51 protein-coding genes, 4 tRNA genes, 1 other RNA gene and 1 riboswitch (1 of these 57 running past the window's edge) are annotated in these 56,489 nt (G+C 63.3%); of the genes, 26 read left to right on the forward strand and 30 right to left on the reverse strand.

Annotated elements, in window-relative coordinates; translation table 11 throughout:
- The 3 genes from dnaX to ubiD all read right to left on the reverse strand — a co-directional run.
- Positions 1-1,258 (reverse strand): DNA polymerase III subunit gamma/tau (dnaX, locus tag GCN75_RS18050; protein ID WP_152283687.1); only part of this gene is annotated, 1,258 nt, incomplete at its 3' end.
- 238 nt (positions 1,259-1,496) lie between these two features.
- An RNA gene (ffs, locus tag GCN75_RS18055) (signal recognition particle sRNA small type) lies at positions 1,497-1,595 on the reverse strand.
- 122 nt (positions 1,596-1,717) lie between these two features.
- Complete coding sequence (gene ubiD / locus GCN75_RS18060) at positions 1,718-3,202, reverse strand: 4-hydroxy-3-polyprenylbenzoate decarboxylase (protein WP_099387068.1); 1,485 nt, start codon at positions 3,200-3,202, stop codon at positions 1,718-1,720.
- A gap of 478 nt (positions 3,203-3,680) precedes the next feature.
- Between ubiD and GCN75_RS18065 the strand changes: the two genes are divergently transcribed.
- Positions 3,681-4,598 carry a transglycosylase SLT domain-containing protein gene (locus GCN75_RS18065; RefSeq protein WP_193317147.1) on the forward strand — a complete coding sequence of 306 codons (918 nt, stop codon included), beginning with the start codon at positions 3,681-3,683 and terminating at the stop codon, positions 4,596-4,598.
- Between the two features lie 119 nt (positions 4,599-4,717).
- Here the strand turns inward: GCN75_RS18065 and nusB are convergent, their stop codons facing one another.
- The 3 genes from nusB to ribBA form a co-directional block, all read right to left on the reverse strand.
- Positions 4,718-5,188: a transcription antitermination factor NusB gene (gene nusB / locus GCN75_RS18070; RefSeq protein ID WP_071324693.1), complete on the reverse strand. Its 471-nt coding sequence runs from the start codon at positions 5,186-5,188 to the stop codon at positions 4,718-4,720.
- A gap of 91 nt (positions 5,189-5,279) precedes the next feature.
- Positions 5,280-5,762, reverse strand: a complete 483-nt coding sequence (gene ribH / locus GCN75_RS18075) for a 6,7-dimethyl-8-ribityllumazine synthase (protein ID WP_034759563.1) — start codon at positions 5,760-5,762, stop codon at positions 5,280-5,282.
- Between the two features lie 177 nt (positions 5,763-5,939).
- Positions 5,940-7,058, reverse strand: coding sequence for a bifunctional 3,4-dihydroxy-2-butanone-4-phosphate synthase/GTP cyclohydrolase II (gene ribBA / locus GCN75_RS18080; protein ID WP_152258066.1), 1,119 nt, complete (start codon positions 7,056-7,058; stop codon positions 5,940-5,942).
- A gap of 468 nt (positions 7,059-7,526) precedes the next feature.
- Here ribBA and GCN75_RS18085 point away from each other — a divergent pair, with 468 nt between their 5' ends.
- Entirely contained in the window at positions 7,527-7,952 is a 426-nt protein-coding gene (locus tag GCN75_RS18085; RefSeq protein ID WP_152283688.1) for an OsmC family protein, read from the forward strand.
- Here the strand turns inward: GCN75_RS18085 and GCN75_RS18090 are convergent.
- Entirely contained in the window at positions 7,949-9,367 is a 1,419-nt protein-coding gene (locus tag GCN75_RS18090; RefSeq protein WP_152283689.1) for a hypothetical protein, read from the reverse strand. The genes GCN75_RS18085 and GCN75_RS18090 overlap by 4 nt on opposite strands.
- A gap of 140 nt (positions 9,368-9,507) precedes the next feature.
- Here GCN75_RS18090 and GCN75_RS18095 point away from each other — a divergent pair, with 140 nt between their 5' ends.
- Entirely contained in the window at positions 9,508-10,368 is an 861-nt protein-coding gene (locus GCN75_RS18095; protein ID WP_152283690.1) for a hypothetical protein, read from the forward strand.
- Between the two features lie 38 nt (positions 10,369-10,406).
- Here GCN75_RS18095 and GCN75_RS18100 read toward each other — a convergent pair whose 3' ends face one another.
- The 10 genes from GCN75_RS18100 to glyA all read right to left on the reverse strand — a co-directional run bounded on the left by GCN75_RS18100 (position 10,407) and on the right by glyA (position 22,029).
- Entirely contained in the window at positions 10,407-11,033 is a 627-nt protein-coding gene (locus GCN75_RS18100) for a riboflavin synthase (protein ID WP_152283691.1), read from the reverse strand.
- Between the two features lie 40 nt (positions 11,034-11,073).
- Positions 11,074-12,147 carry a bifunctional diaminohydroxyphosphoribosylaminopyrimidine deaminase/5-amino-6-(5-phosphoribosylamino)uracil reductase RibD gene (gene ribD, locus GCN75_RS18105; protein WP_405002828.1) on the reverse strand — a complete coding sequence of 358 codons (1,074 nt, stop codon included), beginning with the start codon at positions 12,145-12,147 and terminating at the stop codon, positions 11,074-11,076.
- A 76-nt stretch (positions 12,148-12,223) separates the two neighbouring features.
- Positions 12,224-12,847 (reverse strand): GspH/FimT family protein, encoded by a 624-nt coding sequence (locus GCN75_RS18110; protein ID WP_405002826.1) that lies wholly within the window; start codon positions 12,845-12,847, stop codon positions 12,224-12,226.
- A 30-nt stretch (positions 12,848-12,877) separates the two neighbouring features.
- The gene (locus GCN75_RS18115; protein WP_226941450.1) at positions 12,878-13,336 is read right to left on the reverse strand and encodes a type IV pilin protein; all 459 of its coding nucleotides are present in this window, start codon (positions 13,334-13,336) and stop codon (positions 12,878-12,880) included.
- 376 nt (positions 13,337-13,712) lie between these two features.
- Positions 13,713-17,576, reverse strand: coding sequence for a pilus assembly protein (locus tag GCN75_RS18120; protein ID WP_152283695.1), 3,864 nt, complete (start codon positions 17,574-17,576; stop codon positions 13,713-13,715).
- A gap of 113 nt (positions 17,577-17,689) precedes the next feature.
- Entirely contained in the window at positions 17,690-18,352 is a 663-nt protein-coding gene (locus GCN75_RS18125; RefSeq protein WP_152283748.1) for a pilus assembly PilX family protein, read from the reverse strand.
- Between the two features lie 12 nt (positions 18,353-18,364).
- Positions 18,365-19,351: a PilW family protein gene (locus GCN75_RS18130; RefSeq protein ID WP_319633298.1), complete on the reverse strand. Its 987-nt coding sequence runs from the start codon at positions 19,349-19,351 to the stop codon at positions 18,365-18,367.
- On the reverse strand, positions 19,348-19,929 hold the full coding sequence (gene pilV, locus GCN75_RS18135; protein WP_152283696.1) for a type IV pilus modification protein PilV: 582 nt from the start codon (positions 19,927-19,929) through the stop codon (positions 19,348-19,350). The genes GCN75_RS18130 and pilV overlap by 4 nt, the downstream gene beginning before the upstream one ends.
- A gap of 242 nt (positions 19,930-20,171) precedes the next feature.
- Complete coding sequence (gene nrdR / locus GCN75_RS18140; protein ID WP_071078724.1) at positions 20,172-20,636, reverse strand: transcriptional regulator NrdR; 465 nt, start codon at positions 20,634-20,636, stop codon at positions 20,172-20,174.
- A gap of 145 nt (positions 20,637-20,781) precedes the next feature.
- The gene (gene glyA / locus GCN75_RS18145; protein WP_086146070.1) at positions 20,782-22,029 is read right to left on the reverse strand and encodes a serine hydroxymethyltransferase; all 1,248 of its coding nucleotides are present in this window, start codon (positions 22,027-22,029) and stop codon (positions 20,782-20,784) included.
- A 111-nt stretch (positions 22,030-22,140) separates the two neighbouring features.
- A riboswitch (ZMP/ZTP riboswitch) is annotated at positions 22,141-22,264 on the reverse strand.
- A gap of 314 nt (positions 22,265-22,578) precedes the next feature.
- Here glyA and ybgC point away from each other — a divergent pair.
- From ybgC to GCN75_RS18200, 11 genes are all read left to right on the forward strand, one after another.
- On the forward strand, positions 22,579-22,980 hold the full coding sequence (gene ybgC / locus GCN75_RS18150; RefSeq protein ID WP_046682324.1) for a tol-pal system-associated acyl-CoA thioesterase: 402 nt from the start codon (positions 22,579-22,581) through the stop codon (positions 22,978-22,980).
- Positions 22,981-23,027: 47 nt separating this feature from the next.
- Positions 23,028-23,717, forward strand: coding sequence for a protein TolQ (gene tolQ, locus GCN75_RS18155; protein ID WP_071078726.1), 690 nt, complete (start codon positions 23,028-23,030; stop codon positions 23,715-23,717).
- Between the two features lie 15 nt (positions 23,718-23,732).
- Positions 23,733-24,173: an ExbD/TolR family protein gene (locus GCN75_RS18160; RefSeq protein ID WP_226941451.1), complete on the forward strand. Its 441-nt coding sequence runs from the start codon at positions 23,733-23,735 to the stop codon at positions 24,171-24,173.
- A 48-nt stretch (positions 24,174-24,221) separates the two neighbouring features.
- Positions 24,222-25,241, forward strand: a complete 1,020-nt coding sequence (tolA, locus tag GCN75_RS18165; protein ID WP_152283697.1) for a cell envelope integrity protein TolA — start codon at positions 24,222-24,224, stop codon at positions 25,239-25,241.
- 5 nt (positions 25,242-25,246) lie between these two features.
- Positions 25,247-26,515: a Tol-Pal system beta propeller repeat protein TolB gene (tolB, locus tag GCN75_RS18170; protein WP_442906297.1), complete on the forward strand. Its 1,269-nt coding sequence runs from the start codon at positions 25,247-25,249 to the stop codon at positions 26,513-26,515.
- A 43-nt stretch (positions 26,516-26,558) separates the two neighbouring features.
- Positions 26,559-27,083 (forward strand): peptidoglycan-associated lipoprotein Pal, encoded by a 525-nt coding sequence (gene pal / locus GCN75_RS18175; protein ID WP_152258016.1) that lies wholly within the window; start codon positions 26,559-26,561, stop codon positions 27,081-27,083.
- A gap of 134 nt (positions 27,084-27,217) precedes the next feature.
- Positions 27,218-27,976: a tol-pal system protein YbgF gene (gene ybgF, locus GCN75_RS18180; protein ID WP_152258017.1), complete on the forward strand. Its 759-nt coding sequence runs from the start codon at positions 27,218-27,220 to the stop codon at positions 27,974-27,976.
- A 67-nt stretch (positions 27,977-28,043) separates the two neighbouring features.
- A tRNA-Lys gene (locus GCN75_RS18185) sits at positions 28,044-28,119 on the forward strand.
- 89 nt (positions 28,120-28,208) lie between these two features.
- A tRNA-Lys gene (locus GCN75_RS18190) sits at positions 28,209-28,284 on the forward strand.
- A 143-nt stretch (positions 28,285-28,427) separates the two neighbouring features.
- Positions 28,428-28,631: a type II toxin-antitoxin system RelB family antitoxin gene (relB, locus tag GCN75_RS18195; RefSeq protein WP_152283699.1), complete on the forward strand. Its 204-nt coding sequence runs from the start codon at positions 28,428-28,430 to the stop codon at positions 28,629-28,631.
- The gene (locus GCN75_RS18200) at positions 28,600-28,881 is read left to right on the forward strand and encodes a type II toxin-antitoxin system RelE/ParE family toxin (protein ID WP_226941452.1); all 282 of its coding nucleotides are present in this window, start codon (positions 28,600-28,602) and stop codon (positions 28,879-28,881) included. The genes relB and GCN75_RS18200 overlap by 32 nt, the downstream gene beginning before the upstream one ends.
- Positions 28,882-28,920: 39 nt before the next feature.
- Here the strand turns inward: GCN75_RS18200 and GCN75_RS18205 are convergent, their stop codons facing one another.
- The 3 genes from GCN75_RS18205 to GCN75_RS18215 all read right to left on the reverse strand — a co-directional run bounded on the left by GCN75_RS18205 (position 28,921) and on the right by GCN75_RS18215 (position 31,960).
- Complete coding sequence (locus tag GCN75_RS18205; protein ID WP_152283700.1) at positions 28,921-30,051, reverse strand: acyltransferase family protein; 1,131 nt, start codon at positions 30,049-30,051, stop codon at positions 28,921-28,923.
- A 129-nt stretch (positions 30,052-30,180) separates the two neighbouring features.
- Positions 30,181-31,569: a hypothetical protein gene (locus tag GCN75_RS18210; protein WP_152283701.1), complete on the reverse strand. Its 1,389-nt coding sequence runs from the start codon at positions 31,567-31,569 to the stop codon at positions 30,181-30,183.
- Positions 31,570-31,645: 76 nt separating this feature from the next.
- Positions 31,646-31,960 (reverse strand): ArsR/SmtB family transcription factor, encoded by a 315-nt coding sequence (locus tag GCN75_RS18215; RefSeq protein WP_152283702.1) that lies wholly within the window; start codon positions 31,958-31,960, stop codon positions 31,646-31,648.
- 114 nt (positions 31,961-32,074) lie between these two features.
- Here GCN75_RS18215 and GCN75_RS18220 point away from each other — a divergent pair, with 114 nt between their 5' ends.
- Complete coding sequence (locus GCN75_RS18220; protein ID WP_152283703.1) at positions 32,075-33,163, forward strand: NADH:flavin oxidoreductase/NADH oxidase; 1,089 nt, start codon at positions 32,075-32,077, stop codon at positions 33,161-33,163.
- On the opposite strand, the gene GCN75_RS18225 is transcribed toward GCN75_RS18220, so the two are convergent.
- Together GCN75_RS18225 and GCN75_RS18230 are read right to left on the reverse strand one after the other, a co-directional pair.
- Positions 33,157-34,662, reverse strand: a complete 1,506-nt coding sequence (locus GCN75_RS18225) for an MDR family MFS transporter (RefSeq protein ID WP_226941453.1) — start codon at positions 34,660-34,662, stop codon at positions 33,157-33,159. The genes GCN75_RS18220 and GCN75_RS18225 overlap by 7 nt on opposite strands.
- The gene (locus GCN75_RS18230) at positions 34,659-35,117 is read right to left on the reverse strand and encodes a MarR family winged helix-turn-helix transcriptional regulator (protein ID WP_152283704.1); all 459 of its coding nucleotides are present in this window, start codon (positions 35,115-35,117) and stop codon (positions 34,659-34,661) included. The genes GCN75_RS18225 and GCN75_RS18230 overlap by 4 nt, the downstream gene beginning before the upstream one ends.
- A gap of 130 nt (positions 35,118-35,247) precedes the next feature.
- On the opposite strand from GCN75_RS18230, the gene GCN75_RS18235 reads away from it, so the two are divergent.
- From GCN75_RS18235 to GCN75_RS18245, 3 genes are all read left to right on the forward strand, one after another.
- A tRNA-Lys gene (locus tag GCN75_RS18235) sits at positions 35,248-35,323 on the forward strand.
- A gap of 71 nt (positions 35,324-35,394) precedes the next feature.
- Positions 35,395-35,470, forward strand: a tRNA-Lys gene (locus GCN75_RS18240).
- A 508-nt stretch (positions 35,471-35,978) separates the two neighbouring features.
- Positions 35,979-36,512: a hypothetical protein gene (locus GCN75_RS18245; RefSeq protein WP_152283705.1), complete on the forward strand. Its 534-nt coding sequence runs from the start codon at positions 35,979-35,981 to the stop codon at positions 36,510-36,512.
- 131 nt (positions 36,513-36,643) lie between these two features.
- On the opposite strand, the gene GCN75_RS18250 is transcribed toward GCN75_RS18245, so the two are convergent.
- The gene (locus tag GCN75_RS18250) at positions 36,644-37,420 is read right to left on the reverse strand and encodes an AraC family transcriptional regulator (RefSeq protein ID WP_405002827.1); all 777 of its coding nucleotides are present in this window, start codon (positions 37,418-37,420) and stop codon (positions 36,644-36,646) included.
- A gap of 66 nt (positions 37,421-37,486) precedes the next feature.
- On the opposite strand from GCN75_RS18250, the gene GCN75_RS18255 reads away from it, so the two are divergent.
- Positions 37,487-37,744: a hypothetical protein gene (locus GCN75_RS18255; protein WP_099664983.1), complete on the forward strand. Its 258-nt coding sequence runs from the start codon at positions 37,487-37,489 to the stop codon at positions 37,742-37,744.
- Between the two features lie 67 nt (positions 37,745-37,811).
- Positions 37,812-38,420, forward strand: coding sequence for an IMPACT family protein (locus tag GCN75_RS18260; protein WP_152283706.1), 609 nt, complete (start codon positions 37,812-37,814; stop codon positions 38,418-38,420).
- 260 nt (positions 38,421-38,680) lie between these two features.
- Here the strand turns inward: GCN75_RS18260 and GCN75_RS18265 are convergent, their stop codons facing one another.
- Genes GCN75_RS18265 through GCN75_RS18275 form a run of 3 tightly spaced genes read right to left on the reverse strand, consistent with a single transcriptional unit; the run spans position 38,681 to position 40,097 of the window.
- Entirely contained in the window at positions 38,681-39,286 is a 606-nt protein-coding gene (locus GCN75_RS18265) for a hypothetical protein (protein WP_152283707.1), read from the reverse strand.
- Positions 39,287-39,319: 33 nt separating this feature from the next.
- Complete coding sequence (locus GCN75_RS18270) at positions 39,320-39,709, reverse strand: hypothetical protein (protein ID WP_152283708.1); 390 nt, start codon at positions 39,707-39,709, stop codon at positions 39,320-39,322.
- A gap of 10 nt (positions 39,710-39,719) precedes the next feature.
- On the reverse strand, positions 39,720-40,097 hold the full coding sequence (locus GCN75_RS18275; protein ID WP_152283709.1) for a nuclear transport factor 2 family protein: 378 nt from the start codon (positions 40,095-40,097) through the stop codon (positions 39,720-39,722).
- A gap of 262 nt (positions 40,098-40,359) precedes the next feature.
- Between GCN75_RS18275 and GCN75_RS18280 the strand changes: the two genes are divergently transcribed.
- The 6 genes from GCN75_RS18280 to GCN75_RS18305 all read left to right on the forward strand — a co-directional run bounded on the left by GCN75_RS18280 (position 40,360) and on the right by GCN75_RS18305 (position 47,699).
- Complete coding sequence (locus GCN75_RS18280) at positions 40,360-41,760, forward strand: L-cystine transporter (RefSeq protein WP_152283710.1); 1,401 nt, start codon at positions 40,360-40,362, stop codon at positions 41,758-41,760.
- 86 nt (positions 41,761-41,846) lie between these two features.
- Entirely contained in the window at positions 41,847-42,611 is a 765-nt protein-coding gene (locus GCN75_RS18285; RefSeq protein WP_152283711.1) for a histidine phosphatase family protein, read from the forward strand.
- Positions 42,612-42,644: 33 nt separating this feature from the next.
- The gene (locus GCN75_RS18290) at positions 42,645-43,535 is read left to right on the forward strand and encodes an NAD(P)H-hydrate dehydratase (RefSeq protein WP_152283712.1); all 891 of its coding nucleotides are present in this window, start codon (positions 42,645-42,647) and stop codon (positions 43,533-43,535) included.
- 112 nt (positions 43,536-43,647) lie between these two features.
- Complete coding sequence (locus tag GCN75_RS18295) at positions 43,648-46,155, forward strand: TonB-dependent receptor plug domain-containing protein (protein WP_226941454.1); 2,508 nt, start codon at positions 43,648-43,650, stop codon at positions 46,153-46,155.
- Between the two features lie 16 nt (positions 46,156-46,171).
- Positions 46,172-47,107: an SAM hydrolase/SAM-dependent halogenase family protein gene (locus tag GCN75_RS18300; protein WP_152283713.1), complete on the forward strand. Its 936-nt coding sequence runs from the start codon at positions 46,172-46,174 to the stop codon at positions 47,105-47,107.
- 259 nt (positions 47,108-47,366) lie between these two features.
- The gene (locus GCN75_RS18305) at positions 47,367-47,699 is read left to right on the forward strand and encodes a hypothetical protein (protein ID WP_152283714.1); all 333 of its coding nucleotides are present in this window, start codon (positions 47,367-47,369) and stop codon (positions 47,697-47,699) included.
- 514 nt (positions 47,700-48,213) lie between these two features.
- On the opposite strand, the gene GCN75_RS18310 is transcribed toward GCN75_RS18305, so the two are convergent.
- The 4 genes from GCN75_RS18310 to GCN75_RS18325 form a co-directional block, all read right to left on the reverse strand.
- On the reverse strand, positions 48,214-51,273 hold the full coding sequence (locus GCN75_RS18310; RefSeq protein ID WP_152283715.1) for an efflux RND transporter permease subunit: 3,060 nt from the start codon (positions 51,271-51,273) through the stop codon (positions 48,214-48,216).
- 9 nt (positions 51,274-51,282) lie between these two features.
- Entirely contained in the window at positions 51,283-52,461 is a 1,179-nt protein-coding gene (locus tag GCN75_RS18315) for an efflux RND transporter periplasmic adaptor subunit (RefSeq protein WP_226941455.1), read from the reverse strand.
- A gap of 67 nt (positions 52,462-52,528) precedes the next feature.
- Positions 52,529-54,034, reverse strand: a complete 1,506-nt coding sequence (locus GCN75_RS18320; protein WP_152283717.1) for an efflux transporter outer membrane subunit — start codon at positions 54,032-54,034, stop codon at positions 52,529-52,531.
- Between the two features lie 181 nt (positions 54,035-54,215).
- Positions 54,216-56,489, reverse strand: the 3' portion of a protein-coding gene (locus GCN75_RS18325; RefSeq protein ID WP_152283718.1) for an efflux RND transporter permease subunit. The gene runs 948 nt beyond the window's last position; only the last 2,274 of its 3,222 coding nucleotides appear in the window; the start codon falls outside the window, past its right edge; its stop codon occupies positions 54,216-54,218.

Here is a 56,489-nt window from a genome sequence, read left to right on the forward strand (position 1 = left end):
CGGGATCGAACCCTTCTCCAGCACTTGCGATAACGAACACACGACGGCGTCGTTGGGCCACTCCGAAATATTGGGCGTCGAGGATCCTCCACGCGACTGTTCTTTTGGGGTTGCCCGTGGCTGCGGCCGGTGCGGCCGGCACGCCATCGGCGCCGCCTATGCCGGGCCGAAAGGCCAGCATGCGCAGCAAGGTCATGGTAAAGCCCGCGTATTCGTCGGGCGCCAGGCCCAGTTCATTGCGGCCATGCACGGCGATCTGGTAAAACAGCTGCACTTCTTCCGCGTCGAACGCGCCGGCCAGGCGCACGATGTCCGCGTATTCGGGCAGATCCTGCGGCAAGGCGGCGGGCACGGTTTGCGCCAGCGCAATGCGGTGCAACAAGGTGCCCAGGTCCTGCAGGGCGCCGTTGTACGACAGGCTGCGCGACGCCATCTCGTCGGCCACGGCCAGCAAGTCGGCGCCGTCCTGCTGCGCCAGCGCGTCGAGCAGGCGCACCAGGTACGACTGGTCGAGCGCGCCCAGCATGCCTTGCACGGCATCCAGGGTGACGGCGCCGGCCGCATACGCGATGGCCTGGTCCGTCAGGGACAGCGCATCGCGCATGGAACCGTGGGCGCCCTGGGCCAGCAGGCGCAAGGCCGGCTGTTCGAAGGTAATGCCTTCCTGTCCCAGGATATTGTCCAGGTGGCTGATGATGTGGCCGGGCGGCATCTGCTTGAGGTTGAACTGCAGGCAGCGCGACAGCACCGTCACGGGTATCTTTTGCGGGTCCGTCGTGGCCAGGATGAACTTGACGTGCTCGGGCGGCTCTTCCAGGGTTTTCAGCATGGAATTGAACGCGTGGTTCGTCAGCATGTGCACCTCATCGATCATATAGACCTTGAAGCGGGCATTGCTTGGCGCATACACGGCTTGCTCGAGCAGCTGCGCCATTTCATCGACGCCGCGGTTCGACGCCGCATCCATCTCTATATAGTCGACAAAGCGTCCCGCATCGATCGCCGTGCACGCTTCGCACACGCCGCAAGGCTGGGCCGTGATGCCGCCCGTGCCATCGGGGCCGATGCAATTGAGCGACTTGGCCAGGATGCGCGACAGGGTCGTCTTGCCGACGCCGCGCGTGCCCGTGAACAGGTAGGCGTGATGCAATCGGCCGCTGTGCAAGGCATGCGTGAGCGCGCGCACGACGTGCTCCTGGCCGACGAGCGTCTCGAAATTCTTGGGGCGGTATTTACGGGCGAGGACTTGATAGGACATGCTGAGATTTTACCATGCGATTTTGCGGGTGATCCTGCGCGGCGGGCGCAAGCCTCATGGCCGGGCCATTCCAATATGGCAAACGCGGCAAAGCAGCAATTGTATAACATGGCCAGCTGGAAATATGGAAAACACGGCAAGCCCGGCAATGCTGCGGATCGGCAAGAAAATGGCGCCGCAAAAGCAAAAAAGCTGCCCATGGCAGCTTGATTGTTGATCCTGATAAAACATTCCCGAAGGAGGCGAGCCTGATCTGCGGCACTCATGGTTAATAGCCGTGGCTGCTTCGTTCCCGACCTGACCAGGTTAGCCATGCCACGATGCGCAGGGGCCCGCCGGGGACAATTATACCCGACCTGCGCAAGATTGGGGAAGCAAGCTGAAATCCGGGGTCAGACCCCCGGTCAAGTTGGCAATGACCTTTGCGTCAGCGGTGTTGAGGGTCTGACCCCAGCCGTTCTACAGCCCCAGCTCTTGCCAGATGCCATCCACCCTGGCCTTCACTTCCGGCGTCATGGCGATCACCGTGCCCCACTCGCGCGTCGTTTCGCCCGGCCATTTATTCGTCGCGTCGATGCCCATCTTGCTGCCCAGGCCGCTGACCGGCGAAGCGAAATCCAGGTAATCGATGGGCGTGTTGTCGACCAGGGTCGTATCGCGGATGGGGTCGACCCGCGTGGTGATGGCCCAGATGACTTCCTTCCAGTCGCGGATATTGACGTCTTCGTCGACGACGACGATGAACTTGGTATACATGAACTGGCGCAGGAAACTCCACACGCCGAACATCACGCGCTTGGCGTGGCCCGCGTACTGCTTCTTGATCTGCACCACGGCCATGCGGTAGCTGCAGCCTTCGGGCGGCAGATAGAAGTCCGTGATTTCGCTGAACTGCTTTTGCAGCAGGGGCACGAACACTTCGTTCAGGGCCAGTCCCAGCACGGCCGGCTCGTCCGGCGGCTTGCCCGTGTACGTGGAGTGGTAAATCGGGTCGCGGCGCATGGTGATGCGGTCGATGGTAAACACGGGGAAACTGTCCTGCTCATTATAGTAGCCCGTGTGGTCGCCATACGGCCCCTCCAGCGCGTGCTCGTAGCCGCTCGGATGGTTTTCGTCCGGGTAGATATGGCCTTCGAGCACGATTTCGGCGGATGCGGGCACGCGCAGCTCGCTGCCGATGGCTTTCACCAGCTCCGTGCGGCTGCCGCGCAGCAAGCCGGCGAACTGGTATTCGGACAGGCTGTCCGGCACGGGCGTGACAGCCCCTAATATAGTAGCGGGATCGGCACCGAGCGCCACGGCGATCGGATACGGCTTGCCCTTGCTCTGGATCGCGTGCTCGCGGAAGTCCAGCGCCCCGCCCCGGTGCGCCAGCCAGCGCATGATGACTTTATTACGTCCCAGCACTTGCTGGCGGTAGATACCCAGGTTTTGCCGCTTCTTGTTCGGGCCCTTGGTGATCACCAGGCCCCACGTGATCAGGGGAGCGACGTCGCCGGGCCAGCAATGCTGGATGGGCAGGCGCGCCAGGTCCACGTCATTACCCTCCCAGACGATTTCCTGGCACTTCGCGCCGCGCAGCTCTTTCGGCGACATGTCCCACACGGATTTCACCAACGAACCGAGTCCCAGCAGATCCTTGAAATCCTTCGGCGGCTCCGGCTCCTTCAGGCGCGCCAGCACGTGGCCGATCTTGCGCAACTCGCTGACATCTTCCGCGCCCATGCCCAGCGCCACGCGGCGCGTGGTGCCGAACAGATTGCCCAGCACCGGCATGTCGTATCCCGTCGGATTGTTGAACAGCAAGGCCGGTCCGCCTGCGCGCAAGGTGCGGTCACAAACTTCCGTCATCTCCAAAATCGGTGAAATGGGGGTCGAAATGGGCTTAAGTTCACCCATTTGTTGCAGTTGAGAAATAAAATCTCGCAAATCTGAATATTTCATGTGTTTTTAATTTTTTTTGACGTCGGACGCCGTTGCTGAAGGATCTATGCCAAGTAATTGATTTTATTGGCTTTTAGCACAATGCAAGTCAAAAAGTAAGACATAAAAGTAATAAAGAAACGATTCGTTAGTATTGACTTGATATAAAACGGCTTCTACAATTCGCCCAACTTGAAAGAGCACGCCGGCCCAGAGCTTGATTTTAGCGTTTCTCTTTCATTCACGGAGTCGGGGCTCCACATGACATTTTAAGGAGTGTTTTCAAAAGGCGTCTGCCTTACCCCCGGTAAAAGTTGTATTGCGACTGATCCAATACCAGCATGGGACCGATCAGCTCAAGCAAGCAATGACGGCGTTTCTCGCACGCATCCATACGCGGCGGAAACGATGATATTTCTGATGCACGGCATTGGCAGTACCCACAACACCGCGAGACCGCGGAGGGACTGCCTGTTGACGCGACATTTCGGGGAACTCTATGACTCATCGTAGCACCGAAGCAGCTTTGCCTGCTTCAACCGTGGCTGGCCAGCCAGCGTTGGCGCGTTTGCGCGCCCGCGCACAGGCCATTTCAGCACGTGGCGTATTGACCACTGCACAACACACTCTGACAGTCTTCGGCATTTCCGCCCTGGCACTGATCGCCCTGCTGATGTTCCGCCCCGACCTGGGCAAGCAACTGACGCACAGCCTGTTCCCGCTGCCCATGGCAGAGGCGCAAGCCGTCGAAGCACCGGCCCTGTCCGCACTGATGGAAGCACCTGCTTCCGTGCAAACGGCCGCCGCCAACGACGCGCCCCTGACCAAGGAAGAAAAAGCCTTGCTGGGCACGCAAAAGCAGCAGCAATGGGTCACCAACTGGCTCTCCAAGCGCTACCGCGTGGCCAACGACGCCACCAATATGCTCGTGTCGACGGCTTACCTGACGGCCCGTGAAATCAAGCTGGACCCGCTGCTGATCCTGGCCGTGATGGCCATCGAATCGGGCTTGAACCCGTTCGCGGAAAGCCCCGTGGGCGCGCAAGGCTTGATGCAAGTCATGTCGAAAGTGCACCATGAGCGCTTCCAGGAAATGGGCGGCGTGCAAGCAGCGCTGAACCCCGTCGCCAACATCCGCGTCGGTTCGCTGATCCTGAAGGACTACGTCACGCGTGGCGGTTCCGTCGAAGCCGGCTTGAAAACCTATGTGGGCGCCGCCAACTTCGCCACCGACTCGGGCTACGGCTCGCGCGTGCTGGCCGAATACCGCCGCCTGAAGCAAGTGTCGGCCGGCCAGCGCGTGCCGACCACGACGCCGGTGATGGCATCGAACACGCCAGCGCCAGCCAAGGCGCCTGCAGCGGAAAGCGGCATCACCATCAAAGTGCTGCCACACAACGAGATCGCCGGCCTGTGACCCTTTAAAAGCCCTCACAGGGGCATCCAAAAAGCATCACCCAGTAAAAAAGCCACCGCACGCAAGTGCCGGTGGCTTTTTTATTGCCCTGCGGCACTGGCCACAGGAACTGCTCTCTATTACTTGCGCTTGTTGGCGTTGACTTCTTCCTCGCGGAATTTCACTGCCAGCTTGTCGAGCACGCCGTTCACATATTTGTGGCCGTCGATGCCGCCAAACGACTTGGCCAGCTCGACCGCTTCGTTGATGACGACGCGGTACGGGATTTCCATGTTGTTCTTCAGCTCGAAAGCGCCGATCAGCAGGATGCCGTGTTCGATGGGCGACAGTTCCGCGATATTGCGGTCGATCAAGGGTGCCATGCTGTCGCGCAGCGCCAGCGAGTCCTTGATGGTGCCGTACAGCAGCACCGTGAAATGATCGCCATCCGCCTTGTCGAAGCCATGCGCAGCGCGAATATTGTTCACGACGGTGGTCGCGTCTTCATTGTTCAGCAGCCACTGGTACAAGCCCTGCAGCGCAAACTCGCGCGCGCGGTGACGCGGCGTGCGGTTTTTGCTGGGATTGGCGAGCAAATTTTTCTCAGTCATGATTGTTACCTGTTCTTAAATACGTATTTACTGCAAATAGTGACGAATACCGCGGCGCGCTGCCAGGCAGCACGCTGCGGCGCAAGCACGATTAATCCTCGTCTGTGTCTTGCAACTCTTCCAGCGCTTGCGCCAGATTGGCCATTTCCACTGCCACGCGTGCCGCTTCGGCACCCTTGACCAGCATGCGTACTTCCGCCTGCTCGTCGTTTTCCGTCGTCAACACTGCGTTGGCGATGGGGATGCCGTAATCGAGACCGACGCGCGTGATGCCCGCGCCCGATTCATTCGATACCAGCTCGAAGTGGTAGGTTTCACCGCGAATCACGGCGCCCAGTGCGATCAGGGCGTCGAATTGCTCGGTTTCTGCCATTTTTTGCAGAATCAGTGGGATTTCCAGGGCGCCCGGCACGGTCACGTGCAGGATATCTTCATCGGCCACGCCCAGCTTGCTCAACTCTTCCAGGCATGCCGACAGCAAGCCACCACCGACGATTTCATTGAATCGTGCCTGGACGATACCGACGCGCAAACCTTCGCCGGCAAAATTAGTTTCGTATGCTCCTACGGTCATCATAAGCCTCTTTAATCTGGTGGTTCAGGGCGGCACGCACATGCCGCCATCGTTTACTCTCACATCAACGCCTGACAAAATCGTAGCGAGCGGCAGTGATTTGTGGCCGAGAAGCGCAACTGTACGGTAGTACAGTGAGCATCGCAGGCCGCAAATCGCGACGCGCAGTAGATTTAGTTAGGCGTTCTGGCCAGGATGGCACTGAAAACCCGTTACTTCCAGGTCGAAACCGGCCATCGACGGCATCTTGCGGGGACTGGCCAGCAATTGCATCTTGCTCACGCCCAGGTCGCGCAGGATTTGTGCGCCGATGCCGTAGCTGCGCAGATCCATGCTGGCGGCGCGGCCTTTCGGCTTGGCTTGCGGCGTATCGAGCGCGGCGAACTGGGCAAACAGCTCGCCCGACGTCTCGCCGCAGTTCAGCAAGACCATCACGCCCCGCTCGGACTGCTTGATGGCGGCCATCGAGGCGGCCACCGTCCACGAGTGGGTAGTCGCTTCGCTTTCCAGCACGTCCAGCAGGGAAACGGGCTGGTGCACGCGCACCAGCGCTTCCAGGCCGGGGGCCAGGTCGCCATGCACGAGGGCCAGGTGGGCCGACGCGCTCGGCTTGTCGCGGAAGGCGATCAAACGGAATTCGCCATGCGCCGTGTGCAGGGTGCGCTCGGCAACGCGCTCGACCAGGGACTCCGTCTGGCTGCGGTAATGGATCAGGTCGGCAATCGTGCCGATCTTCAGGCCATGCTGCTCGGCAAACACCAGCAAGTCCGGCAGGCGCGCCATGGTGCCGTCTTCCTTCATGATTTCGCAAATCACGGACGCGGGCGTCAGGCCGGCCATGGCCGTCAGGTCGCAACCGGCTTCCGTATGGCCTGCGCGCATCAGCACGCCGCCTTTTTGCGCCTTCAGCGGAAAGATATGGCCAGGCTGGACGATATCGCTGGGCTGCGTGCCCTTGGCCACGGCGACCTGGATGGTCTTCGCGCGGTCGGCGGCGGAAATGCCCGTCGTCACGCCTTCGGCCGCTTCGATGGACACGGTGAAGTTGGTGCCGTAGGCGGTGCCGTTGCGCGACGTCATCATCGACAGGTTCAGCTCGTCGCAACGCTCTTCCGTCAGGGTCAGGCACACCAGGCCGCGGGCATGGGTAATCATGAAATTGATTGCTTCAGGCGTCACGAAATCGGCGGCAAGCACCAGATCGCCTTCATTTTCCCGGTCTTCTTCATCGACCAGTATCACCATGCGGCCGGCGCGCAATTCAGCGACGATCTCTTCGGTGCTGGAAATTGACATCATTCATCCTCGTAAGACGCCTGGCCAAACCTGCTGCGCGTCGGTACAGGCGGCTTGCGATGCTCACCGTACCTTCGTACGGTTGCGCTTCTCGGCCACCTTGCCCTTGCGCTCGCGACGGTTTTGCCGGGCGTTGTTAATGAAACTAAAAACTGAAACTGAAACATCGCGTGCGAAGATTCCGCGAATTTCCGGGAATTTTCTTATAACCTGCTATTTTAAAGGATTTAGCGCTGACAGACCTGAAATAAGACAGCCCGGCAACACCGATGCGCTGGCGCCCGTCCCAACGGCCCCACAAAGCGCCGATTCTGCGATCCAGCGCAAACGGCGGCGGCAAAACGCGCGCCGTCCGCCTTGTGAACCGCATAAGATTGGCGGGTCAGCACACTGACTCATCCTCCGCGCCCCGCGGTTCCCGCCGCAGCGGGCGCTTGTTACGCATTATCCCCACACAGGAGCGGCAACATGAAAACCAACGGATCGGCCATCTGGTCAGGCGGCATCAAGGACGGCAAGGGCGCCATCAGCACGCGCAGCGGCGCCTTGCACGAATATCCCTACGGCTTTGCCAGCCGCTTCGAAGGCAAGCCCGGCACGAATCCGGAAGAACTGATCGGCGCCGCCCACGCGGGCTGCTTCACCATGGCCCTGTCGCTGATCCTCGGCGAAGCGGGCCTGACGGCGGAAAAGATGGAGACGACGGCCGAAGTCACCCTCGACAAGGTGGACGACGGCTTTGCCATCACGGCCGTCCATTTGATCCTGAAAGCAAAAATTCCCGGTGCCGACCAGGCAAAATTCGAGGAATTGACGGGCAAGGCCAAGGCCGGCTGCCCCGTGTCGAAGCTGCTGAAAGCCACGATCACGCTGGACGCCACCCTGCTGCCCTAGATTTTATCCACGGGCTTGACGGGTTCCACGGGCGCCACCGGCGCCACCAGCGGCAGGCGCGAGTCGCTGGCCGGCAATGGCCGGTTCATCAGGCCGGGATTCAGGGCTGCATTGTTCAGGTTATACGCGGCAATGGCGGCCGCCACGGACGGGTCTTGCGAGGAAGGCAGCGGCACGGCCATGCCCGCGGCTTGCGCGGCCAGCTCTTGCGCCTGGGCATTTTGCTGGGCCAGCTGGGCTTGCTCCGTCGCCAGGCCCGCATCGGCTTGCCCCTGCGCTGCGCGTGCCAGCACCTGCGCCCGGTCGCTGGCCGCCTGGGCCGCCATCTGCGCATCGCTGGCGGCCAGCTGTGCCCGTACGGCATCGTCCGCGGCCGCTTGCGCCTGCTGCTGCAAGCCCTGCTGCTGCACTTGCCCCTGGCGCAGCTCGTCCACCCGCGCCGCTTCCTGCTGCTGCGCCTGCTGATCGGCATAGATGCGGTCGCCATCCACGCGTTCGGCGTCCAGGCGCTGGGCATCCACGCGCTGGCTATCGGCTCGCTGCGCCTGCGGCAGGTCCTGGCCGCTTGCTGCGGCTGGCGCCAGCGGCGCCGGTGACGGCCGCAGCCCCTGCAAATCCAGGTTCAGTTCTTCCGCTTCCAGCTGCTGTTGCAGTTCCAGTTGCCGCTGCGCAATGGCGGCCGTTTGCGGCGGCTCGCCTTGCGCCACGGCCAGCTGCTGCCCCGCCAATGCGGCAAGCGCAGGCTGTGCGTCACCCGTCAAATCCGCTTCGACGACGGCGGCCAGCGGCGCGCCCTGCTGCTGGGCCAGCACGGCGCCCACTTGCGCCAGCACGTCCGTTCCCTGTTGCAGGGCATCCAGGGTGGCACGGCTGTCGGCCGCATACGCAGCCTGCAACGTTGCAACATCGACATCTTCATTGCGCAAATCGATGCCCATGCTGGCCAGCCGTGCTTGCGTAAGCAAGCTGCCATCCTGCGCCAGCGCGGCGGCCGCATCCGTGGTGCCGTCGCCCGACAGCAAATCGTAGCGCTGCGCCAGGCTGCCCGGCGTGTCGCCGGCCGTCGCCAGCTGGCTGGCATCGATGCCGCTCGTTTGCAGCTGGGCAAACGATTCCGTCAGCTGCCGCGCCAATGCCAGCAAGTCGTCATTGACGTTCACGGGGGTATTCGCCGCCCTGGCCTCGTCCGTGGCGCCCTGCAAGGCCAGCAGTTGCCGGCGCGACAAGGCCACGCCGGACAGGAACTGGCCCAGCGGAGAGATGTCGACCTGGGTCGATGACAGGATGGCAAGGGCCGCCGCGCTGGACGACGGCACGGGCAGCGCCGGCGCCAGCGGCGCCAAAGGCGCCGTTGCGCCCACGCGGGACGTGGCCGGGATGGTATTGGGCACGGTTGCGCGCGAAATCGGGTCCATGGCTAGCCCTCACTGCGGAAAACCATATTATGCGCGTCTTGCAGCATTGCATCGCACAATTGGCGCATACGGAAACATGTCTAGAGAGTAACTTTCAACGATAGAATACGCTTGCCACGATCTTGCCATATAGGAACAACATGCTGAATGAACCGGAACTGGAAGCCGATATACCAACGACGCCGGCAGCACCTGCCCCGGCGGCAGCGAACGCGGGCATCGAGGAGGTGTACGCGGCCCTGTGCCGCGATTGGGGAATCGCCAGGCCGCCGGCATTGACAGTGACGCCATCGCTGAAAGTGGGCGGCCGCGTGCTGCTGGGAGAATACCGGCGCGAGCGGCATGAAATAATGGTCACGCAGAACATCAGTAATCCCGAGCTGGTGCTGTCGCATGAGCTGTGCCATGCCATTGCAGGTGCCGGCATCGGCTACAAGGGGCACCATGGCGCGCCCTTCCTGGCCTTGTGGAGCCTGGCCGACCATTATTTCATGGCCGGCAGGATCGGCGCCACCCTGGGCGATCTGACGGTGTTCACCATTGGAACGCAATGGCTGCGCGTGGCCCCGCGACGCTACCGCGAAACGGAACGCCAGCGCGCGCACAAGGTCATCGAGGCAGTCAAGAAGGAGATGGCGCAGGGTCCGCTGACAATAGATGAACTTGCTATTGCCATCCGCACACAAATGGGAACCCAGGCGCGCTCCAGCTCGTTTTCCAGCTGGGTCATCGACCGCTTTTTCACGCAAAAAGCGGTGTGGCAATACTATACGGGCCGCAGCGCCATCGCCCTGCTGCTGGCGGGCATTGCGCTCCACGCCGCGGTGCCCAGTGACTACAAGCCCATGGTCGCGGGGGCAATGGCGGTAATACTAGGCGGCATCGCCGCCATCTGCGCGGCGTGCGTCTCCATTGAAAAAGCGCTGTGCAGATGGGCGGACATCGGCAAGCTGCCGCTGCGCCGCAAGGTCTGGCGTATGCTGTTCAGCAAGGCAGGTTAATCTCTGTCAACACCTGCCCTTCCGGGCGCAGCTTATGCTCACTTATCCAGCGACAACATGCGCTCGACATAGCGGGCGATCAGGTCGATTTCCAGGTTCACCTTGCCGTCGACCGTCAGGTGCTTCAAGGTCGTCACGGCGATCGTGTGCGGAATCAGGTTGATCGAGAAGCGGCAGCCGTTGACGGCGCCCGCGCCCAGGTCTTCCACGCGGTTGACGGTCAGGGACACGCCGTTGACGACGACGGAACCCTTGAAGGCCAGGTATTTTGCCAGTTCGTGCGGCGCTTCGATCACCAGTTCCCACGATTCGCCCACGGCCTCGAACTTGCGCACGATGCCCAGGCCATCGACGTGGCCGGACACCAGGTGGCCTCCCAGGCGTTCGGCCAGGGTCAGGGCTTTTTCCAGGTTCACTTCAGTGGTCGTATCGAGGCCCACGGTGCAATTGAGGCTTTCGCGCGATACATCGACGGCAAAGCCCGTGTCCGACTTTTCCACCACCGTCATGCAAGCGCCATTGATGGCGATCGAATCGCCCAGGGCCACGTCGGCCAGCGGCAAGCCGCCTGCATGGATGTTCAGGCGCACGCCTGCATCGAGGCCGCCGTCGAGCGGTTGCACGGTTTCAATCTTGCCAATGGCGGCAACAATTCCTGTAAACATGGAGCTAACCCTATAAAAATGTAAAAGTATGCGTTGCGTATTAGTTGCGTTCGGCGAATCTTGCAAGGATACGCAAATCTGCGCCCACTTGCTGAACCTGGTGGAATTGCAAAGTGCGTTGCTGTTTGAGGTCCGTCAATGCGGGCAAGGCAAACATGCCTTGCGCATCGCCCAGCAAGGTGGGCGCCAGGTAGACCAGCAGCTCGTCGACGCAGCCTTCGCGGATCAGCGAGCCGTTCAGCTTGGAGCCGGCCTCGACGTGGACTTCATTGATTTGCCGGCGTCCCAGTTCCAGCATCAGCGCGGCCAGGTCGACCTTGCCGGCCGCATTCGGCAACATGATGACTTCCGCGCCCAGCGCCTGCAGCTGCGCCTGCTTCTCCGGGTTGGCGACAGCCGCCACGATCCATGTGCCGCCGCCTTGCAAGATGCGCGCATCGGGGCTGATGTCGAGCCGGCTGTCGACGACGATGCGGCGCGGCTGGCGCGGCGTCTCGACGGCGCGCACGTTCAGTTGCGGATCGTCGGCCTTGACGGTGCCTATGCCCGTCAGGATGGCGCAGGCGCGCGCGCGCCAGGCATGGCCGTCGGCGCGCGCCTCCGGTCCCGTGATCCACTGGCTTTGTCCGTTGTGCAAGGCAGTCATGCCATCGAGGCTGGCCGCCGTTTTCATGCGCACCCACGGCTTGCCGCGCTGCATGCGCGAAAAGAAGCCGATATTCATTTCATGCGCCTCGTCGGCCAGCACGCCCGTGGTGACGGCAATACCGGCCGCTTCCAGCTTGGCCAGACCCTGCCCCGCCACCAGCGGATTCGGGTCCGTCATGGCGGCCACGACGCGCCCCAGCCCCGCGCGCACGAGCGCATCGGAGCATGGCGGCGTGCGGCCATGGTGGTTGCACGGCTCCAGGGTGACGTAGGCCGTGGCGCCGCGCACGTCGTTGCCGCGCGCGGCTGCATTGGCCAGCGCTTGCACCTCAGCATGATCCTGCCCGGCCGCCTGCGTCACGCCGGCGCCGATCACCTGGCCATCCTTGACGATCACGCAGCCGATGCGGGGGTTCGGCGAGGTCGTGTATAAACCGCGTGTCGCCCATTCCAGCGCCAGGCGCATGCCATCGATATCGTTGAGTATTTCCACGGGCTTCTTTGAAGGTGAATAATCGGTAATCGCCAAGAGGCGAGTCTTGCTACGAACTGTCGGCCACGCCGCTGCAATTGGCCGCCTGCTGCTGCGGATCGCACACGCGCACCCTGCCCAGCATATTGATTTTAATATGGCGCACCTGCTTTCCCAAAGTCAGGGACAAGGTGCCCCAGCGCGCCGCCAGGCTATTGGTCGCGCTGCAACTGCGTCCAGCGCCATTGTAGGCGATATAAAACGGCGCCGTGGCCGACGAAAACGCGAACTGGGCCGTGATGCCCGCAGGGAGCGGCCCCTGGCGCAACAGCAATTCGTCGCCGTCATCGAAAACCAGGTTGGCATTGCTGTCGATGAATGCCAGCCAGCCCGTGCGCCAGTCCGTGCCACCAGGCCCGGCCGGCATCAGCAGCACGCGCCGGCCCCGCGCCATCGCCTGCGCCCGCGTCAATTCGATGGCCGAGAACAAGTCCGTGGCTACCGCGCGCACCTGCTGGCGCGCCAGCACCTGCTGCAGGCTGGGCAAGGCCGCGGCCGCCAGCAGCGCCGCAATCGCCAGCACGGCCAGCAATTCGAGCAAGGTATGCCCGGCCCGAGGCGGCCGCTTGCGCGAACGGGCAAACCAGTGCCGGCCGCAGGACGGCGAAAGGCGGCATGCAAGTGAGTCACCCAAGCCGCGTACCCGCTCCGGCGCGGCCATGGCCTAGGGCCAGCAATGGCTGGCCGGGCCGCTGCTGCCCCGCTGGCCCGTGCTGCTCAGGGACAGGACGCCGCAATCGGCATCCCGGAATTGCGCATCGACCTTGGCCGTGCCCGGCATGGCCCGCAGCAGCACGCATTGCCCGATGGTCACGCCGGGACAGGCCAGCGCCTCGATTTCATACGCGCTGGCGGCAGCCGGTCCTTCGCCTGACCACCACGGAAATTGCTGCGCCTGCGGCGCGGGCGACACGGAGGAAAAAGCCAGGTAGTGATTATTTTGCGAATAATAGCGCTCCTGCTGCTGCATCAGCCGCAGCATGGCTGCCTGCCCCTGCACCCGCTTGGCGCGCACAACATGGCCCTGGTAGGCGGGCACGGCCAGCGCCAGCAGCAGACTCGTGATCGCCAGTGCGGCCAGCAACTCGATCAGGCTGAAGCCCGCGATGGCGGCCAGTGTCACAGCTGCGGCAGGGGTAGCACCGGCACCGGCGGCTCCCGCGCGCGGCCACGGCGGCGCACAGGGACGCGGGTGCGGAACTGGCTGCCCGACCCCGCATGCGCTGCCGCCCTTGCCTCTCATCCTGCCACCCGCGCCAACGTTCTTATTGCCAGCATCCTTATTGCCAGCGTCCTTACTGCCACCGGCATTTCCACCCGCGCGACCACTTGCGCCGGCGTCACCTGCATCGCCTGCAGCAGACACGTTCCGCGTTGCCACCGCCCCCATGCCTGCCCCTTCGCAAAAAGTTGCCCGTCGATCCGACAGGCCGGCTCACGCGTGGCCTGCGCCTGGTCAGCTTGCAATATGCCGGCGTAAGGCGCCTGCCTGGCCACGTCTATTTTTTCTTGGCCGCTTCGTGCAATTCGCGCCAGTTCGCCACTTCACGCCAGCTGAGGCGACGGGCTAGCAGCGGCGCGCTGACAACCTTGAGCCCGGCCCCGCTGGCCGCAGCGGGCAAGCCCGGCTGCAGCACGGCCAGTTCCTTGCGCCCCTCGGCCCGCCCTGCCGCCGTCACGGCGCCCACCGTACTGTTCAGTTCCAACGCCAGCGGCGGCGCCCGCGCCAGGCCATCGAACAGACGCCCCGTCTGCGCGCCCGCCTGCACGACACCGGCGCCATCGGCGGCAAAGCCGCTCAGCACATCGAGCACGTACAGGCGGGTGGCGGGCCTGGCGCAAGGATCGCGTCCCGGCAGGACGGTGTTGAACAGCACCTTGCCGGCAGCCAGCACGGGACTGCTGATGCTGCGTTCGCCCGTCTGCGCGCTGTGCATGAAATCGAGGTACCAACCGCGCATGGCGTCGCTGCCCGTATAGCGCAGCTCGGCACCATCGACGCGCACGCCGTCCACCGCCTCGCCCAGGCTGCGCCGCTCCAGGTCGGCGCGGCTGCGTGTGGGCGACGACTCCCGCAGATCGTCGTGCACGGCGTAGAACGACTGCGACAAAAAGGCGGAAGGCCAGGTATCGGCCCCTTCGACCAATTTACCTGTGCCGAACAGCAGCAGATAACCGCCATCGGGCGCATACGCCACTGTCAGCTGCTGCGTCACGGGCTGGCGCCTGCCCTGCGCATCGCGCGCAACAAACACGAGCTTGCGTCCCTGGCCATCTTTCCACGGCGGCCCGTCGGTCATATCCAGGCGCCAGATATTGCCCTGCAAATCGCCCGCATACACGTAGGCTAGCGCACCATCGCTGCCCGGCACCACGGCGGGCGGGCCCAGCGCGTGGGACACGGCGTCTGCGCTGGCGCCGCCATCCGCAGCCGCATCGCCCCCCTGGCTGCCGTCGCCGCCGCTGGCCACGGGCACCTTGAGCCGGAAGTAATTACTTCCCAACACCCACGGCGTGCCGGGCACCTTGTCCAGCGCCAGCAGGAAGATGGCGGCGGCGGAAGCGGGCGCCGTCGTGTCCTTGCCGTCGTCCACATGGTTGTTGTAGCCGTTGGCGACGACGGCAAAATCGCGGTAGGCCACCGCCCCATCCTTGCCGCCCATATTGATGCGGGCAAAGGCGGGCGGCGCGCGCACGTTGCCGATCAGCTTATCGTCGCGGTCCGTGAATTCCCACAGCGCCCCGTCTTGCGCAAAGCGCGCCGGGTCCGTGATGTCGAGTGCAAATACGCCCTGCGCCCCGCCGCCCATGCCGGACGCCAGTACCGTCTTCCAGCGCCCCAGCGCCAGTACTTCCGCCGTGGCCGCGGCGCCGTCGAGTAGCGGTCCGGGACTGTAGTGAGTGCTCGCAGCGGCGGCTGCGGCATGCAGCAGCGCTTGCGGCAGATAGGCAAACAATTCGCTGCCCGTGCGCGCATCGACCGCATGCAGCAAGCCATCGTTGGCGCCCAGGTACAGCATTTTGCGCCGCTGCAGCAACAACTTGCGGTGCAAGCCATAGCCGGCGCCCGGCATGCCCAGCCTTGGTGCGCCCACGTACAGCAAATTGCCATGCGGCGCGGCGCCCAGGCTGCCCGAACGGCGCCGCAGGAATCCCCCTGGCTGGCCCACCTCGTGCGTGTGCTCGCCCAGCAGATATGCCAGGCGCGCCTCGCCCTGACCATCGCCGCCGTCGAATGCGCCGCGCTGCGCCGCATCGAGCCGCTGCCATGCCAGTTGCATCAGGCTGCCCTTGGCGTCGAGCGTATAGACGGGGCGCAAGGATGCGGACGCACCATCCGGCACGGGCTTATCCTGTCCGCCTGCAATCCACAATGGCTTGCCGGGAAACAGTGCGCCATCGGCCCCCACGGCAAAGGCGCTGCGCGACAAGGTCATGGCGCCATCGGCCAGGCGCATCTGCGTGTGAAACCAGTATGCGTCTTCCGTGCCGCTGGCCAGCGCCATCAGCGCCGGCCCCGCGAGCATCGCGGGCAAGCTGCCCTTGTCGGCGGCAGCAAAGGCCGCACGCAATCCCCCGATCAGGGCGGCCGGATCGCTGCCGGGCAGGTAGTGGGCCGGCCAGCGGCCGTCCAGGCTCCACTCTTCCAGCGCGCTGCCCGTCGTGCTCTTGTAAGGGTTGGCGTCGCCGTTCGCATCGAGAAAACCGCCATATTTTGCCGCCAGCAACAAGGGAGTAGCAGCGGGCGTGGCGGCAGGCACGGCCGCCGGATCGCCTTGGCGCAAGTCGCCCGCATAGTGTTCGACGTGCGCCAGGCCGTCTTTCTTGCCGCCAGGACGCAGCGCCTGCACATGCGACCAATAGGCCAGGCCCGCCGCATGGTAGCTGGCACCGCCCGCGCCATCGGCCAGCAGTTCCAGTGCCGCCAGTTCGGGCCGTGGCGCGGGATTGCCCTGCGCGGCGCCGCTTTCCAGGCTGCCCACCGCATGCGTCCAGGCCATCGCATCGAACGGGGGCGGCGCAAAGCCATCCGCGGCGCGGGCGCGATCCCCGGGCGCGGCGGGAATGACTGGAACATTGCCTGGCACGTAACGGTCGCCCGCCATGCCCCCATCACCGAGGCTGACGACCACGTGGCGCTGGCAGCTGGCTGTTTGCGGGTCGTTCCATGGAGTCACGACCGGCAAGCCGCCATCGTTGGCAGGCGAGGCCGTGGCGGGCGGTACCAGGACACTCGCCTGCCTGCCCTGCAGGTAGCGCAGCGATTCGTACAGCAATTCGGCCAGCGGCGCCGCCCCCGCGTATGCGCCCGGATGCCCGGCATTGCTGCGGCCCAGGCCATTGATGTAAGCGGTCACCCCGCCACCAGGGCCCGCGCCTTGGGCCTCAAGGTGGGATGGGGCTTGGGCCATATACACGCCGGTGACGGGATTCCATTCGGCGTCGGGATTATCTTGCGGCAAAAAATCGGGCGCCGCCCAGCGCTGCCTGCCCACATGGGCCAGCGGCGCGCGCAGCACGCCGCCATACACGGGGCCGGCGCTGGCGGACACGTCGTTCAAGTGGCCGAACACGCCCACGCGCACCCTGCCCCCATGGCGCTGCACGGCGCCCACGGGCTTGTAGTTCTTGCCATACGCCAGGCACAAGTCGTCGCGCAGCGGTCCTTCGACAGCGTCGCATACGCGCACGCGCGCGAGGAACACGCCGTGCGTGGCTGCGGCGCCGGGGGTATCGCACGAGCCGCCCACAGGCTGGCTGACGCTGGCATCGCCGAACAGCAGGCGATTACGACAGGAAACAATGGCCAGTTGCGACAGCGCAAACGGCGTCGCCGCCGACACACCAGTCTGCAAGACCTTGCGCGGAAAAAAGACGGGATGGGCAAAGAAGTCGACGGGACCATCGGCATCGGGCAGGTAGGCGCGCTGCAGCACCGTCTTGCGCACTTCGTCGATGACGCGGTCGCCGCCCGTCAGCGCATAACGGACGATGTCGAGCATGCTGGTACCGGCCCAGTTGAGAAAGTTGCCGCTGAAACTGTCGCCGCCGCAACCGTGCAGCGCATCGGCCGGCTTCAGCGCGGAGAAGTAAGCGGTCGCTACGCGCAAGTCCGGCAGCATGACGCCATCCTTGCTGCGATACGGATAGCTGTAGCACATGCGCGCATGGAAGTAACCGAGGTACTCGCGCTGCGGCGCATACTCGCCGCCATATGCGGCAGCGGCGGCAGCATGCGTGAGGGACAGGTTGAGCAGCAGATTCGGCGGCACCCTGGCGCCGTGCAAGCCCGCGTCGGCTCGCGCCAGCGCCACCGGGGGAGCGGCGGCAGCCGCAACGGGGCCGCAAGTAAGGCTGGCCAAGCCGGCCACCAGCAGCAACAGCGAAACGCGGCAGGCCTGCCGCCAGGCAGACGACAAAGCGGACCACAAAGCAGCGGACCATGCAGCAGACCATGCAGCGGACGATAAAGCCCTCATGGTCCCGCTCCGGCCGCCTGCTTGCGGTAGTAGCTTTGCAGCACGACTTGCGTGCTTTCCTGCGCGCCGAAACCGATGGCCGTGATGCGGTACACATAGCTTTCCGTGGCCAAGCTGCCGGCCACGGCCGCCGCTTGGGCACCGGGCGGGTGAAACGGCAGCAGTTCGATAAGGTAGCGGGGCAGGCGCGACGGCAGGAAACCCTGCCCCGTCTGCATGATCGCGCCCGTAAACTGGCCATACGGCACGGTGCGGCTGCCACTTGCCCCTTCGGCGCCATCGAGGTCCATGCTCAGCCAGAGCGCCGGCGCATCCGGTGGTGCGGGCAGGCACAAGCCCAGTGCGCCTCCCTCACCGCAACCAGCCTCGAACCCAGCCGCACTGTCCGGCGCGAAGAGGCTGCTGCGTCCCGGCGCGCCGGGCAAGCCTTCGATATCGTTCTGCGCATCCACCAATGCCTCCTCCGCCGCCTGAAACGCGATCTGCCGGTCGCGCTCGCCGCGCGCCGCCTTTTCGCCCTGCAAGGCCATCTGCGCTGCCGATATGCCCAGCAGCAAAATGATCACCAACAGGCACAGCACATACACGAGGGTCGCGCCCCGCCTCCTTGCGCCAGCAGCGCAGCCGGGCAGGCAACCACGGACGCCCGCGCCGGCCATCACGTCGCCCGCCTAGGCCGGCCCGTTGCGCAGCACGATGCTCATCTGCACCAGTTGCCGCAGCCGGGAACGCGTCGCGGCGGGCAAGGCCGCGCGCGCGATACGCACACCCGTGTCGTCGTCGCCGTGCGCCTCCGCATACGCCGGGCCGAACAGGTCGAACTGCGCCGGCCCCAGTTCCGCCAGCTTGTCCACCTGGCCCGCCTCGCCATGCAGCAGCAGCGCCACGCGCACGCTGGCCACGCGTTTCCAGTGCGTGCGGCGGTGAAAATCGCGCTGGCGCGCTGCCGCATCCGCGCCGGCCAGCACCAGCGCCGCATCGTAGGCGTCGAGCGCGCTGGCGTTGACATAACGGTTCGCCACGCCGTCGGGCGGCGTATCCGTGTCGAGGCCATACAGCACTTGGAAACCATCGACGCCACGGATCACGGCGTCCGCGCCCCAGCCGTTCGCGCCACGGTATTTGCAGCGCAGCTCGCCCTCGCCATCGGCGCCCTGGGCCACATAGAAAATGCTCCAGCCCCGCTGCGCCTCCGTTTGCGCGGCGCCCACGCCAAAGCCGGCGCAATTGAGCACGGAACCGTCGCCGCCCTCTTCCTTGCCGGCGCCGTAATAGCGCAGGGCCAGCACATCGCTGCCATGCACGGCATCGGGCAACGCGCCGCTGATGCCTTCGCTGTTCTTGCCCAGGCTATGCGCGTCGAGCCCCGCGACATTGGCGCTGTCGTAGTCGGCATGCGCGACGGGCGCAGCGCTGCTATCCCAATTCACGTACGCCGTCTGGCGCACGGCGCGGGCGATGGCATCGAGCGCATAGCGGCCATTGTCGTCCAGGCGCGCACTGGCGGACTGATCGCCGTAACTGCCGCTGGCCGCCAGCAGCATGGCGCTGGCGGCCAGCATCAGCAGCGCGCCCAGCGACAGGGCCACCAGCAATTCGACCAGGCTCATGCCGCGATGCCGGCACCTGTCAGCGTGCATGCCGTGCACGCCGTTCATGCGCCCCCTCCCCCCAGCTGGAATGCCAGCCTGGGCAGCGACTCGCCCGCCCCATTCACGGCGGGCGATCCATCGGGTAGGCGGCCGCGCCAGCCCAGCTTGATGACGATGGGCGCGCCCTTGCCGCCGCTGCAAGCCCAGTGCAAGCCCTGGGCGGCGGCATCCCACGCAGGGGCGTCGCGGCAGATACGCAGGCGCGCGCCGGGCAAGGCCGATTGCAGTTGCTGTTTCCATTCGGCGATATCGAATTGCGCCAGGTCGGCCCCGCTGCAGGCGGCGGCGCCAAAGCAGTCCGGCGCGCCGCCAGCGTCGGCGCCGTCCGCCGCCGCGTAGGCCACGTTCAGATAAGGATTGCCCCCATCGGGGCCATACATGAGCACGCTGTTCGCGCGCATGCGCTCGGCCATGCCGGCGGCCAGTTGCACGCCCGCCGACAGCAATGCCGATTCATGGCGCGCGCGCAGGGCATTCAGTTGCACGATGCTGGCGCCCAGCAGGCCCAGCGCCAACAGCAGCAGCGATACCAGCACCTCGACGAGGCTGCTGCCATCCATGGGACCACGCGTGCCGCTGTGCATGAGCTTCTCCTGCTGACAGAGTCAAACCCGGACCGGAACCGCACAAACGCCCGGCCCAGCTACAAGATAGGCGCGCGCAAAAACTCAGGCATGAGGCAGCGCAAACGTCGCTGCAAAATAGGGAAAAGTGAGGAGAGAGACCGCGCCCGGATTGATCAGGCCGCTTGCCAGGCGGGCGCTGGCGTGGTGGAAACGGAGCGCGCGATCGGCCCCGTCGTCGAACAAGAAGCTTCGAGCAAGCGTCAGGGCTTGCTGCGGGCCTGTCCCACTTCGGCAATCGCATCCTGGAACTCGGCCAGGTCTTCGAAATTCTTGTACACGGAAGCGAAGCGGATATAAGCGATCTTGTCCAGACGCTTGAGTTCCTGCATGACCAGTTCGCCGATATAGCCGGAATCGACTTCGCGCAAGCCGCTGGTCAGCAGTTTTTCCTGGATGGATGCGATGGCCGTATCCACGGAGGCGGCCGCGACGGGGCGCTTGCGCAAGGCCAGCATCAAACTGCCGCGCAACTTATCCGCAGCGAACTCCGTCCGGCTGCCATTCTTTTTGACGACGGCCGGCATGATAAGTTCAATGCGCTCGTACGTGGTGAAGCGCTTGTCGCATTTGCCGCAACGGCGGCGGCGCCGTATGGCATCCCCTTCCTCCGATACGCGCGTATCGAGAACCTGGGTATCGCCGTGCTGGCAAAATGGACATTTCATGGGCTGGATACAACTTTATAGTAATAATTACGGGAAATCGCCGCCCTTAAATGAAAGGGCGCCCGAATCACTCCGGGCGCCCTGGGGCACGACTGGAATGTGTCAGACAGAATCTTACTCCGTATGACACATTCTGGACAAATAATTATGCAGCGTACACAGGGTGCGCGTCGGCCAGCACTTTCACGGCCGCTTTCACGCGCTCGATGGTGGCGGCGTCATGCGGATTGTCCAGCACGTCGGCGATCAGGTTGCCCACTTCTTCCGCTTGCGCTTCCTTGAAACCGCGCGTCGTCATCGCCGGGCTGCCCAGGCGGATGCCCGAGGTGACGAACGGTTTTTGCGGGTCGTTCGGGATGCCGTTCTTGTTGCAGGTGATGTGCGCGGAACCGAGGATGGCTTCGGCTTCCTTGCCCGTCAGGTTCTTGGCGCGCAGGTCGACCAGCATGACGTGCGATTCGGTGCCGCCGGAGACGATGCGCAGGCCGCGCTTGATCAGGGTTTTTGCCAGCACGTCGGCGTTCTTGATCACTTGCTTCTGGTATTCGACGAATTCAGGGCTCAGCGCTTCCTTGAAGGCGACGGCCTTGCCGGCGATCACGTGCATCAGCGGGCCGCCCTGGATACCGGGGAAGATGGCCGAGTTGATGGCTTTTTCGTGTTCGGCCTTCATCAGGATGATGCCGCCGCGGGGGCCGCGCAGCGATTTGTGCGTGGTCGAGGTGACGAAGTCGGCGAACGGCACCGGGTTCGGGTACAGGCCGGCGGCGATCAGGCCGGCGTAGTGAGCCATGTCGACCATGAAGTAGGCGCCCACTTCCTTGGCGATCTTGCTGAAGCGTTCGAAGTCGATCTTTTTCGAGAACGCGGACGCGCCGGCGATGATCAGCTTGGGCTTGCGTTCGCGCGCCAGGCGTTCCATCGCCTCGTAGTCGATGTCTTCTTCCGCCGTCAAGCCGTACGACACCACGTCGAACCACTTGCCGGACATGTTCAGCGGCATGCCGTGGGTCAGGTGGCCGCCTTCGGCCAGCGACATACCCATGATCAGGTCGCCTGGTTTCAACATGGCAAAGAACACGCCCTGGTTTGCCTGCGAGCCGGAGTTCGGCTGCACGTTCGCGCATTCGGCGCCGAACAGCTGCTTGACGCGGTCGATGGCCAGTTGCTCGGCCACGTCCACGTATTCGCAGCCGCCGTAGTAGCGCTTGCCTGGATAGCCTTCGGCGTACTTGTTCGTCAGTTGCGAGCCTTGCGCTTCCATTACGGCTGGCGACGTGTAGTTTTCCGACGCGATCAACTCGATGTGATCGTGCTGGCGCACGTTTTCTTTTTGAATGACGGCGAACAGTTCAGGGTCGACGTTGGCGAGGTTGTGATCTTTTGCAAACATGTAAAAACTCCAAGTATGAGGGTGCTTGTACTGGCAGGTTGGATCGAATGAGGGGAGCCGGCGTTAAGTGAATAACAACATTGGACAGGCAGCCTCTTCGTGCTTTTCCATAGTGGCTACCCAGGCGAACGGCTGATGAAAAATCTCACGTTTCCCGGTGGATGCCCACCTTTCGCCGGTTTGCCGATCGCCATTCAGGCAGATCGCCGACTTTTCGCCAGTCACGTGAGACGTAATGGAAGTCAAATTGTAAGTTAAGTGCCCAAATTGAGCAAGGAATGCAGCGGTGCCGCTATAATCGCCGCGCGCCGCCGCAGCCCGGGCAAGGCCGCAGGCCGCCCCGGGCGTGGCTGCCGCTCTTAAGCTGAACTTAAACCTGGCCGCGCCATGTAAGCGTATGTTACGAGGCTTGCCATTGTGCACCCCGGATTTACAATGCTGCGGTGCAACTTATATGCTGCTTTTGCATGGCTTTCCAGCAAGCGCCCACAGTCACAAGAAGAAAAATCGCGTAAAATGTTGCTCAATCTCACTACTGGCGCAATAAACATGCCTTCAGTCTTTACCTGGAACGTACGTGTCTACTATGAAGACACCGACGCCGGCGGCATCGTGTATTACGCGAACTACCTGAAATTCTTCGAACGCGCGCGCACCGAATGGCTGCGCGCCATCGATGTGGGCCAGCAGGAATTGCTGGAACAGCACGACGCGATGTTCGTTGTCAAAAGCGTCAACGCCGACTATCATGCGCCAGCCAGGCTCGATGACACGGTAAGATTAACATTAAGCATAGAAAAAATGGGGCGTGCCTCCATCGTTTTCCTGCAACAAGCCTGGTGCGGCGACCGCCTGCTGAACACGGCCCGCGTCAAGATCGGCTGCGTCGACTCGGCATTGCGCCCGCGCGCCGTGCCTGATGCAGTAGCGGCCCGCATGCGCGCCGCCTGAGCCCTACCCGCCACCTCCGGACAATTCACCCAACAGACTGCCAGCCAATGAACGTTACACAAGATCTTTCTTTCCTCGCGCTCATCTCCAATGCCCATTTGATCGTGCAACTGATCATGGCCCTGCTGCTGCTGATTTCCCTGACCAGCTGGACCTACATTTTCCGCAAGATGTTTGCCGTGCGCCAGGCGCGCAAGCAGACCATCGAATTCGAACGCAGCTTCTGGGCCGGCGGCAACCTGCATGCGCTGCATCAAAGCGCCAGCGGCAACCGCGACCAGAGCGGCGCACTGGCCCGCATCTTCGATGCCGGCATGGGCGAATTCATCAAGGGCAAGGCATCGTACGGTTCGCGCGAAGCGCTGGACGTCGGCGCCGTGCTCGACGGCGCCCGCCGCGCCATGCGCGCCGCCTTCCAGCGTGAAATGGACGTGCTCGAATCGCACCTGGCCTTCCTCGCCTCCGTCGGCTCCGTCTCGCCCTATATCGGCCTGCTCGGTACCGTGTGGGGCATCATGAACGCGTTCCGCGGCCTGGCCAACGTGCAGCAAGCCACCCTGGCCGCCGTCGCGCCCGGCATTGCCGAAGCGCTGATCGCCACCGCCATCGGCCTGTTCGCGGCGATTCCCGCCGTCGTCGCCTACAACCGTTTTTCGCACGACATCGACCGCCTGGCGATCCGCTTCGAGAGCTTCGTCGAGGAATTCTCCAACATCCTGCAGCGCCAGTCGCGCTAAGAGGGAGCAAGGTCCATGGGTTCCTCATTCAATAGCGGCGGCATGCGGGGCGGCCGCGGCCGCAAGTTCAAATCCGAGATCAACGTCGTGCCGTATATCGACGTGATGCTGGTGCTGCTGATCATTTTCATGGTGATGCCGTCGTCGAACAATCCCAGCGTGGTGAACCTGCCCAACGCGGAAAAGTCGGCGAAACCGCCCGATGACTATATTCAGATCGTGCTCAAGCCGAATGGCTCGCTGTCGATCGGCCTGATCGACAAGGAGCAGCAGGCGCCGGAAACGGAACCGAATCGCGACGCCCTGCTGCGCAAGCTGCGCGGCTTGCACGAAACCAATCCCGAGTATCCCGTGATGATCGCGGGCGACAAGGAAAGCAAGTACGACGATGTGATCCAGCTCATTTCGGAAGCGAAAAAGATGGGCATTACCCGCGTCGGCCTGGCCACCAAGTAAGCGCAGCATCCTGTTTCCAGACTTGACCGTTTTTAGATAGACTAGACTTTGCAGACCAAACAAATCGACCATGTACTCGGCAAGCCCTACCGCGTGCCGCGCGAACGCAGCCGCTGGCCCTCGCTGGGCCTGGCGCTGGCGATGCACCTTGGCCTGCTGTTTTTCCTGTGGGTAGGCGTACACTGGCAAAATACGGAACCGGTGGCCGTCGAAGCGGAAGTATGGGACATGCAGGTGCAGACGGCCGCGCCGCCGCCCGAGGTGGCGACGGCACCGGAGCCGACACCAACGCCGCCGCCGGAACCGCAAGTGGAACAGCCGGCCCCGCCGCCACCGCCGCCCGTGGCCGCGCCCGAGCCGAAGGTCGACCTGCGCGAGGCGGAGATCGCCCTGGAACGCAAGAAAGCCAAGCTGAAGGAAGAAAAAGACAAGGCGGCAGCGGAAGAACGTCGCAAGCAGGAATTGAAGGAACGCGAGGAAGAAAAGCGCGAACTGGAAAAGCAGAAGCAGAAAGAAAAAGACAAGGCTGAAAAGCTGGAAAAAGAAAAGGCCGACAAGCTGGAGAAAGCCAAGCTGGCCAAAGAGAAAGAAAAAGCGGCGGAAGAAAAAGCCGAGAAAGAACTGTCCGATAAAAAAGCGGCAGCGGAAAAAGCGGCCAAGGCGAAAAAAGCGGCGGAAGAAAAGAAAGCCGCCGACAAGGCGCGTGACGCGGAAATGAGCCGCATCACGGGCGCGGCGGGCGCCGGCACGACGGGCACGGCCGCGAAAGCGACCGCGCCACGCAAGGACAGCGGCTATGTCGCTGCCCTGACGAGCAAGATCAAGAGCAATATCGCGTACAGCGGTAGCACGGACGTGCCGGGCAACCCGCGCGCCGTGTTCAAGATCGAGCAACTGCCAACTGGGGAAATTATTTCGGTCCGAAAGATTAAAAGTAGCGGCCTGCCGGCGTATGACAGCTCGGTGGAAAACGCCATTAATAAATCGTCGCCACTGCCGAAGAAAAAAGACGGCACCGTGGAACGCGAGATTGAACTCATATTCGAGATGAAGGATTTGCCTAAATGATGACCATGAAAAAAATGAGCTATGTCGTGCTCTGCGCCGGCCTGATGCTGGGAGCGTCAGGCGCCCAGGCGCAGCTGCGCGTGGAGATTACGGGGATCGGCAGCAACCAGATCCCGGTGGCTGTCGCCAGCTTTGTCAATGAATCGGCGGCGCCGCAATCGCTGTCGGGCATCATCAAGGCCGACCTGGCCCGCAGCGGCGTGTTCAAGCTGATCGACGCCGATGCGCCCGTGTCGGAAACGGCGCCCGTCAGCTACGAACAGTGGAAGTCGCGCGGCGCCGATGCGCTGGCGGCCGGCACCGTGCAAAGCATGGCCGATGGCCGCCTGGACGTGCGCTACAAGCTGTTCGACACCATCAAGGGTGCGCAGATCTCCAGCATGAACAATGCGGCCGCGCCCCAGTTCAACCGCCTGCTCGCGCATAAAATCGCCGATGACATCTACGAGAAGCTGACGGGCGTCAAGGGCGCGTTCGCCACGCGCATCGCCTACGTCACGCAATCGGGCCGCGAATACCGCCTGGAAGTGGCCGACGCCGATGGCGAAGGCATCCAGGTCGCCCTGCGCTCGAACGAGCCCATCATTTCGCCGTCGTGGTCGCCGGATGGCACCAAGGTCGCGTATGTGTCGTTTGAAAAGAAAAAGCCCATCGTCTACGTGCAAAACCTGGTGACGCGCCAGCGCACCATCGTGTCGAATGAAAAAGGCAGCAACTCGGCACCGAGCTGGAGCCCGGACGGTTCGCGCCTGGCCGTGGCCCTGTCGCGCGATGGCCATACCCAGGTCTACACCGTCAATGCCGACGGCAGCGGCTTGCGCCGCGTCAGCAGCAGCAGCGGCATCGATACGGAACCCCAATTCTCGGCCGATGGCCAGAGCATTTACTTCACCAGCGATCGCAGCGGCGGACCACAAATCTACCGCATGTCGGTCAACGGCGGCGAAGCCAAGCGCGTGACGTTTGGCGGCCCCTACAACATCAGCCCGCGGATTTCGTCCGACGGGAAGACACTCGCTTATATTTCCCGTCGCGACGGCAATTTCCAGCTCTACGCGCTCGACCTGGCTAGTGGCCAGGAACTGCGCCTGTCGGACACCGCCAACGACGAATCACCGAGCTTTTCGCCCAACGGGAAATATATCATGTACGCGACCGAATCCGGACGACGCAAGTCGCTGGCAGTGGTATCGGTGGATGGCCGCGTCAAACAGCGTTTGACTACGCAAGCTGGCAATATCAAGGAGCCCACCTGGGGTCCTTTCATGAAGTAAATGCTGTACAGTTTCACCTTTAACCATGACCCGGAGAATAAAAATGAGTAACTTTAAAAGTTTGGCTTTCATCGCCGCTACCGCAGCCCTGCTGTCCGCCTGCAGCACCCCAGTTAAAGTAGCAGAAACCCCAGTGGTTGAGCGCGCTCCTGAAAAAGCAGCTCCAGCACCAGTTGACACCCGTCAAGTTCAGCCAGTGACGACCGCATCGGTCGATCCGCTGGACGATCCAAAAGGCGTGCTGGCTAACCGCAGCATCTACTTCGACTTCGACAAATACGTCGTGCGCGAAGCGGACACCCCAGTCGTGCAAAATCACGCTGCTTACCTGGTAAAAACCCCAGCTCGCAAGATCCTGATCCAAGGTAACACCGATGAACGCGGCGGCGCCGAGTACAACCTGGCCCTGGGCCAGAAACGTGCTGAAGCAGTGCGCAAGTCGATGGCTGCCCTGGGCGTGCCAGAAGGCCAAATGGAAGCCGTGTCGCTGGGCAAAGAAAAGCCTAAAGCACAAGGCAGCAACGAAGCAGCATGGGCTGAAAACCGCCGCGCTGACATCGTTTATTGATGTTTACAGGTGAGCGCCGCAGCATTGACGCTTACCTAACTGGCCAGTCATAGGCATAATAATGGGGCGCAGCGCGGTGATTCACCGCCCGGCGCCCCGTTTGCATGTTTGCGTAACCTTTGAAAGCCCGACCCATGATGACATTCTCGAAAGCCGGCGTTGCCGCTGCCTTGATGGCCGCGTTTGCCTACCTGCCCCTGCACGCCAACGCCGCCCTGTTCGACGACGACGAAGCGCGCAAGGCCATCCTGGAGCTGCGCGCCAAGGTCGACGCAATGGCGCGCGACCTGAACAGCCGCATCGACGCCAAGGCGGACAAGACCAGCACCTTGAGCCTGCTCAACCAGCACGACCAGACCATGCAGGAGATCGCCCGCCTGCGCGGCCAGATCGAAGTACTGGGCAATGACCTGGCGAACACGCAAAAGCGCCAGAAGGATTTCTACACCGATATCGACGCGCGCCTGCGCAAGCTCGAGCCGCGCCAGGTCACCATCGACGGCCAGGAAGCGGCCGTGGGCGTATCCGAGCAAAGCGCGTATGAAACGGCGTTTGGCCAGTTCAAGTCGGGCGACTACAAGGGCGCCGTCACGGCACTGGATGCCTTCGTGAAACGCTATCCGGAATCGGCCTACGCGGCCAACGCGCAATACTGGCTGGGCAACGCCTATTACGCCCAGCGCGACTGCAAGAGCGCCATCACGGCCCAGCAGGCAGTGCTGAAGAACTATCCGGACAGCCCGAAGGCGGCCGACGCCATGCTCAACATCGCCAGCTGCTACACGGAGCTGAAAGACAAGGCAAACGCCACCAAGACCCTGAACGCCCTGATCTCGCGCTACCCGGACTCCAGCGCGGCCCAGACGGCCAAGGAACGGGCCGGCAAAAAGTAAAACCGGGGAAAAAGTTGCCCGTTAGGTTTGACAGAATCCCGGGCACCCCCTATAATCTTTCTTCTTCGGGTCGTTAGCTCAGCTGGTAGAGCAGCGGACTTTTAATCCGTTGGTCGCAGGTTCGAATCCCGCACGGCCTACCACGAATACGCAGTACTGATCTGCTTGCGAGTTGTTATAGCAAGCATTTTTTTACGGCACAGTGTTACCGAAGTTGTTGTAAAAAGTTTTTGGGTCGTTAGCTCAGCTGGTAGAGCAGCGGACTTTTAATCCGTTGGTCGCAGGTTCGAATCCCGCACGGCCTACCAAATACTACGAAGAAGCCAACCGTTCGCGGTTGGCTTTTTTGTTTTCAGCGGTATCGCTTGCACGGCATACCATCGCTGACACAAATCAAACACCTTGCCACCCGCGATACACCCCTGCCGGACTGTCGTATAATCAGACAATCATGAACGGCACCCCATCCTCGACAACGTCCGAATTTGAGACGACGGAAGCAGCCGAAACCTATGACCGCTGGTTTCGCGCAAAAGTAGCGACATCAATAAATGATGACCGCCCTGCCCGTCCACATGAGGCGGTCATGGCGCAACTGAGGAAAATCGTCGCAGCCCAGCCTGATGACCATGCTGCCGATTCTATGGAAGACTGAAGCGCAGGAAGATCTGACCGCGATCCTCACCTACATCGCGCAGCGCAACCAGGCAGCGGCACTTCAGCTTTACAACGACATCGACAGCGCCATTTCACAACTTCCGCTTCATCCCCACCTATATCGAACTGGCAGAGTTGTTGGCACGCGTGAACTGCTTGCTCATCCAAACTATGTCGTCGTATATCGCGTTGACGCAAACGCGATAGAAATTCTTGCCGTCATGCATACACGGCAACTATATCCCTGAGCAACAATCCCCTGCCCTTGTCAGGCGGGATGCCAGCTTTTAACGCGACGCCAACACCGGCCTGCCCGCCAGATGCGCGAGCACACCGCCCATCACCCGCCCCAGCGGCACCTCCACCCAACGGTGAAACGCGGCGCCTGCCGCCAGGCTGGCGCCCCAGGCCGTCAGCATGCCCAACGCCTGCCAGGCAGGTTCCAACGGGACATAGGCAGTGAACAAGGCATTCACCAGCAGGCTGACGGGGAAGTGGACGAGGAAGACGGCGTACGAGATGCGGCCCAGGGCGTTGACGACGGCCCAGGCGCGGCCTGCGGACGGCGTGCGGGCGCGGCCGAACAGGCACAGCGCGCAGGCGACGACCAGGGCCAGGGCGATGCGGCTGCGGTAATCGATGGCCAGGGCCAGCAGGACGGGCACGGCGGCCATGGTCATGAGCAGGGCCATGGCGGCAGGCTTGCGCCTGGGGTCGCCGGCCCACCAGGCCAGCATGCCCAGGCCATAGCTGCCGAAGAAATACGGCGCCCAATTGTCCCAGCCAGGGTCGAGATTGAAATACAGCAGGGAAAACGCGATGCCCATGGTGACGGCCAGCGGCATCAGCCAGTGCCGGTGCCGCTGGCCCGCCAGGCGGCCGCCCAGCCACAGCAGCGATACCGTCAACATGTACAGCTGGAAATCGATGGCCACGTACCAGGCGCCGGCCGACAGCGATTCATAGCCCAGCACGCCATGCAGCAGCAAGGCATGGGCGCTCAGCTGGCCCAGGGTGACGGCGGCCGACATGGAGTCGTGCATCATCCAGATGCCGGCCACGGGCGTGATGACGGCCGCCAGCAAGGTGGCGGCCAGGAAAGGCGGCGCCAGCTTGGCATAGCGGCGCCAGACGGCTTGCAGCGGGGCAGCGATGCCGGGACGGCCGGCGGGCGAGAGGGATTTGGCGACGAGGAAGCCGCCGATGACGAGAAACACTTGCACGGCGATGCGCGCGCTGCCGCCCAGCCAGTCCAGCAGCGCAGGCCACAGGGGCTGCACGTAGTCGGACATGGGGCCATAAAACGCCAGATGGTGCAACACGATCAACTGCGCCGCGCCCGCCTTTAATACATTGATCCAGCCAAACTGCGGACGATTTGCCAGGTCCGCCTGTGATACCGCTGCTGCTACCGTCATTCCCATCCCTTGCCATGCCAGGTCGTCTCGCCAGCCCATCGCGCAACAGGCGCGCGGCCGGGGATTTACCGAAAGGCCGACATGATAGCCGAGCCTGGCACTTCGGTGACGCGCGGCAGATCGGCAATATCAGTCCCTGCGCGAAAAATCGGCGCGCAGCAGGGTCTGGATGATGCTGCCGCCCTGCACGTTCGCGCGCACCACGACCGCCATGGACGGCATGACGAACATCACGCCGGGCTGCTCTTCCATGCTGCCGATCAGCTGCTCCAGGTCGCGCCCCAGCGACTCGGGCCGCTTCAGCTGCTGCGCCAGCTGCGCCGCGCACCGGCCCTCGTTGCCGCTGCGGCGCGGGCATTCGTCGACGCGCACGAACGGCGTCTTGCTCTCATGCAGGCGCGCGGACAATTGCGCCGCCACCGCTTCCGGCGCACCATCCAGATACAGGTGGTAAGACGCGCCGCTGCAGCACACCCTGGAAAACAGCAGCAAGCCTATCCTCGATCCGAAGGCGCTGGCGGGGGCCGAAGGCACATAGGCAAATGGCGGCGCGTCGCCATCGCCTGCATAAGTCTTGCGCAGCTCGGCAGCGTTCGGCCGGCGCCAGCCTGGCAGGCAGGCGGCGTTGGCAGCGGCAAAGCAGCTGCGGTAACCGCTCTGATCGCTGATAAACAATTGCTCGACAGCATTGCGTGTGCCGGCCGCGCCCGGCGCGACACCGTCCGGCCTGACCTCCCAGCTGCCCGCGCCATTCTTGTGCCAGGCGAGCGCCGTGTGCGACCAGGCCCACAGCCGCTCGTACGGGTTGAATTGGTAGATGGGCGCGTCAGCCAGATATATTTTCGGCAGGGGGATGGGCTCGCGCCGCTTGCCGTCCGCATCGACCACCAGCACCACGGACGGTGCATACTCGCTGTCGACATACGCATATGCCTGCCCATCGGGCGAGATGGCTGCCAGGACATGGGCGTACAGGCTGTCGTCGCCTTCAGGTGGACTGGGCAGCACGGTGGTTTTCACCGGCAAGGCGCTCAACAGGAAACCGGGACGCTGACTGCCGGGAAAATAGCGCACGCCGGGCGACAGGGGAAAGCCATGCGCGTACGTCTCGTTGCCCTGGTAGCCGTCTTTCGACGCCGCGATCTTCTCGACCACGGCCTTGCCCGCCCGCTCGTGGACCAGCGCCAGCACGCCGTCGTCCTCCCGCAGTTTGACGAAATACACGGGCTGGGTGAATTCCGTCCAGCGCTCGATGCCATCGGCGGCCTGGACGACGACTTTATCGCCGTAGATCAACCGCATGGAGTTGTTGTGGGTGGACATCAGGGAGCCGCCACCCTGGCGGTACTCGACCGACAAGGCGGCAAACCGCCCATATGCATCGGCCCTGGTCACCTTTTCGCCACGCTTCAGCACGGCGGCATATTCGCCCGTGGCCGGCTCCGTGTAAGGCCAGCAGCCAGTCAGCAGTACGAAAGCGGTGGCGCACCACCAGCGATGCCGTGCAGAAATCTTCATGCGTGCTCAATCCTTCAGCCTGGAACTGCAGCACATGCTGCAAATTCGGCAATCTTGCAGGCATTCTACGGCAGATTCAGGGCTGATTCGCTTGCGGCTGGCGCAGGATCGCCTCCAGCAAGCCGGGGAAGCGGCTCTCGATGTCGGCGCGGCGCAGGGTGTTCATGTGCGTGGTGCCCGCGTTTTCCGTGTAGACGAGGCCCGCTTCGCGCAAGACCTTGAAATGGTGGGAGACGGTCGATTTCGGCCGCCCGCCATCGAGATCGCCGCAGGCGGCCGCCTCCACGCGGGCCAGGTGGCGCACGATGTCGAGGCGGATGCTGTCGCTCAAGGCGTACAGCACGCGCTCGAGGACGAATTCGCTGGCGGAGGGATGTTTGTGTGGGCGCATGAGCAGAATCATACCGCATCGGCTATACTAATTCCATTCTTCGAATATTTACGAACTACCGAATCAGCATCAAACTATTTTTCCTTCAATCATTCAATCAAGATAAAGGCCACCATGTCCGCCCTCTTCCAGCCCTACACCCTCAAAGACATCACCTTGCGCAACCGCATCGCCGTGCCGCCCATGTGCCAGTACATGGCCGTCGATGGCCAGGCCAACGACTGGCATCTGTCGCATTACGCGGGCATGGCCCGGGGCGGCGCAGGCCTGGTGATCGTCGAAGCGACGGCCGTGGCGCCCGAAGGCCGCATCACGCCCGGCTGCACGGGCATCTGGAACGATGACCTGGCGCAAGCGTTCGTGCCGGTGGTAAAGGCCATCAAGGCGGCCGGTTCCGTGCCCGGCATCCAGATCGCCCACGCAGGCCGCAAGGCCAGCGCCAACCGCCCATGGGAAGGCGACGACCATATCGCGCAAGGCGATGCGCGCGGCTGGCAAACCATCGCGCCGTCCGCCATCGCCTTTGGCGGCGGCTTGCCGAAGGTGCCGCGCGCCATGGACCTCGACGATATCGCCCGCGTGCGCCAGAACTTCGTCGACGCGGCAATCCGCGCCCGCGAAGTGGGCTTCGAATGGCTGGAACTACACTTCGCCCACGGCTACCTGGCGCAAAGCTTCTTTTCCGCCCACTCGAACCAGCGCGACGATATCTATGGCGGCAGCGTGGAAAACCGCAGCCGCTTCCTGCTGGAAACATTGAAAGCCGTGCGCGCCGTATGGCCCGAGCACCTGCCGCTGACCATCCGCTTCGGCGTGCTGGAATTCGACGGCCGCGACGAGCAAACCCTGCTCGAATCGATAGCCCTCGTGCGCCAGTTCAAGGATGCCGGCATGGATATGCTCAGCGTCAGCATGGGCTTCACGATTCCCGACGTATCGATTCCGTGGGGCCCCGCCTTCATGGGCCCGATTGCTGAAAGAGTCCGCCGCGAAGCGGGTGTGCCCGTCTCGTCCGCCTGGGGCTTCGGCACGCCGGCCATCGCCGAGCGCGTCGTCAAGGAAGAGCAGCTGGACGTGGTGATGGTGGGCAAGGCGCACCTGGCCAATCCCCACTGGGCCTATTTTGCCGCCAAGGAACTCGGCGTCGAGCGCGCCTCGTGGGTGATGCCGGCGCCGTACGCACACTGGCTGGAACGCTACTGATCAGCTTTCGCTTTCGCCGCTGCCGGATGCCCCTCCAGGGGCAATTCCGGCAGGAACAGCAAGGCGAGCAGCCCCAGTAACAGCAGCACGGCGCCGGCGCCAAACACGCTGGCAATCGCGTGGCGGTAGACTTCCACCGTCTGCACGGCCGCGTGCGCGCCCAGCGCCGAGACGGCTTCCACGCCATGCTGATGCAGCTGGCGCGCAAGAATGGCGCCCGATGCCGTCACGCCCAGCAAACCGCCCAGCGAGCGGAAGAAGGCCAGCATGGCCGTGCCCACGCCGCGCCGCGCCAGGGGCAAGGCATTTTGCACGGCGATCGTCATGTTCGGCATCACCAGCCCCAGTCCCGTGCCGAGGAAGAAGATGGCCGGCTCGATGATCCAGTAACCGCGCGACGTTTCCATGGCCCAGGCCAGCACGGCAAACGCCAGCAGCGCCACGGCCAGCCCCGCCACCTGCACCATCTTGTACTTGCCCGAGCGCGACAGCACCCGGCCGTTGAACATCGACGACGCCACCAGCCCCACCATCATGGCCACCGTCATCACGCCGGACTCCGCCGGACTCGTCCCCATCACCAGCTGGAAGAACAGGGGAAAGAAGACGCTGGCACCCATCAGGCCCATGAAGGTCATGGCCATCACCAGGCTGGCGATATTGAAGGTGCGGTTCTCGAACAGGTCGGGCGGCAGCACGGGTTCATCCACCCGCCCCACGTGGAAGGCCAGCCAGATCCCCAGCAGCACGGCGACGCCGCCGCTCACCTTGACGGCCAGCGCATCCCACGGCCATTCCGTGCCGCCCAGCGCCAGCACCAGCAGGGCCGCCGTGATGGCGCCCGTCAGCAGGACGGACCCCAGGTAATCGATCTTGTGCGCATGAGTGCGCACGGGCTTGCGCATGGCGCGCGCGATGATGACAAAGGCGGCGGCACCGATGGGCAGGTTCACATAGAAAATCCAGTGCCACGACAGGGCATCCGTGATGACGCCGCCCAGCACGGGCCCCAGCACGCTGGTGACGGCAAACACGATGGGCACCATGCCCTGCCGCTTGCCCCGCTCGGCGGGCGGCACGATGTCGCCGATGATGATCTGCGCCAGCGGCATGAAGCCGCCCGCCCCCAGGCCCTGGATGGCGCGGAAGATGATCAGTTCCGTCATGTTCTGCGCCAGCCCGCACAGCACGGAACCGAGCAAAAAAGTCAGCAAGGCAGTAAAAATCATGGGGCGGCGGCCATACTGGTCGGCCAGCTTGCCGTACAGGGGCATGGTGGCCGTCGAGGCCAGCACATAGGCCGTGACCACCCACGACAGGTGCGCCATGCCACCCAGGTCATCGACGATGCGCGGCAGGGCCGTGGCGACGATGCTCTGGTCCAGCGCGCCCAGGCCCAGCACGGCCATCAGGCCCAGGTAGATGGCGCGCACTTCGCGCTCGGTAATGGGCTTGGCCGCGTCCTTTGCTACGCCCGCGGCGTGATCGTGGCCGCTCATGCCTGGCCAATCTCGAGCAACGGTTGCATGGCGGCGGCCAGCGCGTCCATCTGCTGCGGCGACAGGCGGGCGATGCGCCGCGCCAGCGCATCGCGGCGGCGCGCGCGCAAGGTGTCGAGGATGGCCAGGCCTTGGGCGGACAGGCGCAGGCCCGAGCGGCGCCGGTCCTGCGGATCGGGCGCGCTGCGCTCGACGAGCCCCGCCACCTCCAGCGCCTTGACCTGGGCGCTGACGGTAGGCCCGCGCACGTTCTGCAGGCGCGCCAGCGCGGCCACGCCGATGCCGGGCTGCTCGTGGATCAGGGCCAGCAGCATGTACTGCATCATCGATACGCCGCCTTCCAGCTCGCCCCCTTCGCGCTGCATGGAGCGCAGCAGGCGCTTGAACGCCGTGCGCAATTCATCGGACAGCGCCAGCGCGCGCTCGGGGATGGGAAAGTCTTCGTCAGGAGTCATGGGATCATCAATATAGGTAGGCTATCTATCTATATTAGTCCGCGTATGCCCGCCATGCAAGGCTTTTTTCCGTCCATGTCCCGTCCAGCCCTTCCCAAAACCGCCGTTGGCCGTCATAATAGCCGCCCTTGGGTCGTTAGCTCAGCTGGTAGAGCAGCGGACTTTTAATCCGTTGGTCGCAGGTTCGAATCCCGCACGGCCTACCAAGATTCAGTCGTCAGCATGGCAAGCATGTTGATACGGCACAGTGTTACCGCAGCAAGTAGTCAAAGTTTTTGGGTCGTTAGCTCAGCTGGTAGAGCAGCGGACTTTTAATCCGTTGGTCGCAGGTTCGAATCCCGCACGGCCTACCAAATACTTCATAAAAGCCCACGAATTTCGGTTCGTGGGCTTTTTTGTTCTACGTTTCCATCCTATTTCGAGCATATTCCAACAAGGGATGTGCTTGCCTCAAACAGTTTTTCATAATATATGGCGCCCGCAGGCGCCACTCCTCTTGCAATCTCAAGCTCGCTCTTTTAGGTGAAATTTCGGGGCACAAGCATTACTAAATCAACATCATTTATCCCCCTCAAAAATACTCAACCTTCTCTATCATTTGATGCTGACCAACTGCATATTTTTATAATTATCGTTACAAAGTATGTACATTGGGCGAAATTTAAGGAGTATTCTCCTAAAATAAATTCGACACAGAATTTTCTTCAGAGAATTCATTTTTAAAGCACTCATTAAATTTCAATCATTCCAACCATGATCAACATCATTCCCAAAGTGGAAATTCATTAGGATTTTTTTGAGAAATAGATTAGAGAGTCGAATTTTCAGAAACCAGAGACTACGTTAAAAATGAGAGAAATAATGCCATTCGAATTTCACCACCTCGATGCACGTACCCGTACGTTCATGACATCAGAAATTAATAGTGACCTGCACGCCGAAAAGCTGTACTTCAGCGACAATCTTAGTGAAGAAGGTTGTGCCAACTATCCAATACTTCTTCTCGACGCAGCCAACGACGGAAATGACTCTTCTCTAGCTGGATCGTTAGTAGCGAGCTTTAAGTCCCATGAGAAGCCACGCAAGCTCGCATCTGGCGGCTACTCTAAACCACCAATCATGCGAAATAATGCCCACGAAATGTTAGCCGAAGGGGAATTCAATCGTTTCTATATGCGAGCTATTTGTCTTCGAGCCATGGAAGATAATATCCGTACTGTCATCGTGTACAGGGCAAAGGAGGTGAATAATGCTCGTTCCGCATCGGAAGAAATGATAGGTCAACACATGTCGGCGGAGGCACTCTTAAATGATCTGCGCACTCATGTTGGCGTTGATTTGGCACTAGGACTGCCGCCAGGACCGAACTCAGGTCTAAGTGTGAGGTTACCATAGAGGGATTTAAATTCTAGCTTGATGCAAGAACTTAATCTTTCATTACAGATTCGCACTCTACTCTGCCTACAAATAATAGTATTCGGCAAATAAAAAACCAACTGCTGCGGTTGGTTTTTTTATTTATATTGCTAGCTGCTCCCTCTATACCTCCCCGGCGTAACTCCCATCACGCGCCGGAACATGGCGATGAAGGCGCTGACGTTGCCGTAGCCCAGGTCCAGCGCGATCGTCGTGACGGGCTGACCTGCGGCCAATAATTCCAGGGCGCGCAGGATGCGGGCGCGCTGGCGCCAGGCTGTTGGCGTAAAACCCGTCTCCAGCGTGAAGCGGCGCGCCAGGGTGCGCGGCGATACGCCGGCCCAGGCAGCCAGCGCGTCCACGCCCCGCTCGTCGGCCAGGTCGTCAAGCACGGCGCGCGCCACGCGCAGCAGGCGCGGGTCCGTGGGGAGCGACAAGCCGAACGGCTCGTGCGGCGCGGCGGCGATCTCGTCGAGGATCACGCCTGCCACCCGGGCCTGGCGCGCGTCCAGCGCGCCGTCGTCCCATTCGCTGGCGCGGCCCGCCGCCTCGCGCAGCAGGCCCGAGACGCGCATCACGCACGGCGCGGCAGGCAAGCTGGCGCAACTGGCCTCGTCCACATACACGCTCCAGCCCGCAAACGGGCCATGCGAACGCAACGCATGGACGTGATGGGGCGGCATCCACACGCAGTGGCTGGCGGGCACCACCCACTGCCCATGATCGGCAGCCACGGAAAGCAGGCCACGCTCGGCGCCGAACAGCTGGCCGCTGGCATGGCAGTGCGGCGGTGTCACCCGCTCCTGCGGCTGGGACATGCGCAGGGCGTGCAGCGGCGCCAGCAGCATCGGCGGCAAGATTGGCGGATTTGACGTATCGATAGTCATAAACAACGCAGGCAAGACAATCCCGTCATCATACAGTGGAGTCTTTCCATTATTCAGGAGTACAGCATGCGTGCAGAAGACGTGTTACCGGATCAACAAAACCAGGGCCAGTTCAATGGCGTCACCGTACGCAAGGGCACGGTAGGGGCGTTCCTGGCGAATGCCCGGCTGTGGCTGGACGACACGAGCAGCAGCGCCGAAAAGGCCATCGCCGAGCGCGACATCCTCGACGCCCTGCCCGCCCTGCACGCGCTAGGGCTGTTCGACATCGTGCAAGTGCGCGATGCCGCGCTACGCGAACTGGTATCGCCATCGGCCGCGTAGGCGGCACTGGCTCGTCGCGGGCGCGCATTTCCTCTATCATGCTGCTTTGCCCGCCTTCGCACCCGCCATGCCGTTTACCATTGCCGCCCCCGTCCACAGCGAACTGATCATCAAGAAAAGCCGTTTCATCGGCTGCGTGCAGCCGATGACGGACCGCGCCAGCGCGCAACAGGTGGTCAACGACTTGAAGGCGCAGCATCCGGGCGCCTGCCATGTGTGCTGGGCGCTGCTGGCGGGCGGGCAATCGGCGGCCGTCGATGATGGCGAACCGAGCGGCACGGCCGGGCGCCCCATGCTCGACGTGCTGCGCCACCAGGACCTCGAAGGCGTGCTGGCCACCGTCGTGCGCTACTTTGGCGGCATCAAGCTGGGCGCGGGCGGCCTCGTGCGCGCCTACACGGACAGCGTGGCGCAGGCGCTGCTGCAGGCGGAAAAGACGGCCATCGTGCGCCAGTGTACCCTGCGCTGCACGGTGCCGTATGCGATGGAAGGCATGCTGCGCCGCGAACTCGAGGGCGCCGGCGCCACCCTGCTGAACGTGGCGCACGCCGATACAGTGCTGTTCGATTTCAGCCTGCCGGAAACGGCGGCCACCGCCCTGCTGGCCCACCTGCATGAGGCGGGCAATGGACGGATACAGTGGCTGGACGCGCAGGAAGGCGATGACCAGTCATAGTCAACCGGTGCAGTCCGGCAGACATGATGGATGGCCATAAGCACCCCATTGAAAACCTATCTGCTTGTGCAGGACTACGCTGATCCACCACCACGGCGAAATCGCCTGCATTGCCGGGCATATAATTTCCGCAGTCCGGACAGATGCCCGCAGCGGCATGCCCGCCCGTCCACGCTGCATTGGCGTCCACCGCATCCATTCCACAAGAATACAGATGCCACCTGTATTTTTTCATGGCCTTGCCTTGAAAACCGCCATCGTCATGGATAGCGCTGCTCCTGATATCCATTCGCAAACACGTGGAGAATATTGTCCATCTTTCCGTCCACATAGCCGAACAGGATCTGATATCCGGCAGGGTTTTCCTGGCCATGCTCTCTCTGCCGGACCATGATGGAATGGAGGCGATCATCGTCATACCGGTAATCGTAGCTCCCTACGCCAAATTTTCCGAAATTGATGTCCTGTGCGATGCGTGCCCCGTCAAGGAAACTGAGCATGACATTCCTCAAGCTCCCTCCCGCATTGAAGTGCACACTTTTCAGTGTGCCGCGCTCATGAAAATAGAAGCTCCTGTTGATGACGGCAGCAGATCCGCCATAGTTTTCCACCAGGATGACCCGGCCTTCCCCATCGAAATAATAGACATGGATATCTTTCAGCGCCGCGGGCAGCGACTTCAGCTCTTTTCCCGGCTTGAAGCCGGCCCTTTGGACTTCGAAAGGCCGGACGTTACATAACGGCCCTTTGCTGATCAGCGTTCGCGCCACGCGCAGTTTGACGGCATCCAAATACGTCGCCATGAAAAAGTCGGATTTCGACGCGATCGCGTGGAATTGCTCGCCCAGTTTTTGGATTTCACTCATGCCATATCGCTCCCGCTACGCCCCTTCCAGCAATCAAGCTTGGCGCGGGCGCTTGATCTGCAACAAGATGAAGTGCGTCCACGCCAGCGCCGGCAGTACCAGCAACAGCAGCATCAGTCCGGCCGGCATGTCCGGCACGAAACGCACGAAGCAGGCGAGAAATCCGGCGATGGCCAGCCAGAAGCGCCAGTTGAACGCATACGCCTTGCGCGCCACCGTCGCCAGCGCGATGCGCCAGAATTCCAGCAAGGCCCACAGGCCGCCCGTCAGCAGCAGCGCGGCCAGGGCATTGGCGCCGGGGGCGTCGGCCCAGGTGCGCACCAGGTTGTACAGCAGCACGGGATAGCCGGCCGTGATGGCCAGGGTGGCGGGGCCGGCGGCGATGACAGCTTCCAGCAGCTGCCCTTTGGAACGATGATCCACTCAATTACCCCTATGCCACGACGCCCGAATGGGCGGCGATCACTTGCAGCGCGCCGGCGCCATCCTGCGCCCAGACGCGCGTAAAACGGAAGTCGCCATGCGTTTCCACGTCGTGATAGCTGCCCGTCAGCTGCATGCGCACGGAGACCACGGCCACATGGCCAGTGATGCGCACATGGCGCTCGGAGGCGCGCAGCTCGGTGATCGTCAGCAAGCGCTGCTCGTGCGCGGCCAGGTCCGCATGCTTGCTCAGCAAGTGACCCAGATGGTTGGTAAACAGCAAATCGTCAGCCAGCAAGACAGTCAGTGCGGCCACGTCGGACGCCATCATGGCCAGGCGCAAGCGCTCTTCCGCATCGAGCACTTGTACTTCCGTTAAAGCATTCATCTTTTTCCTTATTAAAATAACGCGCGCATCTTAGCAAACGGAAAACCATGCTGGCACGAAATAGCCAAATTCACAATCATCCAGAAGGCTTATGCCTGTGGAGCATATTCATATAGCGTAATATTCGCAGCAGCATTGCGCAGAACGCCCCCATAGTACTGTACAGTGCTTGCCCTTTCGCCCCAGGCTGGGGCAGCTGTTACTTGTAGTAAAGTTCTCATGCTCTCTGCAGTCTCGAATAAAACCAAGATAAGGCCCCCACATGGCAATTAACATCATTCTGAACCTGCTCGTTGCGCTGATCGTCTTCGCCCTCATGTTCCACCAGCAGCGCAAGCACGCCACGTTCACCGTGCGCGTCTTCACGGGCCTGGGCCTGGGCGTGCTGCTGGGCGCGGCCGCGCAAGCGCTGTATGGCGCCGGTTCGCCCGTCATCGCCGGCACCAATGAATACATCGACATCGTCGGCAGCGGCTATGTGAAATTGCTGCAAATGATCATCATGCCGCTGATCATGGTCTCCATCATTTCCGCCATCCTGAAACTCAAGGACGCGAGTTCCCTGGGCAAGATCAGCGCGCTGACCATCGGCACCCTGCTCATCACCACCACCATCGCCGCCGCGCTGGGCATCCTGATGGCCAAGCTGTTCGGCCTGACGGCTGTCGGCCTGACGTCGAGCGCCGCCGAAGTGGCGCGCGGCGTGCAGCTGCAAGGCTCGCTGGAAACGGCAAAGGCCCTGTCCTTGCCGAAACTGCTGGTCAGCTTCGTGCCCACCAACCCCTTCCTCGACATGACGGGCGCGCGCAAGACGTCGACCATCGCCGTGGTAGTGTTCTCCATCTTCATCGGCATCTCCGCCACGGGCATCGCGGTGAAAAAACCGGAAATCTTCGCTTCCTTCGAAAACTTCATGAAAGTGGCGCACGCCATCGTCATGCGCATGGTCACCCTGGTGCTGCGCCTGACGCCGTACGGCGTGTTCGCGCTGATGTTTGAAGTGGTGGCCTCGTCCAGCTACACGGACATCTTGAAACTGATCAACTTCGTCGTCGCCTCGTACAGCGCGCTGATATTGATGTTTCTCGTGCACCTGGCCATCATCGCCGGCGTGGGCCTGAACCCGCTGCGCTTCGTGAAAAAGGTCTTCCCCGTGCTGGCCTTCGCGTTTACCTCGCGCACCAGCGCCGGTTCGATCCCGATGAGCGTGCAGACGCAAACCCAGCGCCTGGGCACGCCGGAAGGCATCGCCAATTTTGCCGCCTCGTTCGGTTCGACCATCGGCCAGAACGGCTGCGCCGGCATTTACCCCGCCATGCTGGCCGTCATGATCGCCCCCACCGTGGGCGTCGATCCATTTACGATCAGCTTCCTGCTGCCATTGCTGGCCATCATCACCATCGGTTCCGTCGGCGTGGCCGGCGTGGGCGGCGGCGCCACGTTTGCCGCCCTGATCGTGCTGTCGGCAATGGACTTGCCCGTCGCCCTGGCCGGCTTGCTCATTTCCGTCGAACCGCTGATCGACATGGGCCGCACGGCCCTGAACGTGAGCGGCTCGATTACGGCCGGCACCGTCACCAGCCGGGTCATGGGGCAGACCGACCTGGCCGTCTACAACAGCGACGACGCGCCCGACCTGGACGAGGCAGAGCACGCCGCCTGAGGCTAGCGGCAAGAACAGCGGCGCGCCGCGCCTTGCCGCTTTCGTCTATATTGATTCGCAATCAATACGGAGGAAGGCGCGAGGCGATGGAACAAAAATGGCCGCAGCAAATCTGGATCGTGCGTCACGGCCAAAGCGCCGGCAACGTGGCGCGCGATGCTGCCGAAGCGGAACAACAGCTGTCGATCGCCATCGCCGAGCGCGATGTCGATGTCCCCCTCTCCAGCCTGGGCGCGCGCCAGGCGCAAGCGCTGGGCGACTGGTTCGCCACCCTTCCCCCTGAACAACAACCAACGGTCGTACTGTACTCGCCCTACGTGCGGGCGCAGCAGACGGCGCAAGCCGTGCTGGCACGCATCGATGCGGACAGCTTGAACTCCGTGGTGGCGGACGAGCGCCTGCGCGAAAAGGAGTTCGGCATCCTCGACCGTCTGACCGCGCGCGGCATCGCCAGCAAGTACCCGGAACTGCACGAGCAGCGCCAGCACGTGGGCAAGTTTTACTTCCGTCCTCCCGGCGGCGAAAGCTGGTGCGACGTCATCCTGCGCCTGCGCAGCGTGCTCGACACCATCACCCGCGAATACCGGGGCGAACGGGTCCTGATCGTCGGCCACCAGGTCATCGTCAACTGCTTGCGCTACCTGCTGGAACGCTGCGACGAGCAAGCCATCCTGGCCATCGACAAGGCGGCCGACGTGCCCAACTGCGGCATCACCTCGTACGCCTTCAATCCCGCCCTGGGCAGGCAGGGCAAGCTGCAGCTGGACCTGTGCAACTTCGTCGCCCCGCTGGAAGCGGCCGGCACTCCCGTCACGGCCCAGCCCGACATGCCGGCCGCGCCCAAGTCCTGACCCCGGGCCGAGCCCATCATCAAGAGGTGCCCCATGCCCGCCACGCAAATCACGCCCTCCCTGCTGCGTTCCTGGCCCCTGCCCATGCCCCGGCCCGACGGTGACAAGGAAGTGCGCGGCCATCTGCTGATCGTCGCCGGCTCGGCGGAAATGCCGGGCGCCATCGTACTGGCCGCCACGGCCGCCCTGCGGGCGGGCGCGGGCAAGCTGACCCTGGCGACGGGCGCGTCGGTGGCGACGCAGGTAGCGATGGCCATGCCCGAGGCGCGGGTCATCGGCCTCGATGAAACGGCGCTGGGCGGCTTCCGACACGAAGCGCAGTACCAGCTGGCGCCGTTGGCGGGCAAGGTGGACGCCGTCCTCGTGGGGCCAGGCATGTGCGACACGGCAGCCAGCTGCGAGCTGATGCGCCACCTGCTGCCCCTGTTTGCCGCCAGCCGCATGATCCTCGACGCGGGCGCCATGCAGGTTGTGCGCAAGCCGGCACAGCTGCGCTCGCCTTTCACCTTCCATCAACCCGTGCTGCTGACTCCGCATGCGGGCGAGCTGGCGCAGCTGATGGGCTTGTCGAAAGACGCCGTGCTGGCCGATCCGCTTGGCTGCGCCGTGGCAGCGGCGCAGCGCTGGCATGCCATCGTCGCCTTGAAGGGCGCGCTGAGCGTGCTCGCCATGCCCGACGGCAGCACCTGGACGCATGCGGGCGGGAATGTGGGGCTGGCCATTTCCGGTTCGGGCGACACCCTGGCCGGCATCATCTCGGGCCTGGCCGCGCGCGGCGCCCCGCTGGAGCAAGCGTGCGCCTGGGGCATCGCCGTGCATGCGCTGGCGGGCGACCAGCTGGCACTGCGCTTCGGCGTGCTCGGCTACCTGGCGCGCGAAATCCCGGCCGAGATTCCGGCCCTGCTGCGTCACCTGGCGGCGTAAAAACAACAGCATAAGCATATCCAGAAAGAATCGTTAGCGCACACCGCCACCTCCCTTAAGCTCATTGCAACTGTTTCCACACCGACACTAATCGAGCCCAAAGGACACCGCCTTGCACCCGCGCCATTTTCCAGCACCACCCGCCATTCCCGCCACGCCGCTGCGCGCCATCGTGCTTGCCTGCGCCATGCTGGGCGCACCCGCCGCCTGGGCCCAGGAGGCACAGACGGCCGCCGGCACTGACACGGCCACGGCCACGGCCAGCATCGACCAGGTCACCGTCGTCGGCTCGCGCGCGCGCAACCGCACCGTCTTCGACAGCAGCGTGCCCATCGACCGCTTCGGCGCGCGCGAAGTGAGCAATGCGCTGTCGACTGGTGACGTGGGCGCGGCCCTGCAAAACCTGTCGCCCTCGATCAACTTCCCCCGCATCGAATCGAGCGGCGCGTCGGACTCCGTGCGCGGCATCCAGCTGCGGGGACTGGCGCCGGACCAGGTGCTGGTGCTGATCAACGGCAAGCGCCGCCACACGAGCGCCGTGCTCGACACGGAAAGCAGCTTTGCCGGCACGGTGCCGGTGGACATCAATGCGATACCGCCCAACGCCATCGATCACATCGAAATCCTCCGCGACGGCGCCGGCGCCCAGTACGGCAGCGACGCCGTGGCGGGCGTCATCAACATCGTGCTGAAAAAAGCCCGCACGGGCGGCTCCGCTGCCGTCAGCTATGGCGCCAACCACACGCATTTCGAGCCCACCGATCGCACCTTGACGGATGGCCAGACCGTCATCGTCAACGCCGACTATGGCGTGCCGCTGGGCGAGGCGGGCTACTTCCGCTTCGGCGCGGAAACGCGGCGGCGCTCGCCCACGGAACGGGCCGGCCCCAGCGACGCAGGCTGGACGTCCTACAACTTCACGCCAGCCGACCAGGCGCTCGATGGCAAGGTGGTATTCAAGTCGGGCGACTCGCGCCAGCGCAACAACTATTTGTTCTACAACACCCAGCTCACGCTTGAAAACGGCCTGGACCTGTACTCGTTTGCCACCCTGAACGAACGCGCATCGGACGGCAGCGCCTACTTCCGCTATCCGGGCGACCCGTCGAACGTAGCAGCCCTGTATCCGAACGGCTACCGCCCCGTCACCAATGGCGACAAGCGCGACCTCAGCATCGTGGCCGGCGTGCGCGGCAGCGCGGGCGAGTGGAACTGGGATGCCAGCGCGCGCCACGGCAGCGACCGCTTTGACTACGGCGTCAGCCACTCCGTCAACGCCTCGCTGGGCGCGGCCAGCCCCACGCGCTTCAGCCTGGCTGGCTTCGATTTCCGCCAGAACGCCCTGAACGTCGATGCCACGCGCAGCATCGACCTGGGCTTGCCCGCCCCCTTGAGCGTGGCCGTGGGCGCCGAATGGATGCGCGAAACCTACACCAGCTCGGCCGGCGACCCCGCTTCGTATGCGGCCGGCAGCTTTACGGATGCGCCACCGGGCGCGCAGGCGGGACCGGGCTTGCGCCCATCGGACGCCTACGACGGCAGCCGGCAGATCCGCTCCGTGTATGCAGACGTGGAAAGCGATCTCACGCCGCGCCTGCTGGTGGGCGCCGCCGCCCGCTATTCCCACTACAGCGACTTCGGCAGCGCCAGCACGGGCAAGCTGTCCACGCGCTACAAAGTGACGGAAAATGTCCTCGTGCGGGGTTCGCTGTCGAACAGCTTCCGCGCACCGGCCCTCGTGCAGACGGGCTTCCGCTTCGCCACCCTGAATTTCAACGCCGATGGCACGGCCCTGCAAACGTCGGCCCTGCTGCCGGCCAGCGACCCGCTGGCGCGCAGCTTTGGCGCGCAGCAGCTGAAACCGGAAAAGTCGACCAACGTCTCGCTGGGCCTGGCCTGGAAACCGGCCGCCGCCACCAGCGTGACGGTGGACGCCTACGTGATCCGCATCCGCGACCGCATCACGCGTTCCAGCGACTTGCAAAGCGACGCCGTCACCGCCTACCTGGCCGCCAATGGCCGCAGCGACATCCAGTCCGTGGCCTACCTGGCCAACCTGCTCGACACGCGCACAAAAGGCCTGGACGTGGTGCTCAATCACGATCTGGCATTCGCTACAGGCAAGCTGAACCTGAACGCGGCGCTCAACCTGAACAAGACAACGCTCGACCAGGTGCGCCAGAGTTCTGCCGCGCTGGCCAACATCGATCCCAGTTTGAGCCTGCTGACGGAGACGGGTTTGTTCCGCATCAAACACGCGTCACCCGCCAGCAAATTGATACTGGGCGCCGACTGGCAGGCGGCAGGCTGGGGCGTGCAGGCGCGCGCCACACGCTTTGGCGAGCTGAAAGATTTTTCGTACGACAGCGATGCGCCCCTGATCGACGGCATCCCTGCACAGCGTTTCGGCGCCGTCTGGTCGCTGGACCTGGAAGGTCAATTGAAACTGAGCAAGCAGCTGACCTTGAGCGTGGGCGGCAACAATATCCTCGACCGCTATCCGCAGCGCGTACGGGAAACGAATAACGCCACCTATGGCGGCGCCCTGCCCTACAATTTCATCAATCCCATCGGCGTCAATGGCGCGTATTTCTACGCCAAGCTGAGCTACACCTTCTAGGACACGGAAAGAGCATATGATCATCAACCGAATTTCTCACCTCGCCTCCCACCTCGTCGCCGGCGCCTGCCTGAGCGCCCTCCTGCTGTCCAGCGCCCAGGCTGCCGCGCCGCTGGTGCTGATGACGGACTTCGGCACGGCCGACGGCGCCGTATCCGCCATGCATGGCGTCGCCTATGGCGTCGACCCGCAGCTGACCATTTCGGACCTCACGCACCAGATTCCCGACTACGACATCTGGCTGGGCGCCTACCGTTTGTACCAGACGGCCAATTATTGGCCGCAAGGCACGGTGTTCGTTTCCGTCATCGACCCGGGCGTGGGCACCAACCGCAAGTCCGTGGTGCTGAAAACCAAGGGCGGACGCTACTTCGTGGGGCCGGACAATGGCCTGTTCACCCTGATCGCCGAACGCGACGGCGTGGCCGAACTGCGCGAAATCGATGAAAAGGTCAACCGCCTGGCCGGCTCCGCCGAGTCCTACACCTTCCATGGCCGCGACGTGTACGCGTACGTGGGCGCGCGCCTGGCCTCGGGCGCCATCAGCTATGAGCAGGTGGGTCCGCAACTGCCGAACGAATCCGTCGTCAAGATTGCATATCAAAAACCTGTGCGCGATGGCCATACCATCCGCGGCATCGTGCCCGTGCTCGACGTCAAGTATGGCAATGTGTGGACGAATATCCCGAAATCCCTGCTCGACGAATTGCAGGTGAAACTGCACGATCCGCTGCAAGTGCGCATTTTGCACAAGGGTAAGCAAGTGGCCAAGGTCACCGCGCCATTCGAGCACACGTTCGGCGGCGTCGCCAAGGGCAAGCCGCTGGTCTACCTGAACAGCCTGCTCGATGTTGCCGTGGCCATCAGCCAGGGTGACTTTGCTGCCAAACACCACGTCGCCTCGGGCGTGGATTGGGAAGTGGAAGTGAGCAAGGCCCCTGCCGCCAAATAAACCGTCGCCTGCGGCCAGGACGCCCTGTCCTGGCCCATTCTCTCCCGTTCACGTGGCGCGCTTGCGCCATGTCAAAGCGGATCGCCGCTCCTGCCGCCGATGGCCGCTGATTTGTAAATCCGGTGAACCTGCGCGCCCCTGCCTACTCTAATTTTTGCAAGCGATGCCAGCCTTGCTACGACGGCCTGCCCGCACGGTGGCAGACGGCCTGGCGAGGTACGATCACCCACGACAGCTTTCCAACGAGAAAGGAACAATCATGACGGCTCCACTCCCTAGCACCAGCAAGCTTGTCCTCGGCACCGCCATCGTGTGCGCGCTGCTGGCCGGTTGCAACAAGCACAACGAGACCACCAACGCCACCCCGCCAGCCACGCCCGCGACACCCGCCACCACGCCAGGCACGAACGGCAGCGGCACCTCGGGCACCAGCGGCACGACCACGCCGGACGCCACTGCGCCTGCCACCCCATCCGTTGCACCGGGCACCAATCCCGACGGCACGACCATGCCGCCGGCCACCCCGCCCGGCACTACGCCTGGCACCGGGACCGGGACCGGCACCACCACGCCACCGCCGCGCAGCAGCTAAAAGCCCCGTCCGCTTCGCCCCGGCAGCGGACCGCGCATACCGTCCTCGCATGCCGTCCTGGCGTGCCGTATTGCATGCCGTATTTGCTGCCGTATTTGCTTGCGCTATTTTTCATCCCGTATTTGCCTGCTGTATTTGCCTGCTGTATTTGCCTGCTTTATTTAGCTACTTTATTTAGCTGCTTTATTTACCCGCGGCATTTCAACGCAGTACCAAGTAATCCTCAGGAAATTATTGTGCAGTTATGACGAACAGAGCCGGATGCCATGCAAGGCGCCCGCTGCGACCCAGTGCAAGCACTGCTGGCAGTGGGCAACGCCGCAGAGCGCCGGTTATGGAAGTCAGAAATCACCATAATTTATTGGGGCTTACTTGGCACGCGGTATGAACAGATGGCATCGGCGCGGCGCAGAAAGAGCCTTCCCGCGAAGGCTCTTTTCGCATCCCCGCTCTGCTACGGCGCATTGCGGCATGGCGCCCTTGATCCGCCACCCTTGATCTCGCCGGCGCTGCGTCAATGGGCGGGCACGGCTTTGCCAGCTTCGCGCGCGCTGAGCGCCTGGTGGTCCGCCGCCAGGAACAGATACATGGCTGGCACCACGAACAGGGTAAACAGGGTGCCGATGGACAGGCCAGTGAAAATCACCAGTCCCATCGCGTGGCGCCCGGCCGCGCCCGCACCCGAAGCGATCACCAGGGGCAGCACGCCGAACACCATGGCCGCCGTCGTCATCAGGATGGGACGCAGGCGCACGGCAGCGGCCGCTTCGACGGCTTCGCGCTTGCTCTTGCCCGTCTTTTGCAGCTGATTGGCCACTTCCACGATCAGGATGCCATGCTTGCTGATCAGTCCCATCAAGGTCACCAGGCCCACTTCCGTGTAGATGTTGATTGACGCAAAGCCGAGGAAGATGAACATGGTGGCGCCAAACAGGGCCAGCGGGACGGAAACGAGGATCACGACGGGATCGCGGAAGCTCTCGAACTGCGCCGCCAGCGCCAGGAAGACGATCACCACGGCAAACAGCATGGTGACGATGAAGCCGCCCGATTCCTGCACGAACTGGCGCGACTGCCCCGCATAATCGGCCGTGTAGCCGCTGGGGACAACCTGGGCCAGCGTGTCGCGCATGAAGCCCAGCACCTCGCCCTGCGAGGCGCCGGACACGCCGGACAGGGTGACGGAGTTCAGTTGCTGGAAACGGTTGATCGACTCCGGCACGACATCGTACTGGATATGCGCCACCGTGCTGGCCGGTATCATCGTGCCGTCGGGCGTCTTGATATGGAAGTCCAGCACGGCCGAAGGATTGAGGCGGTCGACCTGCAGCACCTGCGGAATCACTTTATACGAGCGTCCCGCGATGGAGAAGTAATTGACGTAGGCGCCGCCCAGGGCCGCCCCCAAGGCCGCTCCGACATCCTGCTGCGTCATGCCCAGCGCGGCAACGCTGTCGCGGTCGATCACGACGGTGGCTTGCGGCTTGTCGATCTTCAAGTCCGTGTCGATGAAATAGAACTTGCCCGACGAGCGCGCCTTCTCCAGCACCTGCTGCGCGATGGTATCGAGGTTTTCAAACGGTTCCGTGGTGGCGATGACGAATTGCACGGGCAAGCCAGAGGAACCCGGCAAGGCGGGAAACTGGAAGGCGGCCACGCGGGCGCCGGCAATCCTGTTCCAGCCCGCCTGCAAGTCTTGCTGCACTTGCTGGGCGTTGCGCGCGCGCTCGCCCCAGGGCGTCATCAGCATGCCGCCGAAACCCGAATTGACGGTCGGCACGCCCGTGATCTGGAACATCTGGCTGTATTCGGGCATGGCCTTGGCCACCAGGTAGATCTGCTCGGCATACACTTGCATCTGGTCCGAGGTGGCCGTCGGGTCGCCCACCACCTGCGACAGCACGACGCCCTGGTCTTCCTCGGGCGCCAGTTCGGACTGCGACATCTTGAACATCAGCCCCAGCACCACCATCAGTATCGCCGCCATGACGATGAGCACCACCCAGGTATCGAGCAGCGCGTGCAGCAGCCGCTGGTAGGCGTCGTGCACCTTGCCGAAGACGCGGTCGATCGCTTGCACGAAGCGGCCGCTATCCTGCTCCGGGCGGAAAAAGCGCGAACACATCATGGGCGACAGGGTCAGGGCCACCACGCCCGACACGGCCACGGCGCCGGCCAGGGTGAAGGCGAACTCGGTAAACAATGCCCCCGTCAGCCCGCCCTGGAAGCCGATGGGCACGTACACGGCGATCAGCACCACCGTCATCGCCAGGATGGGGCTGCCCAGTTCGCGCGCCGCCAGCAGGCTGGCCTCCAGCGGCGGCTGGCCCTGCTTCATGTGGCGGTCCACGTTTTCCACCACGATGATGGCGTCGTCGACCACCAGGCCGATGGCCAGCACGATGGCCAGCAAGGTCAGCAGGTTGATGGAATAGCCGAGCGCCAGCATGGCGGTAAACGTGCCGATCAGGGATAGCGGCATGGCGATCACGGGCACGATCACGGCCCGCAGGCTGCCCAGGAACAGGTAGATGACGATGGTGACGATCAGCAGCGCCTCGACCAGGGTCTTGATGACTTCGCGGATGGACGTATTGATGAAGAACGTGGAGTCGTACACGATTTCGCCCGTCAGCCCGGCCGGCAACTGGGACTGGATGTCCGGAAAGCTGACGCGCACGCGCTTGGCCACGTCGAGGATATTGGCTTCGGGCGCCACCTTGATGCCGATGAAGACGGAGCGCACGCCGCTGAAGGCCACGTTGAAATCGTAGTTTTCCGAGCCCAGCACGACGGTGGCCAGGTCTTCCAGGCGCACGATGGAGTCGCCGCTGCGCTTGACGACGAGCTGCCTGAATTCCTCGACCGAATGCAGATCCGTGCCGGCCGTCAGGGGCACGGTCACCATCTGGCCCTTGCTGGACCCCAGCGCGGCCAGGTAATTGTTATTGCCCAGGGCGGTGCTGACCTCGGCCGCCGTCACGCCGAACGCAGCCATCTTGTCCGCATCCAGCCAGGCGCGCAGCGCGAACAGGCGCGCCCCCAGCAATTCCGCCGTCTGCACGCCGCTGATGGAATCGAGCTTGGGCTTGACCACGCGGCTCAGGTAATCCGTCACATTATTCGTCGGCAAGGTCTTGCTGTAAAAGCCCAGGTACATGGCGTCCGTCGTCTGTCCCATCTGCACCGTCAGCACGGGCGTCTGCGCCTGCACGGGCAACTGGTTTTTCACGGAGCTGACCTGGGTATTGATTTCCGTCAAAGCCCGGTTCGCATCGTAATTGAGGCGCAAGGTGGCCGTGATGGTCGACACGCCGCTGCTGCTGGACGAAGACAGGTAATCGATGCCCTGCGCCTGGGCGATGGCCGATTCCAGCGGCTGCGTGATGAAACCGGCCACCGTCTGCGCATCGGCGCCGTAATAGGTGGTGGAGATCGTCACGACGGCGTTCTGCGTCTTCGGATACTGGTTGATGGGCAGGCTGAACAGGGAGCGCAAGCCCAGCACCACCAGCAGCAGGCTCACCACCATCGCCAGCACGGGCCGGCGGATAAAGAGATCGGTGAAGTTCATGGCGGCGCCTCAGTGTTCCTGCGGTGTGGGCTGCGGGTTGTTGCGCGGCTCGACGACGTTGCTGATCACGACGGGGCTGCCATTCTTGAGCTTGATCTGCCCGCTGGTGACGACCTGCTGCCCCTCGGACAAGCCCGTCAGCACGGCCACCTGGTCGCCCCGCGTTTCGCCCGTGGTGACAAACACTTGCCGCACCACCAGTTCGCCCGCCTTGGGCGGCGGCGCGGCGGGGCCCGCGCTGCCCGACGCGGCGGCCTTCGGCGCCGGGACCGGCGCCGGATGCACGACGAAGACGGTGGAACCATACGGGTTGTAGGTGATCGCCGTCTGCGGCAAGGTCAGATACTGTTTCTTCGCGCCCACTTCCACGTGGACGTTGGCAAACATGCCCGGCAACAAACGCCGCTGGGGATTGGGCACCGTGGCCTCCACCTGCACATTGCGCGTGGCGGGATCGACCTTGGAACTGATGGCGCTGACCTTGCCCGCAAACGCCGTGTCCGCATGCGCATCGCTGGACAGCTTCAGCGCCTGCCCCACTTGCAGGCCCCCCAGCTGCTTTTGCGGAATATAGAAGTCGACGTAGATGGGGTCGATGGTTTGCAGGGTGACGATCTTGTCGCCGGGATTCAGGTACTGGCCCGGATTAACGGTGGTAATGCCCAGTTTCCCCGCGAACGGCGCGCGGATGGTTTTCTTGTCCACCAGTGCCGCCTGCTGGGCGGCCAGCGCCTTGCGGCTTTTCACGTCGGCCAGGTCGCTGTCGATCTGCGCCTGGCTGATCGCCTGCACGGCAAACTGCTGGCGGTCGCGCGCCAGCACGGACGCAGCCAGTTCGGCGGCAGCCTCCAGCGCGCGCAGCTGCGCCAGGTCCGCGTCGGCATTGAGCTGCACCAGCACCTGCCCCGCCGTCACTTCCTGACCGGACTTGAAATGGATGGACCTGACGAGGCCGGCGATTTCGCTCGTCACGTCGACGCCGCGCACGGCCACCAGGGTACCCACCGACGCCAGGTGAGGCTGCCAGTCGGCCTTGCGGATGGTGGTCGCCGACACCGTCTGCGGTGCCGGCTTGGGCGAACTGGCCATGAGCTGGCGGATGTGCAGGAAAAAACCCAGCGCCAGCAGGGCAATCAACAGCACCACCGCCCCCAGCATGATGAGCATGCGTTTCGTGCGTTTCGTCATGGATGCGCTCCTTGTCATTGCCTGCCGCTGCCCCTGCCGTGTTTCAAGGCCCTGCATTGCAAACCCGTCAGTCCGTGCCTGCCGCCAGCGGCAAACTTGTTGCCGTGGAAACGGCCGGCAGCGCGGGGCGGTTCCACCAGCCGCCGCCCAGCGCCTGGAACAGCGCGGCGCTGTCCGCATGGCGGGCCGCCTGCGCCTGCACCAGGCCCACCCTGGCCTGCTGGTAGGTGCGCTGGGCATCGAGCAAACTCAGGTAGCTGATGGCGCCCAGCTTGAATTGCTGCGTACTCAGCGCCAGCGATTCGCTGGCCAGCGCCTCCACTTCCGCTTGCTGCTGCAATGCGGCGGCATCGGCCTCGAGGGCCCGCAGGCTGTCCGCCACATTCTGGAAGGCGCCCAGCACGGTGGCGCGGTAATCGGCCGCCGCGCCCTCGTAGGCGGCGATGGCGGCACGCCGCCTGGCGCGCAGCGCGCCGCCATTGAACAGGGGCTGTGCCAGCCCCGCCGCCACGCCCCACACGGAGGAACTGCCGTGCAGCAGCGCGGGAAAGCTGGTGGCCAGCGCGCCCACATTGCCCGTCAGGGTAATTTGAGGGTACATGGCTGCCGTGGCGACGCCGATCTGCGCGCTGGCCTGCTGCAGCAACGCTTCGCTGGCGCGGATGTCGGGACGCTGGCGCACCAGGGCCGACGGCAGCGAGACGGGCAAGTCCTGCGGCAAGTGCAGCGACGCCAGGTCGAATTCAGGCAAGCCGGGTTCACTGGGCAGCCTGCCCGCATACACGGACAGCTGGTGGCGCGTCAGGGCCAGGGCTTTTTCCAGCGGCGGCACGCTGGCCCGCGTCTGCGCCACCGTGTTGCGCTGGAGTAGGACCGTGGCGCGGGGGATGGCGCCGAAGCGGAATTGCTGTTCGATCACGTCCAGCTGTTTCTGTTGCGCGTCGAGTATTTCACCGGTGGCTTGCAACTGCCCGCGCAGGGATGCGTCGCGTATGGCCGTCGTCACCAGGTTGCCCATCAGGGCCAGGTACACGGCTTCCAGCTGGTATTGCCGATAGTCGACAAGCGCTTGCAAGCCCTCCAGCTGGCGCTTGTTGCCGCCAAACACATCCAGGGCATACGATACGTTCACCGAGGCATTGTACAAATTGAGCACGCCGCCCGCCCCTTCCAGGCGGCTGGTCTTTTCGCGGGTGACGCCCAGCTGGGCCCCCACTTCGGGAGTCAGCAGGCTGCCGGACAGGGCCCGGTAGTTTTCATCGGCCTGGCGCAGGGCCGCCTGGGCCGATGCCAGGCCGGGGCTGCGCGCGAGGGCATCGCGCACCAGCCGGTCCAGCGCCGTCGATTGAAACAGCGACCACCATTGCGCGGGAATATCCTGGCCAGGCACGAAGCGCTGCGCCTGGCCTGCGGGACCGGGCGCCGCCGCGGTTTGCGCCGGCAAGGGCGCCGGCGTGTAGCTGTCGCCGCCGCCAGGGGCAGCGGGACGGTGGAACTCCGGCCCCGCGGCGCAGGCGGCCAGCAGGCAAGCCATGAGGATGCCGAGACTGGGCTGCCGGATGCTGGAGGGCATGGTTCTTATCCGATACGTTGCAGTGCCACATCGCCGTTGAAAAATATCCCGAAAGTATCTCTGCACAGGCTGGCGACTGCGCCCACCCGTTCTACGATTGTAGAGCACCTGACGTAAAAAGAGCCTTCCGAAGAAGGCTCTTTGACTTGGCACAAGGATTGCGCAGCCGAGGCTGCCTGACTTACTTTTGCAGGCTGATCGACGCCGCTTTCGGCGCGCGGCGTCCCATCAGGAACAGCACGGCCTTTTTCAGCATGCGGTAGACGAAGCGCACCAGCAGCAAGGTCAGCACGCACTCGAACATGGTCAATATCATGGCCACGGCCACGGGCATGCGTTCGGCGCGGCGGTGGAACTTGGCCACGGCGCCATCGCGGGCGATCTCGATGCTGTCATAGAAGGTCGGCACGACCAGCAGGGTCAGAATCGTCGAGGTGATGGTGCCGCCGATGATGGCGATCGCCAGTGGACGGTAGAACTCGCCGCCCTCGCCCAGGCCCAGCGCCACGGGGAACATGCCGGCGATCAGCGCAAACGTCGTCATCAGGATGGGGCGCAGACGCATGCGGCCCGCATACATCAGCGCATCTTCGCGGCCATGGCCCTCTTCCTCGCGCTTGCGCGCCGCGTCCAGCAGCAGGATGGCGTTCTTGGCGACCAGGCCCATCAGCATGATGATGCCGATAAAGCTCATCAGGTTGAGGGTGTTGTTCGTGATCACCAGCGCCACCACCACGCCGATCAGACTGAGCGGCAAGGACATCATCACGGCCACCGGCGCCGTAAAGGAACCAAACTGCATCACGAGAATCAAATACATCAGGCCGATACCCATCACCAGCGCGATCAGCATTTCCGTGAACAGCTCCTGCTGGTCCTGACCGGCGCCGCCGAGCGCCAGGCCGTAGCCGGGCGGGAAGTCGATGGAGTTGGCCAGTTTCATGGCGTCGCTCGTCACTTCGCCGTTCGAGCGGCCCTGTGCATTGGCCGACACGGTAATCGTGCGCTTGCCATTCTTGTGCTCGATACCGGACGGGCCCTTGCCCATGGTAATGGTGGCGATCTGGTCCAGCGGCACCATTTGCGACGTGCCCGTCACGCTGATGGGCAGGCGCTCGATGTTTTCCGATGCCACACGGTCATCGGGATGCAGGCGCACGGCCACGTCGCGCGTCTCGCCCGTCGGATCGACCCAGTCGCCCACTTCCACGCCGGCAAACGCCACGCGCAGCGATTGCGCCGCATCATTGACGGAAATGCCCATCGAATTGGCCAGGCCACGGTTGAGCTCAATCTGCAGCTCGTTTTTCGGGTCCTGCTCGGACAGGCCCACGTCGACGGCGCCGGGAATGGTGCGCAGCTTGTCCATGTAGGCATTCGTAATTTCCATGAGTTTACGCGAGTCGGGACCCGTGAATTCCACCTGGATCGGCTTTTGCGAACCGTTGCTCAAGTCATCCTGCACCACGTATTCGGCCCCCACCAGGCGCGACATCTTCTCGCGCAACTCGACGGCAATTTCCTTGGCCGAACGCTTGCGGGTATTGCGTTTGCCGATGTCGACATACACGCGTCCGCCGCCCGCATTGATGGAGCTGTTGGTATCCTTGGTTTCAGGCAAGGTACGCGCCAGCACGGCCGCCGCTTCCAGTTTCAAGCGCGAATACTCGATGCTGCTCGACGATGGCGTGCGCACATTGATCATCAGATTGCCCGAGTCGGATGCCGGCAAGAAACTCGTGCCGCCATGCGTGGCGTGCAGGACGATGGCGCCCACCAGGCTGCCGAAGGCGATCACGGCCATCCAGCGGCGGTGATGCAGGGCCCAGGCGATCACGCGGCCATAGCGGTCAGCCTGGTGGTCGAACCAGTGGTTGAATTTTTCCAGCACACGGCCGATGCCTTTTTTCGGCGCCGAGTGTTCCTCGACCGGGTCGCCCCAGTAGGCCGACAGCATGGGGTCAAGCGTAAACGAGATGCCCAGGCTCACCAGCACCGAGCACGTCACCGTCAAGGCGAACGGGCGGAACCATTCGCCGGAGATGCCCGGCATGAAAGCGACGGGAATGAAGACGGCGATGATGGAGAAGGTGGTGGCGGCCACGGCCATGCCGATCTCGGCCGTGCCTTCCAGCGCGGCCGTGCGGCGGTCCTTGCCCATCTGCATGTGGCGCACGATGTTTTCGCGCACCACGATGGCATCATCGATCAGCACGCCAATGGCCAGCGACAGGCCCAGCAAGGTCATGAAGTTCAGGGTAAAGCCGCACAGCCACACGGCAATGAAGGCGGCAATCACGGACGTGGGCAGGCTCAGCGCCGTGATCAGGGTCGACCGCCAGGAGTTGAGGAAGGCGTAGACGACGAAAATCGTCAGCACGGCGCCCAGCACCAGCGATTCGATCACATTGTTCAGGCTATGCTGGGCGTTTTCGCCGCCGTCGCGCGTCACTTG

The organism is Janthinobacterium violaceinigrum (assembly GCF_009208555.1).
GTDB lineage: Bacteria > Pseudomonadota > Gammaproteobacteria > Burkholderiales > Burkholderiaceae_D > Janthinobacterium > Janthinobacterium violaceinigrum.

What these genes read in the sequence shown, in the direction of transcription:
- GCN75_RS18065 (WP_193317147.1), top strand. Translation starts at nt 3,681, where the DNA reads ATGACTCATCGTAGCACCGAAGCAGCTTTGCCTGCTTCAACCGTGGCT.
- GCN75_RS18160 (WP_226941451.1), top strand. Translation starts at nt 23,733, where the DNA reads ATGGGTTCCTCATTCAATAGCGGCGGCATGCGGGGCGGCCGCGGCCGC.
- GCN75_RS18310 (WP_152283715.1), bottom strand. Translation starts at nt 51,273, where the DNA reads ATGAACTTCACCGATCTCTTTATCCGCCGGCCCGTGCTGGCGATGGTG.
- pal (WP_152258016.1), top strand. Translation starts at nt 26,559, where the DNA reads ATGAGTAACTTTAAAAGTTTGGCTTTCATCGCCGCTACCGCAGCCCTG.
- GCN75_RS18100 (WP_152283691.1), bottom strand. Translation starts at nt 11,033, where the DNA reads ATGTTTACAGGAATTGTTGCCGCCATTGGCAAGATTGAAACCGTGCAA.
- GCN75_RS18260 (WP_152283706.1), top strand. Translation starts at nt 37,812, where the DNA reads ATGCCGTTTACCATTGCCGCCCCCGTCCACAGCGAACTGATCATCAAG.
- glyA (WP_086146070.1), bottom strand. Translation starts at nt 22,029, where the DNA reads ATGTTTGCAAAAGATCACAACCTCGCCAACGTCGACCCTGAACTGTTC.
- ribH (WP_034759563.1), bottom strand. Translation starts at nt 5,762, where the DNA reads ATGACCGTAGGAGCATACGAAACTAATTTTGCCGGCGAAGGTTTGCGC.
- GCN75_RS18320 (WP_152283717.1), bottom strand. Translation starts at nt 54,034, where the DNA reads ATGCCCTCCAGCATCCGGCAGCCCAGTCTCGGCATCCTCATGGCTTGC.
- GCN75_RS18245 (WP_152283705.1), top strand. Translation starts at nt 35,979, where the DNA reads ATGCCATTCGAATTTCACCACCTCGATGCACGTACCCGTACGTTCATG.
- ribD (WP_405002828.1), bottom strand. Translation starts at nt 12,147, where the DNA reads ATGCGCCTGGCGCTGGAATGGGCGACACGCGGTTTATACACGACCTCG.
- ybgC (WP_046682324.1), top strand. Translation starts at nt 22,579, where the DNA reads ATGCCTTCAGTCTTTACCTGGAACGTACGTGTCTACTATGAAGACACC.
- tolB (WP_442906297.1), top strand. Translation starts at nt 25,247, where the DNA reads ATGAAAAAAATGAGCTATGTCGTGCTCTGCGCCGGCCTGATGCTGGGA.
- GCN75_RS18305 (WP_152283714.1), top strand. Translation starts at nt 47,367, where the DNA reads ATGACGGCTCCACTCCCTAGCACCAGCAAGCTTGTCCTCGGCACCGCC.
- pilV (WP_152283696.1), bottom strand. Translation starts at nt 19,929, where the DNA reads ATGCACAGCGGCACGCGTGGTCCCATGGATGGCAGCAGCCTCGTCGAG.
- GCN75_RS18315 (WP_226941455.1), bottom strand. Translation starts at nt 52,461, where the DNA reads ATGACGAAACGCACGAAACGCATGCTCATCATGCTGGGGGCGGTGGTG.
- GCN75_RS18300 (WP_152283713.1), top strand. Translation starts at nt 46,172, where the DNA reads ATGATCATCAACCGAATTTCTCACCTCGCCTCCCACCTCGTCGCCGGC.
- nusB (WP_071324693.1), bottom strand. Translation starts at nt 5,188, where the DNA reads ATGACTGAGAAAAATTTGCTCGCCAATCCCAGCAAAAACCGCACGCCG.
- GCN75_RS18265 (WP_152283707.1), bottom strand. Translation starts at nt 39,286, where the DNA reads ATGAGTGAAATCCAAAAACTGGGCGAGCAATTCCACGCGATCGCGTCG.
- GCN75_RS18255 (WP_099664983.1), top strand. Translation starts at nt 37,487, where the DNA reads ATGCGTGCAGAAGACGTGTTACCGGATCAACAAAACCAGGGCCAGTTC.
- GCN75_RS18200 (WP_226941452.1), top strand. Translation starts at nt 28,600, where the DNA reads ATGACCATGCTGCCGATTCTATGGAAGACTGAAGCGCAGGAAGATCTG.
- GCN75_RS18210 (WP_152283701.1), bottom strand. Translation starts at nt 31,569, where the DNA reads ATGAAGATTTCTGCACGGCATCGCTGGTGGTGCGCCACCGCTTTCGTA.
- GCN75_RS18220 (WP_152283703.1), top strand. Translation starts at nt 32,075, where the DNA reads ATGTCCGCCCTCTTCCAGCCCTACACCCTCAAAGACATCACCTTGCGC.
- GCN75_RS18285 (WP_152283711.1), top strand. Translation starts at nt 41,847, where the DNA reads ATGGAACAAAAATGGCCGCAGCAAATCTGGATCGTGCGTCACGGCCAA.
- GCN75_RS18130 (WP_319633298.1), bottom strand. Translation starts at nt 19,351, where the DNA reads ATGAACGGCGTGCACGGCATGCACGCTGACAGGTGCCGGCATCGCGGC.
- GCN75_RS18275 (WP_152283709.1), bottom strand. Translation starts at nt 40,097, where the DNA reads ATGAATGCTTTAACGGAAGTACAAGTGCTCGATGCGGAAGAGCGCTTG.
- GCN75_RS18215 (WP_152283702.1), bottom strand. Translation starts at nt 31,960, where the DNA reads ATGCGCCCACACAAACATCCCTCCGCCAGCGAATTCGTCCTCGAGCGC.
- ybgF (WP_152258017.1), top strand. Translation starts at nt 27,218, where the DNA reads ATGATGACATTCTCGAAAGCCGGCGTTGCCGCTGCCTTGATGGCCGCG.
- ubiD (WP_099387068.1), bottom strand. Translation starts at nt 3,202, where the DNA reads ATGAAATATTCAGATTTGCGAGATTTTATTTCTCAACTGCAACAAATG.
- GCN75_RS18290 (WP_152283712.1), top strand. Translation starts at nt 42,645, where the DNA reads ATGCCCGCCACGCAAATCACGCCCTCCCTGCTGCGTTCCTGGCCCCTG.
- GCN75_RS18090 (WP_152283689.1), bottom strand. Translation starts at nt 9,367, where the DNA reads ATGGACCCGATTTCGCGCGCAACCGTGCCCAATACCATCCCGGCCACG.
- GCN75_RS18250 (WP_405002827.1), bottom strand. Translation starts at nt 37,420, where the DNA reads ATGACTATCGATACGTCAAATCCGCCAATCTTGCCGCCGATGCTGCTG.
- GCN75_RS18280 (WP_152283710.1), top strand. Translation starts at nt 40,360, where the DNA reads ATGGCAATTAACATCATTCTGAACCTGCTCGTTGCGCTGATCGTCTTC.
- GCN75_RS18205 (WP_152283700.1), bottom strand. Translation starts at nt 30,051, where the DNA reads ATGACGGTAGCAGCAGCGGTATCACAGGCGGACCTGGCAAATCGTCCG.
- tolQ (WP_071078726.1), top strand. Translation starts at nt 23,028, where the DNA reads ATGAACGTTACACAAGATCTTTCTTTCCTCGCGCTCATCTCCAATGCC.
- GCN75_RS18125 (WP_152283748.1), bottom strand. Translation starts at nt 18,352, where the DNA reads ATGGCCGGCGCGGGCGTCCGTGGTTGCCTGCCCGGCTGCGCTGCTGGC.
- GCN75_RS18095 (WP_152283690.1), top strand. Translation starts at nt 9,508, where the DNA reads ATGCTGAATGAACCGGAACTGGAAGCCGATATACCAACGACGCCGGCA.
- ribBA (WP_152258066.1), bottom strand. Translation starts at nt 7,058, where the DNA reads ATGTCAATTTCCAGCACCGAAGAGATCGTCGCTGAATTGCGCGCCGGC.
- nrdR (WP_071078724.1), bottom strand. Translation starts at nt 20,636, where the DNA reads ATGAAATGTCCATTTTGCCAGCACGGCGATACCCAGGTTCTCGATACG.
- relB (WP_152283699.1), top strand. Translation starts at nt 28,428, where the DNA reads ATGAACGGCACCCCATCCTCGACAACGTCCGAATTTGAGACGACGGAA.
- GCN75_RS18085 (WP_152283688.1), top strand. Translation starts at nt 7,527, where the DNA reads ATGAAAACCAACGGATCGGCCATCTGGTCAGGCGGCATCAAGGACGGC.
- GCN75_RS18225 (WP_226941453.1), bottom strand. Translation starts at nt 34,662, where the DNA reads ATGAGCGGCCACGATCACGCCGCGGGCGTAGCAAAGGACGCGGCCAAG.
- GCN75_RS18230 (WP_152283704.1), bottom strand. Translation starts at nt 35,117, where the DNA reads ATGACTCCTGACGAAGACTTTCCCATCCCCGAGCGCGCGCTGGCGCTG.